This window comes from Microcoleus sp. AT3-A2 (genome assembly GCF_036705685.1).
In the GTDB taxonomy this organism is placed as follows: Bacteria; Cyanobacteriota; Cyanobacteriia; order Cyanobacteriales; family Microcoleaceae; genus Microcoleus.
On sequence record NZ_JAUBVF010000009.1, the window covers coordinates 69583 to 127253 of the forward strand.

46 protein-coding genes, 4 rRNA genes and 1 pseudogene are annotated in these 57671 nt (G+C 44.8%); 25 read left to right on the forward strand and 26 right to left on the reverse strand.

Annotated features, from left to right (window positions below):
• From QUB37_RS08100 to QUB37_RS08115, 4 genes and pseudogenes are all read right to left on the reverse strand, one after another.
• Nucleotides 1-668, reverse strand: a pseudogene (locus tag QUB37_RS08100) (CHAT domain-containing protein); the annotation flags it as partial.
• A 275-nt stretch (nt 669-943) separates the two neighbouring features.
• The gene (locus QUB37_RS08105; protein WP_333160764.1) at nt 944-2215 is read right to left on the reverse strand and encodes an FAD-dependent hydroxylase; all 1272 of its coding nucleotides are present in this window, start codon (nt 2213-2215) and stop codon (nt 944-946) included.
• A gap of 211 nt (nt 2216-2426) precedes the next feature.
• On the reverse strand, nt 2427-5933 hold the full coding sequence (locus QUB37_RS08110) for a PAS domain S-box protein (RefSeq protein WP_333160766.1): 3507 nt from the start codon (nt 5931-5933) through the stop codon (nt 2427-2429).
• A 708-nt stretch (nt 5934-6641) separates the two neighbouring features.
• Nucleotides 6642-7772, reverse strand: coding sequence for a serine/threonine-protein kinase (locus QUB37_RS08115; RefSeq protein ID WP_333160768.1), 1131 nt, complete (start codon nt 7770-7772; stop codon nt 6642-6644).
• Between the two features lie 606 nt (nt 7773-8378).
• On the opposite strand from QUB37_RS08115, the gene QUB37_RS08120 reads away from it, so the two are divergent.
• Entirely contained in the window at nt 8379-10085 is a 1707-nt protein-coding gene (locus QUB37_RS08120) for a S8 family serine peptidase (RefSeq protein ID WP_333160770.1), read from the forward strand.
• Nucleotides 10086-10165: 80 nt separating this feature from the next.
• On the opposite strand, the gene QUB37_RS08125 is transcribed toward QUB37_RS08120, so the two are convergent.
• Nucleotides 10166-10834, reverse strand: coding sequence for a glycosyl hydrolase 108 family protein (locus tag QUB37_RS08125; RefSeq protein ID WP_333160772.1), 669 nt, complete (start codon nt 10832-10834; stop codon nt 10166-10168).
• A 99-nt stretch (nt 10835-10933) separates the two neighbouring features.
• Here QUB37_RS08125 and QUB37_RS08130 point away from each other — a divergent pair, with 99 nt between their 5' ends.
• The 3 genes from QUB37_RS08130 (at nt 10934) to QUB37_RS08140 (ending at nt 14429) form a co-directional block, all read left to right on the forward strand.
• Nucleotides 10934-13114 (forward strand): tetratricopeptide repeat protein, encoded by a 2181-nt coding sequence (locus QUB37_RS08130; RefSeq protein WP_333160774.1) that lies wholly within the window; start codon nt 10934-10936, stop codon nt 13112-13114.
• A gap of 129 nt (nt 13115-13243) precedes the next feature.
• On the forward strand, nt 13244-13840 hold the full coding sequence (locus QUB37_RS08135) for a tRNA isopentenyl-2-thiomethyl-A-37 hydroxylase MiaE (protein ID WP_333160776.1): 597 nt from the start codon (nt 13244-13246) through the stop codon (nt 13838-13840).
• Between the two features lie 94 nt (nt 13841-13934).
• Nucleotides 13935-14429 (forward strand): GNAT family N-acetyltransferase, encoded by a 495-nt coding sequence (locus QUB37_RS08140; RefSeq protein WP_333160778.1) that lies wholly within the window; start codon nt 13935-13937, stop codon nt 14427-14429.
• Between the two features lie 23 nt (nt 14430-14452).
• Here QUB37_RS08140 and QUB37_RS08145 read toward each other — a convergent pair whose 3' ends face one another.
• The 3 genes from QUB37_RS08145 to QUB37_RS08155 all read right to left on the reverse strand — a co-directional run bounded on the left by QUB37_RS08145 (nt 14453) and on the right by QUB37_RS08155 (nt 20918).
• Complete coding sequence (locus QUB37_RS08145) at nt 14453-18295, reverse strand: PAS domain S-box protein (protein ID WP_333160779.1); 3843 nt, start codon at nt 18293-18295, stop codon at nt 14453-14455.
• Between the two features lie 121 nt (nt 18296-18416).
• On the reverse strand, nt 18417-19808 hold the full coding sequence (locus tag QUB37_RS08150) for a malic enzyme-like NAD(P)-binding protein (protein ID WP_333160782.1): 1392 nt from the start codon (nt 19806-19808) through the stop codon (nt 18417-18419).
• 714 nt (nt 19809-20522) lie between these two features.
• A complete protein-coding gene (locus QUB37_RS08155; RefSeq protein WP_333160784.1) occupies nt 20523-20918 on the reverse strand; it encodes a hypothetical protein in 396 nt (131 codons plus the stop codon).
• A 349-nt stretch (nt 20919-21267) separates the two neighbouring features.
• Here QUB37_RS08155 and argS point away from each other — a divergent pair, with 349 nt between their 5' ends.
• Complete coding sequence (argS, locus tag QUB37_RS08160; RefSeq protein WP_333160786.1) at nt 21268-23025, forward strand: arginine--tRNA ligase; 1758 nt, start codon at nt 21268-21270, stop codon at nt 23023-23025.
• A gap of 108 nt (nt 23026-23133) precedes the next feature.
• On the opposite strand, the gene QUB37_RS08165 is transcribed toward argS, so the two are convergent.
• The 4 genes from QUB37_RS08165 to QUB37_RS08180 all read right to left on the reverse strand — a co-directional run bounded on the left by QUB37_RS08165 (nt 23134) and on the right by QUB37_RS08180 (nt 28106).
• Complete coding sequence (locus QUB37_RS08165) at nt 23134-26121, reverse strand: tetratricopeptide repeat protein (RefSeq protein WP_333160788.1); 2988 nt, start codon at nt 26119-26121, stop codon at nt 23134-23136.
• A 28-nt stretch (nt 26122-26149) separates the two neighbouring features.
• Nucleotides 26150-26992: a YheC/YheD family protein gene (locus tag QUB37_RS08170; RefSeq protein WP_333160790.1), complete on the reverse strand. Its 843-nt coding sequence runs from the start codon at nt 26990-26992 to the stop codon at nt 26150-26152.
• Between the two features lie 85 nt (nt 26993-27077).
• Complete coding sequence (locus QUB37_RS08175) at nt 27078-27767, reverse strand: ImmA/IrrE family metallo-endopeptidase (RefSeq protein ID WP_333160792.1); 690 nt, start codon at nt 27765-27767, stop codon at nt 27078-27080.
• Between the two features lie 15 nt (nt 27768-27782).
• Nucleotides 27783-28106, reverse strand: coding sequence for a helix-turn-helix domain-containing protein (locus QUB37_RS08180; RefSeq protein WP_006634885.1), 324 nt, complete (start codon nt 28104-28106; stop codon nt 27783-27785).
• 254 nt (nt 28107-28360) lie between these two features.
• On the opposite strand from QUB37_RS08180, the gene QUB37_RS08185 reads away from it, so the two are divergent.
• From QUB37_RS08185 to QUB37_RS08205, 5 genes are all read left to right on the forward strand, one after another.
• Nucleotides 28361-28627: a hypothetical protein gene (locus QUB37_RS08185; RefSeq protein ID WP_006634886.1), complete on the forward strand. Its 267-nt coding sequence runs from the start codon at nt 28361-28363 to the stop codon at nt 28625-28627.
• Between the two features lie 135 nt (nt 28628-28762).
• Nucleotides 28763-29467, forward strand: a complete 705-nt coding sequence (locus QUB37_RS08190; RefSeq protein WP_333160794.1) for a hypothetical protein — start codon at nt 28763-28765, stop codon at nt 29465-29467.
• 59 nt (nt 29468-29526) lie between these two features.
• Nucleotides 29527-29895: a hypothetical protein gene (locus QUB37_RS08195; protein WP_333160796.1), complete on the forward strand. Its 369-nt coding sequence runs from the start codon at nt 29527-29529 to the stop codon at nt 29893-29895.
• A gap of 56 nt (nt 29896-29951) precedes the next feature.
• Nucleotides 29952-30929, forward strand: a complete 978-nt coding sequence (locus QUB37_RS08200) for a hypothetical protein (protein ID WP_333160798.1) — start codon at nt 29952-29954, stop codon at nt 30927-30929.
• 76 nt (nt 30930-31005) lie between these two features.
• Nucleotides 31006-32085, forward strand: coding sequence for a hypothetical protein (locus QUB37_RS08205; RefSeq protein WP_333160800.1), 1080 nt, complete (start codon nt 31006-31008; stop codon nt 32083-32085).
• 143 nt (nt 32086-32228) lie between these two features.
• Here QUB37_RS08205 and QUB37_RS08210 read toward each other — a convergent pair whose 3' ends face one another.
• Entirely contained in the window at nt 32229-32585 is a 357-nt protein-coding gene (locus tag QUB37_RS08210; protein ID WP_333160802.1) for a CU044_2847 family protein, read from the reverse strand.
• A gap of 150 nt (nt 32586-32735) precedes the next feature.
• On the opposite strand from QUB37_RS08210, the gene QUB37_RS08215 reads away from it, so the two are divergent.
• From QUB37_RS08215 to QUB37_RS08230, 3 genes are all read left to right on the forward strand, one after another.
• Nucleotides 32736-36245, forward strand: a complete 3510-nt coding sequence (locus tag QUB37_RS08215) for an nSTAND1 domain-containing NTPase (RefSeq protein WP_333160805.1) — start codon at nt 32736-32738, stop codon at nt 36243-36245.
• A 76-nt stretch (nt 36246-36321) separates the two neighbouring features.
• Nucleotides 36322-36714, forward strand: coding sequence for a hypothetical protein (locus tag QUB37_RS08220; RefSeq protein ID WP_333160807.1), 393 nt, complete (start codon nt 36322-36324; stop codon nt 36712-36714).
• Nucleotides 36715-37318: 604 nt separating this feature from the next.
• A complete protein-coding gene (locus QUB37_RS08230; RefSeq protein ID WP_172189332.1) occupies nt 37319-37600 on the forward strand; it encodes a YiaA/YiaB family inner membrane protein in 282 nt (93 codons plus the stop codon).
• A gap of 94 nt (nt 37601-37694) precedes the next feature.
• On the opposite strand, the gene QUB37_RS08235 is transcribed toward QUB37_RS08230, so the two are convergent.
• The 4 genes from QUB37_RS08235 to QUB37_RS08250 all read right to left on the reverse strand — a co-directional run bounded on the left by QUB37_RS08235 (nt 37695) and on the right by QUB37_RS08250 (nt 40095).
• Nucleotides 37695-38165 carry a ferredoxin gene (locus tag QUB37_RS08235; RefSeq protein WP_333160811.1) on the reverse strand — a complete coding sequence of 157 codons (471 nt, stop codon included), beginning with the start codon at nt 38163-38165 and terminating at the stop codon, nt 37695-37697.
• 77 nt (nt 38166-38242) lie between these two features.
• Complete coding sequence (locus QUB37_RS08240; RefSeq protein WP_242716193.1) at nt 38243-38629, reverse strand: DUF1257 domain-containing protein; 387 nt, start codon at nt 38627-38629, stop codon at nt 38243-38245.
• 40 nt (nt 38630-38669) lie between these two features.
• Nucleotides 38670-38879: a DUF2997 domain-containing protein gene (locus QUB37_RS08245; protein WP_015176940.1), complete on the reverse strand. Its 210-nt coding sequence runs from the start codon at nt 38877-38879 to the stop codon at nt 38670-38672.
• A 358-nt stretch (nt 38880-39237) separates the two neighbouring features.
• Nucleotides 39238-40095: an ABC transporter permease gene (locus QUB37_RS08250; RefSeq protein ID WP_333160813.1), complete on the reverse strand. Its 858-nt coding sequence runs from the start codon at nt 40093-40095 to the stop codon at nt 39238-39240.
• 241 nt (nt 40096-40336) lie between these two features.
• Between QUB37_RS08250 and QUB37_RS08255 the strand changes: the two genes are divergently transcribed.
• Both QUB37_RS08255 and QUB37_RS08260 read left to right on the forward strand, forming a co-directional pair.
• Nucleotides 40337-41665, forward strand: a complete 1329-nt coding sequence (locus QUB37_RS08255; RefSeq protein ID WP_333160815.1) for a pitrilysin family protein — start codon at nt 40337-40339, stop codon at nt 41663-41665.
• Nucleotides 41666-42140: 475 nt separating this feature from the next.
• Nucleotides 42141-43169: a C39 family peptidase gene (locus QUB37_RS08260; RefSeq protein ID WP_333160817.1), complete on the forward strand. Its 1029-nt coding sequence runs from the start codon at nt 42141-42143 to the stop codon at nt 43167-43169.
• A 208-nt stretch (nt 43170-43377) separates the two neighbouring features.
• Here the strand turns inward: QUB37_RS08260 and nadC are convergent, their stop codons facing one another.
• Nucleotides 43378-44238: a carboxylating nicotinate-nucleotide diphosphorylase gene (gene nadC, locus QUB37_RS08265; protein WP_333160819.1), complete on the reverse strand. Its 861-nt coding sequence runs from the start codon at nt 44236-44238 to the stop codon at nt 43378-43380.
• 108 nt (nt 44239-44346) lie between these two features.
• Between nadC and vapB the strand changes: the two genes are divergently transcribed.
• The 6 genes from vapB (at nt 44347) to QUB37_RS08295 (ending at nt 48801) form a co-directional block, all read left to right on the forward strand.
• Nucleotides 44347-44646 (forward strand): type II toxin-antitoxin system VapB family antitoxin, encoded by a 300-nt coding sequence (vapB, locus tag QUB37_RS08270; RefSeq protein WP_333160821.1) that lies wholly within the window; start codon nt 44347-44349, stop codon nt 44644-44646.
• Nucleotides 44643-45029 carry a type II toxin-antitoxin system VapC family toxin gene (locus QUB37_RS08275; protein ID WP_333160823.1) on the forward strand — a complete coding sequence of 129 codons (387 nt, stop codon included), beginning with the start codon at nt 44643-44645 and terminating at the stop codon, nt 45027-45029. The genes vapB and QUB37_RS08275 overlap by 4 nt, the downstream gene beginning before the upstream one ends.
• 246 nt (nt 45030-45275) lie before the next feature.
• The gene (locus QUB37_RS08280; RefSeq protein ID WP_333160825.1) at nt 45276-47663 is read left to right on the forward strand and encodes a hypothetical protein; all 2388 of its coding nucleotides are present in this window, start codon (nt 45276-45278) and stop codon (nt 47661-47663) included.
• Between the two features lie 132 nt (nt 47664-47795).
• The gene (locus QUB37_RS08285; RefSeq protein WP_333160828.1) at nt 47796-48056 is read left to right on the forward strand and encodes a hypothetical protein; all 261 of its coding nucleotides are present in this window, start codon (nt 47796-47798) and stop codon (nt 48054-48056) included.
• A gap of 73 nt (nt 48057-48129) precedes the next feature.
• Nucleotides 48130-48603, forward strand: a complete 474-nt coding sequence (locus QUB37_RS08290) for a type II toxin-antitoxin system VapC family toxin (RefSeq protein ID WP_333160830.1) — start codon at nt 48130-48132, stop codon at nt 48601-48603.
• Between the two features lie 3 nt (nt 48604-48606).
• A complete protein-coding gene (locus tag QUB37_RS08295; RefSeq protein WP_333160832.1) occupies nt 48607-48801 on the forward strand; it encodes a hypothetical protein in 195 nt (64 codons plus the stop codon).
• A 68-nt stretch (nt 48802-48869) separates the two neighbouring features.
• Here QUB37_RS08295 and rrf (QUB37_RS08300) read toward each other — a convergent pair.
• From rrf (QUB37_RS08300) to sufR, 8 genes are all read right to left on the reverse strand, one after another.
• Nucleotides 48870-48986: ribosomal RNA gene (gene rrf / locus QUB37_RS08300) — 5S ribosomal RNA — on the reverse strand.
• Nucleotides 48987-49183: 197 nt separating this feature from the next.
• Complete coding sequence (locus QUB37_RS08305) at nt 49184-49306, reverse strand: hypothetical protein (RefSeq protein ID WP_333160834.1); 123 nt, start codon at nt 49304-49306, stop codon at nt 49184-49186.
• A 215-nt stretch (nt 49307-49521) separates the two neighbouring features.
• Nucleotides 49522-49638, reverse strand: a 5S ribosomal RNA gene (rrf, locus tag QUB37_RS08310).
• Nucleotides 49639-49683: 45 nt separating this feature from the next.
• Nucleotides 49684-49899: a hypothetical protein gene (locus QUB37_RS08315; RefSeq protein WP_333160836.1), complete on the reverse strand. Its 216-nt coding sequence runs from the start codon at nt 49897-49899 to the stop codon at nt 49684-49686.
• A 134-nt stretch (nt 49900-50033) separates the two neighbouring features.
• Nucleotides 50034-50150: ribosomal RNA gene (rrf, locus tag QUB37_RS08320) — 5S ribosomal RNA — on the reverse strand.
• A gap of 383 nt (nt 50151-50533) precedes the next feature.
• Nucleotides 50534-50650 (reverse strand): 5S ribosomal RNA (rrf, locus tag QUB37_RS08325).
• Nucleotides 50651-50846: 196 nt separating this feature from the next.
• A complete protein-coding gene (locus tag QUB37_RS08330) occupies nt 50847-51254 on the reverse strand; it encodes a hypothetical protein (protein ID WP_333160838.1) in 408 nt (135 codons plus the stop codon).
• An 82-nt stretch (nt 51255-51336) separates the two neighbouring features.
• Complete coding sequence (gene sufR / locus QUB37_RS08335) at nt 51337-52020, reverse strand: iron-sulfur cluster biosynthesis transcriptional regulator SufR (RefSeq protein ID WP_333160840.1); 684 nt, start codon at nt 52018-52020, stop codon at nt 51337-51339.
• A gap of 186 nt (nt 52021-52206) precedes the next feature.
• On the opposite strand from sufR, the gene sufB reads away from it, so the two are divergent.
• The 4 genes from sufB to QUB37_RS08355 all read left to right on the forward strand — a co-directional run bounded on the left by sufB (nt 52207) and on the right by QUB37_RS08355 (nt 57459).
• A complete protein-coding gene (sufB, locus tag QUB37_RS08340; protein ID WP_190739543.1) occupies nt 52207-53646 on the forward strand; it encodes a Fe-S cluster assembly protein SufB in 1440 nt (479 codons plus the stop codon).
• Between the two features lie 232 nt (nt 53647-53878).
• Entirely contained in the window at nt 53879-54670 is a 792-nt protein-coding gene (gene sufC / locus QUB37_RS08345) for a Fe-S cluster assembly ATPase SufC (protein ID WP_333160843.1), read from the forward strand.
• Entirely contained in the window at nt 54667-56031 is a 1365-nt protein-coding gene (gene sufD, locus QUB37_RS08350; RefSeq protein ID WP_333160845.1) for a Fe-S cluster assembly protein SufD, read from the forward strand. The genes sufC and sufD overlap by 4 nt, the downstream gene beginning before the upstream one ends.
• Before the next feature lie 165 nt (nt 56032-56196).
• A complete protein-coding gene (locus QUB37_RS08355) occupies nt 56197-57459 on the forward strand; it encodes a SufS family cysteine desulfurase (RefSeq protein WP_333160847.1) in 1263 nt (420 codons plus the stop codon).
• Nucleotides 57460-57671 lie beyond the last annotated feature (212 nt).

Genomic DNA, 57671 nt, shown 5'->3' on the forward strand with positions numbered 1-57671 from the left:
TCGATCGCCCTTTCGAGATTATCAGCCCGCGAACCGTTGATTCTGTCACTGTACGCATTAGCTAGGTTATTTTGAGTTTGAGCATATTTTTCGCTGCCCGGTTCCCGATTATTTAAAACTATTTGATAACCAGTAATGGCAATTTCAAGATTATTCAATCTACTGCCAAGGGGAAATTGATAAATATGAATACTCAAATTTTCAATGAGGGCGACAATGAACTCAATTGTTTCGGGATTTTCGCCAGCTATTAAATTCTGGGCTCTTTGCTGTAAAGTCTCGGCAAAACGGGCATTGAGGAGATGTTGCCGCTCGGCCAGCATCGGGTAAATTACTTGAATATCGCTGTTTCTATCTTCTTCTGCTTGCAATAATTCTCCGATAAACTTTGCATACTCTTGGGGATTTTCACCTTCAGAGTTATCCCTATCTCCCTCATCATTCATCCCCAAGAATTGCCCTAGCTGACTGGCCAAATTCCGTAAAAAATTAGCGTGATTTTCCTGTCCTTCCTCTGCCAGGTTTTCTGCTACTACCTCGCAAACTTGCAGAAACCCCGAATCTACCAATTCTAAGTTAGCCTGTAAAATCTGCCGTTCCTCACCGTTGGGGCAAGTCAGGAGTGTCTCAATCAATTGCAGATAAGCTTGGGCGCGGGTTTCTTCCATTGTGGGGAGTTGTCAGTAACACGGATGTTTATTTACCATGATTCGTCGATGGGTGGCCAGAAACCGGATTTTTTCGAGAATATTTGATTACAGGCGAAGAGATGGGAAAAAACCCGGTTTCTAAAGATTGTGAACCGCAGATGTCGGCGGATATACGCTGATGGACGCAGATGAATTTAGTCGATAGGGGCGGGTTTATGAGTTTGTTGGTTTTCGGCAATTATTGTGAGTAAAACCCGCCCGTACAGGATAAATGGTAAAAAACCCGGTTTCTTCTAATTTTGCGCTAATTCTGGCGGCCGCCCCATCAAACCAGTCATCAAGCGCAAGGCTAAAAATCTCACTGGGGGAATTGTCCGCAAACACCACAATCCGAAGCGGCGAAATGCTATAATTGGCAGCCAAGTATTGGAAAATAATCTGTCTAGAAAATCTGTAAATCCTAACACGATTAAATTCTCTTTTTTCCGCCAGTTGTGATACCGTTGCAATACTCGCAAATCGCCGATGTCTTCGCCTTTTTGGTGCGCTTGCTGCAAGATTTGGGCGATCGCCCCAGCGTCTCGAATGCCCATATTTAATCCCTGGCCGCCCACGGGATGGCAGCAGTGGGCCGCGTCGCCAATTAGTGCTAATCTGGGCAAAACGTAGCGATCGCTCTGCATTAACTGCACCGGAAACAAAAAGCGATCGCTCTCCAATTCCAAACGCCCCAAAAGCCCGCCCGTGCGCTGTTCCAACAAAGTCAAAAACTCTCTTTCATCCATTTCTTGCAAAGCTTTTGCTTCCGCGTGGGGTGCTGTCCAAACTACTTGACAGCGGTTGCCAGGTAATGGTAAGACTCCCATCGGGCCGCTCGGCCAAAAGCGCTCAAAAGCGATATCATTGTGCGGTTTTTCTGCTTTAATAGTGATAGCAACGCAGGATTGCCAGTATTTCCAGCCGCGAGTGCTGATGTTGGCTTCGGTGCGGATGCGCGATCGCGAACCGTCGGCCGCAATTAATAATTTGGTGCGAATTGTGCGAGTTTCGCCGTTTTGTTTGACTTCTATTTCAGCGCAATGAGTTAAATATTTTACCTCGACTACTTCCGCCGGACAAACCCAACTAAAATTCGGGTTTTTTGCCAAACATTCGTGCAAAGCTGACAGCATGACTCGGTGCTCGCCAACGTAACCTAAAGCTGTTTTTGGTACGGGCAATTTGCCAGTATTTCCTAAATCCGGGCGGTGGAATTCGACGACGCCGGGATAGTCGCCATCGCAGAGGCTAATTTGCTCGAAGGTGGTGATTTGCGGCAAGATTTGCTGCCACACGCCGATACCTTCTAAGATCATTCCTGATAGCAGGGTGATTGCATAGGCTTGTTTTTTGGCTGCTGCGGCGGCGGGGAGTTGGGTTTCAATTATTGCGATTTTTAAGCCGGAATCTTTTAAGGCGCTGGCTAAGGTGGCCCCGACTATGCCCCCTCCGACGATGGCTATGTCAAAGTCGAGTGTCGGTGTTTCCGTGGAGGCTGTGGTTGGAGAAAGTTGGTTTACAGGCATTTTCAAGGGATTTTGTCAAAGTTAATTGGATTGTTACTTTTTTATTGTAAAGAATTATTTCAATTTAGGGCGATCGAGAAGAGGAGACGGGAGATGGGGAGACGGGGAGACGTTGAGAAATTTATGATTAATGACAACCATCAACGATCAACTGCCCACTATTAACTGCCAACTGCCAACAGTCAACAGTCAACAGTCAACAGTCAACAGTCTAATGACTCATGACCATTTCCTTTGTGTTTTCGGTAGCCAGCGCTGATACTTCCTGGCGAATGGGAATCTCGATGACAAACTCTGCACCTTCCCCAGGCGTGGAAATACACTGCAATTTGCCTCGGTGCTTTTCAACTATAATCTGATAGCTGATAGACAGTCCCAAGCCGGTGCCTTTGCCGACGGGTTTAGTAGTAAAAAATGGGTCGAACAACTTGCCAATAAATTCTTGATTGATTCCCATCCCGTTGTCGGCAATCCGAATTGTTACTGTTTCTGAGCTCGCACTGGTGCTAATCCGAATTCTGTTGGGCTGAGAATATATTTCTTTTGAAGAATGAGTGCTGTTGTACTCTTCGAGGGCGTCGATCGCATTTCCTAAAAGATTCATAAATACTTGATTGAGCTGACCTACATAGCACTCGACTTTTGGAAAATTGCCGTATTCTTTGATAATCTCAATAGCAGGACGAAGTACATTAGCTTTGATCCGGTGCTGCAAAATTAGCAAAGTGCTTTCGATTCCTTCGTGAATGTCTACTCGCTTCATCTGCGATTCATCCAGTCTGGAAAAGTTGCGTAAGGATACAACTAAGTCGCGGATGCGATCGGCTCCTACTTTCATTGATTCCAAAATCTTCGTAAAGTCTTCCATTAAGTAATCAACTTCAATATCTTCGGCTGCTTCTAAAATTTCCGGGACGGGATTTGGGTATTTTTCCTGGTAAAGATGGAGCAAACCAAGCAAGTCTGTGGCGTATTCCTTGGCGTGGGTAATGTTGCCGTAGATGAAGTTAATGGGATTGTTAATTTCGTGGGCGACGCCAGCGACTAGCTGCCCGAGAGAAGAGATTTTTTCGGTTTGGATTAGTTGAGTTTGTGCTTGGTGCAACTCGCGGACAGCTTTTTCGAGCTCGGCTGCTTGCGATCGATACTGTCCCTCTGACTGCTTGAGTGCTTCCAAAACTTGTACTCGATCGCTAATATCGGTGTGAGTTCCCACCCATTCGCGAATGCTGCCGTCTGCTGCCAAAACAGGAACTCCGCGCACCCAGAAGTGTCTGTAGCTACCGTCTGCAGCCCGCAAACGGTGCTCGACTTCGTAGAGACTTTTGGCTTCTACTGCCCGCATCCAAGCTTGCGCCGTGATCGGGCGATCGTCTGGGTGAATTGCCGAAACCCAATTATCTGTAGCTTCCTCCAAACTTTGACCTGTATATGCCATCCAGTCGATCGGCGCGATCGGCTTTCCCTGGGCGTCTGTCATCCATACCAGTTGCGCGGTGGCCCTTGCCAGCGATCGGTATCTTTCCTCGCTCACACGCACAAATTCTTCGGCTTGTCGGCTGGCTGTCACGTCGCGCAAAATTGCTGTGAATATGATTTCGCCTGCAACTTCGAGTTTGGAAATAGAAGCTTCGGCGGGAAATTCCGTACCATCTCGGCGGCGGGCGAAAATTTCTTTGCGGTTGCCCATTTTTCGGGCTTGTTTAACGCCGCCCCCGAAATTGCTGACGAGGTGACTGTGAGGGGCGGCAAAAGCTTCGGGCAACAGCAGGCTCAGGGATTCCCCGATCGTCTCAGCAGCCGTCCACCCGAAAATCCGTTCTGCACCTTGGTTGAACAGGATAATTTTTTGGTCAGCATCCACGGAAATAATCGCGTCGTCGGCAATTTCTACAATCCCGGCGAAACGAGCTTGAGACAGTTGCAGCGCCTGTTCAGCTTGTTTGCGATCGCTCATGTCGCGGGCGATCGTCGAAATGTATGTGAGTTTGTCGTCAGGTGCGGAGTGGGAGATGAGGACTTGGCTGACGGGAATTTCGAGTCCCGATCCTGACACGAAGGTTGTTTCTCCACTCCAAAAGCCCTCGGAAACAGCGGTGGCGATCGCTTGATTCAAAGTGCTGCGGGCTGACGCTGGCGTGAATTCTGCAACTTGTCGCTTGGATATATCTTCGTTTTCGTCTATACCCAGCATTTTTCTGCCGGCTTTGTTAATGTAAATGGCGCGTCCTTCGAGGTTGTAAGTACCTACAAAATCGGGGGTGGCTTCCAGAATTGCTGCCAAACTTCTGTTGGCGATTTCGGCTTTTTTGCTTTCAGTAATATCCCGCGCGATGGTAACTATACCGCTAATATTTCCTAGTCCGTCCCGGTAAGCACTTTTTGTAGAAAGAAATGTCCTCAAATTTCCTTTAACTGGCAGGTCTTCTTCGATCGCTTCCGTTGTTCCCGCTGCCATAATTGGGCGATCGGTTTTCCTAATATTGCCCGCAATTTCCGGCGGAAATAACTCGCTGTCATCTCTGCCGATAATGTCGTCTACAGACTTGCCAATTATACTGGCTCCCGCAGCATTTAGCATTAGGTAACTGCCCTGAATATCCTTGACAAATAGGGCTGCAGGCGTACTGTTGATGACTGCCATTAACAGGTTGTAGTTTTTTTGAAGCGCCTGCTTTGTTGTTTGAGAGTCGAAAATTTGCTGTTGCAATTGCTCGTTGGTGATTTGCAGTTGGAGAGTCCGTTTCTCAACTTGAGTTTCTAAGTCTGATTTAGCTTTCCTCAGTGCCAGTTCCGCTCGATAGCGCTTCCGGTCTGCGGTGCAGAGATTTTTTGCATTCTGCCAAATCAGAACTGTAAAAATAATCACGTTCAATACGCTTAACAGCGATATCCCTACCTCCGGCGTGTAGGCTTGTAACCGCTCTCCCAATAGGATGAAATAACCGACTAAAGGCGGGATAATGATTGCCCGTGGCAACAAGCGCCTCGCCATGATGCCGCCCGCGCGATCGCTCGTCATTACTGCGATCAATCCTCGTTCTGGACTGGCAAATAAAATGCCGAAGCTCAGCAACATAAATCCTGCGGAAGTGTGCAATGCCATGCCTGTATTATCGCCAATTCTGTAAAATAAAGCTTTGTCGTAGAAATAGCCTATCAAACCCGTAAATGCAATTAAAAATGCTGAACAGCTTAAGATTTGAATCCGCAGGTATTTAGGCCGACGTTCTGACAGCAGCAGCAGCGCTGTTCCCAGCAATAAAAAAGCGCCCGCAGTATTCGGCGCCATGCGTCCTGGTGTTCCGGTGATTGTCAATGTGTAACTTTCTTTAAATAGCAGTTGGTCGATGCCTAAGTCTAAATTAAAGCTATATTGAACTAGGGTTAATAGGCTAATTAATATAATTAAAAATGAACATCCCCAAATTAAATATTTATGATTTTTTTGATACTTTCTTGCTGTGAATTTGGTGCGCCGGATCTGTTGGATGAATAGAGAAAAGCCGCCCAAAATAAAGCAGACCGCAGTATTGGCTTTCATCGTCACAAGTCCGGGCAGAATGCTTTTTAAGAGTTGCAGATCGAAGATCCAACCCAAAATGACTGTACAGCCGATCGCCATTACTGCAATACTCGCTTTTTTGGAAAAAGACTGGACAGCAGCCATTCGGGTTGAGGGCGTTTGCAGTTGTTGTGCTCGTTCAAAAACTTCCAATTTCTCGATCCCTCTAATTATTTGATTTCTACGTATTTAAGGTAACAATAAACACTCTAGTGATATTGTTGCCCGCTATACAAAGCTGCTTAAAATTTTCTCAAAGCTGCTAATCATAAAATACAAATTATTTTATCTAACTTTAGATAGATAGTCAAATAAACGTTGAATGCTCTTATGTAGAAGGCATTCGGCAGAATTGAATAATTTTTTGTATGTAAATTTAAAAAAGAAATTCCTTGTTCCTTGTTCCTTGTCCCTTGGATCTCGGAAATTGGCGCCCGATTCATCGGCAAGACCGAGTGTTTTTACTCAGTACATCGAGGGATAATGGTAGCGGATGAATCACTCTGCAACAAGATCACTCGCATTGTAAACCGGGTGCTGCGGGTGTGGGAAATGCGATCGGCAAAAAAGTTACGCTAAACAGTTCTTTAAAAGACTTGACAATATACACTAAATTGCTTATTTTTTTACTAAAAAACTATTACTACAATCCTCAATCTTATACCAATTATTAAAAGTAGCAGAACCCGGTAAGGACACGGCATTGCCGTGTCCCTACAGACGGTCGCATACAATCGTGTTCGGTTTTGTTCATCAACTAATGACAACAGTCAACAGTCAACAGTCAACTGACAACAGTCAACAGTCAACTGACAACAGTCAACAGTCAACAGTCAACAGTCAACTGTCAACAGTCAACTGTCAACTAACTCCCAAGTTTTGAAGTGCTTCCAAAGCTTCGGTTGCTGAGGGGTAACGCTGGGGGAAAGCGTACAGCACCATTTGGTCTAAAACGCGAGCCAACTCCGGGGTGACAGTTGCATTTTTCTGCCAGATGAGATTCCCTAAATTATCAACTCTGAGTTGTTTCGGCCGCATCCCTGTCAAGGCTTGAATCCCGATAATCCCGACAGCATAGATGTCGCTGCAAAATTTCGGTGAGCCGATGGCTTGTTCGGGAGGAATATAATCTTGCTGAGTACCGCCGCGCGAGATCGTTTGGCCAGTGCTATTGTGCGAGGTGTTGATTTCTTTAACTGCGCCAAAGTCAATTAATACAATCTTGCCATCTGATGTCCGCCGGATTAAGTTTTGAGGGTGAACGTCGCGGTGAATTACATCTTGTTTGTGAACAAAAACAAGCACTTCCAAGATATCTTTCAACAAAGCGATAACCTGATGTTCTTCCCAGGGTTGACCTTCGATTATTTCTTGATACAGCGGTTGCCCTTCGATGAATTGATAGACTAAATAAAAATATCCATCTTCTTCAAAGCGAGCTAACAATTCTGGTATCCGATCGTGTTGACCCAATCGATATAAAACCCGCGTTTCTCGATCGAATAGGTGGCTGCTTCTCTCAGACTGGCTTTTCAGGCGCTTGACGAGACATAAAGGTCGATCGGGCAAATTTTCATCTTCAGCCAGATAGGTATCGCTGTACTCAGTGCTGACCAAATGTTCTCTGATTCGGTAACGCATCCGCAGCAGCTTTTGCAACATGGGATCGACAGAATTAGCTGGTTGTGCGCCTTTTTGTACAGATCTCATGATGCAGTCCCAAAGATTTGCTCCGACTACTCTTTCTTCTTGTCCAATAATTTCTGCTTGCTTCAGTACCTTGGTGAGGTCTTTCCACAAGTTGTAGCCGACATAGCGCCCCAGGTAGCACACTGTGTACCCGCGGGCGATCGGATCGTTTTGCTGAATTTCTTTGTACGTCAAACCCCCTAAAACGCCTCGAATTATAGACTGTTGCAACCGACTCAGGTGTTCTCCTGTTTGTTGGTATACGAAATTCTCTAAGAAATTAATGGCTTCTTCTAGTGTCATAGCTTCATGTGTTAAGTTACTTGTAGACGCTCTGCACATCTTTTTTGCTAAAATAGCCAATTGCCAGGGATGATGTATAGCTTTCCACTCACCAATTATCCAGTACCCATTGCGTTGCAATCTGGCAACAAAACACCCCTATATTTGTGTTATATATGATTTAACTTAACTTTAATATCTTGTCTCGTTCTCGAAATATATTTTTACAAATATGACTTTTATGACTTTAAGTTATAAATTTTATGAATTGACTTTATAAAAAGTTTGGGTTATTCTGAAAAATCAAAGTTTCAATCAGGGAGTAGATCTATGATGCTTTTAAAAATATAGCATTTATAACCGCCCCGCTTAATTGGGGAAAATACATCTGAAAGCGTTACTTGGTCGATCGCCAATGCAACGCCAGGAATTCCAACACTATCTTAGGGTTTGTGGAATATCTAACGCCGGCTCAATTTCCAAGCCGCAGTATATCCGTTCAGGAATTTTCATCATTTTTCATAGGTGTGTAGTGAGGGCGCAGAGTCTTCTTCAATGGAGATTAAGGACTAAACTCCTTACTACAAACAACGTCACCTTTCTGGAAATTTACAAACTTTTTAACTTATGTCAGGCATCAACACGAATCCTACCAATACCGATCGCCTTTTTTTCAGTCAACAGCCAAATGCTCTCGCCACATCAGCATTTTCAGTTAACAACGACTTGCTCAACGGAGCGATCGCTCCATCCAATGTTTCTAGTTATAGTGCTGAATCTAGCTTGACTAAGCTCACAGCATTCAGCACCGACCCACAGACACAAACTGCGGATTTTATTGGAGCTGATGCCAGGGCTGCCTTCAGTCACTCTGTGAGCGATGCTCAAATCAAACCGCAGTCACAGTCAGCGATCGCAAACATAGAAGATCCGCTAACGGGAACGAGATATTCCTCTCAGTTGAATTTCTCCGATTCAGATAACTCTCTTTTGACAGCTCGTAATGTTGTTGGCATTCAGAACGGTAGCATCAGCTTAACTGAGTTCGTGGGGACAGGCGATCCCGATGATTTCTACCGATTCGATATCAACACTAATAGCAATTTTAGCCTGCGTCTCGACGGTTTGACGGCGGATGCTGACGTAGACCTAATTCAAGATATAAACAGCAACGGTGTAGTGGATGATGGTGAATTAATTGGCTACTCTCAAGAGAGTGGCACCACCCCGGATGTGATTAATTTATCCAATCTGGCTCCAGGGACATACTATGTCCAAGTCTCTAGCTACTCAGGCAACTTTACCAATTACAACCTGACTATTTCTGCAACACCTGTGCCTGTATTGCCTGATATTCCTACACCTAACGGTGCTTTTAATCGCAATTACGGCTACGGTTTAGTGAATGCAAATGCAGCAGTTACCCGCACCCTGAACCGCTCAACTCTCTTCCCTGATGTTCCTAATTTGGGCGAGAATAATTGGGGGCGAGACGCGATAAATGCGCCTGAAGTGTGGGATCAGAACATTACAGGAAATGGGATGGTTGTAGCTGTCATCGATACTGGTGTTGACTACAACCATCCCGACTTGGATAATAATATTTGGCAGAACGCTGATGAAATTGCGGCAAATGGCATCGATGACGATCGCAACGGATTTATTGATGATATTCGGGGTTGGGATTTTCTGTATAACGACAACTACCCAATGGATCTGGATCTCAATGGTCACGGGACTCACATAGCAGGTGCGATCGCGGCGGAACGAAATGATTTTGGTATCACAGGAGTTGCGCCCAATGCTAAGATTATGCCTGTCAGAGTGTTAGACACCTTTGGCTACGCCGAGTGGAGTAATCTTGCTGCTGGAATCCGGTATGCTACTGATAATGGAGCAAATGTAATTAACGTCAGTATTGGAAATGAGTTTTACCCTTCCAACCTGGTGAATGACGCAATTGAGTATGCAAATAACAAAGGCTCTGTTGTGGTGATAGCAGCGGGAAATTCGGGTTTTAGCCAGCCTGATTATCCTGCTCGTAATGCCGATCGCAGGGGAATTGCCGTGGGCAGTATTGATATAAACGGCAGGATGGCTGACACCTCGAACCGTGCGGGTTCCACACCTTTGGAGTACGTAGTTGCTCCTGGAGTAGAAATCTATTCTACAACTCCCTATAGCGCCTATGACACCCTAACTGGCACGTCTTTTGCAACGCCACACGTAGCGGGTGTAGCGGCTTTAGTTTTGAATGCTAATCCGACTTTAACTCCGGCTCAAGTAGAATACATTTTGACGACAACAGCTAATCGGAATGGGGTGACTGTATAGCATCCATCGGGTAAATGAGACAGGGGTTTAAACCCCTGTCGTGGCACTACTACAACTTGGGAAAAATGAATCCGCCCTGCTTAATTCTTAATCTTGCTCACGTACCCCCACAAACTGTAATCGCGACTCAGCCAACCCCGGAAAAAAGCCATCTGAGTCGGATCTTCTTGCACCCGTTTGTAGCGGTAAATAATTCGTTCATTAATCATTTGCAGCGCGGTATTTCTGTTATTTGCTCCTTTTAGCGCTTGCTTGGTGCGGGCATCAAAAACTCCCGTTTGGGGCAATCCTAATGCTTGCTGGAGAAAGGTAATAGAGTTATTAATACCGAAATTAACGGCGGTGTCAAACATGACGATCGCCAAAGCCGGCTGCATCGTGCCCGAGAGGCTCGAATCCCAGTAATATTTATAAATTTCTAGGAGCTCTGCTTCCGACATCTGCGTCACGTCGAGGGGCGGAAGCCCACGACTGTAGCGGTAGGCGTTGTATTCCGTTTGCAAGACGCCCCGATAAGTTCTGCCGCCCTTATCGGCTGGGTGATTGCTGAATCCACCCTCAAAATATAGGGTGAAATAAAGAGCAGTTTGAAATAATTTTTGCGTAAAGCTGGCTGTCTGCTGCTGCTGTGCGAAAGTCTTTTGGGCAAAGGGTAAGGGGATTGCTAAGGTTAACAAGAGTATCCCCAGCAGGAGGTTTGGTTTCCACTTGATGTTATGTTGGCGCTGTGTCGCTTGCTTGTCGCTCATAAATTCTCTGTGACGATCGCCCGTAGTTCCGCTAAAACTGCTACTCTGCAAAATAATATAGATTCAACCTTTAACTTGATAGCACAGATAGGCCGCCAAATGAATTCCGATTTTCGCAACCAATCCGAAACACCCCAATTTGAAGATGCTGCATCGCTGACAGTTGTTGCAGAAACATATTACTCTCAAGGCAATTTAGCAGCAGCCGTCGCTGCTTGTCGCCGAGCTCTGGAATTGCAACCGGATTGGGCGGCGGCTTACGTGACAATGGGCAATGTGCAGCAAGCAAGCGGCCAAATTGAGGAAGCGATGCGGTTTTATTCCGAGGCGATCGCTCTGAATCCCGATTTTGCTGAGGCTTATGCTAATTTGGGCAGTATGCTCTACAAACAAGGGCATTTGGTGGAGGCGGTTGTCAATTACGAAAAGGCGATCGAACTTAAACCGAATTTGGCTGCTGCTTACTGGAATTTGGCAGGGGCACTGAAGCAGCAGGGGCAGCAGGATGCAGCGGTAGCATACGAGCAAAAAGCTCTCGAACTCAATCCCCACCTTGCTCAGGTAGATTTTCACTTAAATTTAGGAGATCAATTAGCGCAGCAAGGGAAGTTAGATGAGGCGGTGGCTGCATGGAAGCAGGCGATCGCATTCAAACCCGATTTAGCCGAAGCATACTGTCAAATTGGCCTAGTTTTGCGCTACCAGGGTCAATTTAAAGACGCAATACCCAACCTTCAAAAAGCCCTAGAAATTAAACCGGATTTTATTTCTGCCCACCAACATTTGTGCGGCATCCTCAGAGATACTAGCGATTTAGCTGCCGCGCGGCAAGCCGTGCACCAATACAGCCAAATGTGTGCCGAAACAGATCCAATTATGACCGCGATTTACTTCATCAGCACCTATCAAGTGTCGGGATTAAATCAAATTGCGATCGATCAATTTTTAGAGCTAGAGTCATACTTGCAGCACAACTTAGAAACCGCTAGCCCGGTGGAAATTAAATCGCTTTATGCAAACTTGTTATTCAGCACACCCTATTTGCGAGATGACTTGGCGGCCAACTCAAAACTTTACAGATTAATTGCCCAAAAGTATATCGACCAATGTATTAAACCTAATTTTTCTCAACCCGCAAATTACAATTTCAAACCAACTGCCCCATCCAGCAAGTTAAAAATCGGCTTTTTGTCCAATCACTTCAGTCGCCATTCTGTAGGTTGGTGCAGCGCTGACATCATTCGCGAATTGTCCGACATCACACCGAATGTGTATTTGTACGCTTCAGAAAGAATTATTCCTGACGATCGCACTCAGCAATTTGAAAGTTTGGGCAAACTGACTTTTCCGACAACCTACCCCAACGGACTTGCCAATTCTGCCGAAATTATAGACCAAATTCAGCAAGATGAATTGGACATTTTAGTTGATTTAGATTCTCTCAGCGTACCCGTTAACGCTGACATTCTCTACCAAAAACCCGCACCAGTTTGTGTTTCTTGGCTCGGATTTGATGCGCCTTACATATCCCCAGAAAATTACTTTCTTACAGACTGGCACTCGCACCCAGCAGACAGGGAAAAATATTATGACGAGCAGCTAATTAGGATGCCGGATTCCTTTGTAGCGGTGTCCGGTTTTCAGAGATATGGAGTCGATCCGGTTGCATTGAGAAGGTCGCATCGGATCGGCTTGGATCAGATTGTTTACCTGTGCGTCGCTCCCGGCAGAAAATTCAATAGCGAGTTGGTAAAAGCACAAATTTCGATTCTCAAACAAGTGCCTAACAGTATTTTGATTCACAAAGCTTTAGGCGATGCTGCAGTGTTTGAGGCTGCATATCACCAAGCTTGCGAAGCTGAGAAAGTGAGCAAGCACCGAATTAAGTTTTTGCCGAGGTTTGCTACTGAGGAAGAACACAGAATTATCTATTTGCTGGCCGATGTGTTGTTAGATTCTTATCCTTACAACGGAGGGACTCACACTTTAGAGGCTTTGTGGTTTAATTTGCCGGTGGTGACTCGCACAGGAGAGCAATTTTTGTCTAGAATGGGTTATTCGTTTTTGCAGACTTTTGGAATTGAAACAGGCGTGGCTTTGTCTTGGTCGGAATATGTGGAAGTGGGTGTAAAATTTGGTAAAGAACGTGAATTGAGAAATGCAATTAAATCACAGTTGGTGAAATCTAAAGATCCAGCCAATTTGTCGCCGCTGTGGAATCCGAAAAAGTTTGCTGGTGATATGTATGCGGTCTTGGAAAAATTATGTAAGATAGGATAAATGCTGGCTAGTGACTGCTGACTAATGACTAATGACTAATGACTAATGACTAATGACTGCTGACTAATGACTAATGACTAATGAGTGCTGACTAATGACTAATGACTACTGACTACTGACTACTGACTAATGACTTCAACACTTCCAACTATTAAGTTTTTAAAACAGCCGACTTCGGAAGCTTGGATAGAACAGGCGATCGCCCATTTGGATACAATCTTATTAGACCATTCTCATTGCGAGCGGAAAGCGGCGGGAGTAGCGTTAAATTTAATGTTTCGCTACCCAGCCCGGGAAAAATTGGTGAGGATGCTAACGGCGATCGCCCGCGAAGAATTAGAGCATTTCGAGCAAGTCAACCAGCGGCTAGAAAAGCGCGGCATTGCTTTAGGCCCTTTGGCTGCACCTCCCTATGGTGCTGGTTTGTCCGCCCAAATTCGCAAGCAGGAACCGGAGAGACTTTTGGATTCTTTGTTGGTTTCTGGTTTGATAGAAGCGCGCAGTCACGAACGGTTGGGGCTGCTGGGCGATCGCTGTCCCGACGCGGAATTAGCTAAGTTTTATCGCAGTTTGATGGCTTCGGAAGCGCGCCATTACGGTGTATATTGGATTTTGGCAACAACTTATTTCGATCGGGATATTGTGATGCAGAGGTTGGAGGAATTATCATTAGTAGAAAGCGAGTTGCTGGCAATTATTCATCCCGAACCGAGAATTCACAGTTAAAATTGAGGTGCATTTAAAGATTATTGTAAAATACAAAAAATAACTCATTTTACAGTTTCTCAAGTCAAAAAATAAATATACGTTGCAATAACCAATGAAAACCAAACATCTGGATTTTTTAATTCGTTCCTGGGAAACCCGCGATCGCGCTGAGGCGTTCTATTTAATTAGGGATGTTTTAGCAGAGTACGGTTTAAAATGCGAACCTCACGGGGCAGATCGAGATGTTTATGATGTAGAACTACATTATCATAATCAAGGTGGCGAATTTTGGGTAGTTGAACGGCAGGATAAAATAGTCGGTACGGCGGCTTACTATCCGATTGAGCGCGGAAATAATGCTGTGGAAATTCGCAAAATGTATATTTTGCCAGCAGCAAGGGGACAAGGTTTGGGGAAATTTTTACTGCAAGAATTGGAAAGTAAAATTATCGCTCGTGGCTTTGAGGAAATCTGGATTGAAACTGCTAGCATTCTCAAAGAAGCTGTAAAAATGTACGAAAATAGCGGATATCTACCGACAACTGGTGTGGAGACGCCAAGGTGCGATCGGGTTTACGTAAAATATATAGATACAAAAAAACTATAATTACTCAAAATTACACGCTAAGTTTAATTTACTTTTTGTCGCAGAGGAATCTCGATCGCAAATTCGGAACCTTCTCCCACTACAGAATTGCAAGAAAGCTTGCCGCCGTGTTTTTCTACTATAATAGAGTGCGAAATCGCCAATCCTAAGCCAGTTCCTTTGCCAATGGGTTTAGTAGTGAAAAACGGGTCAAACAAGCGCCTTTGCACATCTTCGCTCATCCCAGGGCCACTGTCAGCTATCGATATGGCAACGCTGTTATTGTCGGTTACTTGGGTGCGAATCGTAATTGCGAGATTTTTGGCGGTGCGATCGGATTTCTTCATCTCCATTTCCAATGCGTCTAGCGCATTGCTCAATAAATTCATAAATACTTGATTTAACTGACCGGGATAACATTCAACTAAAGGCAAATTACCGTATTCTTTAATCACATTAATTGTCGGGTGATCGGCTTTATGTTTCAGGCGGTTTTGCAAAATCAGCAGTGTGCTTTCAATGCCTTCGTGAATGTCAACTTGTTTCTTTTCGGCTTCGTCAAGTCTTGAAAAAGTTCGCAGGCTCAAAACTATGTCGCGGATGCGATCGGCTCCGACTTTCATAGATGCTAAAATTTTCGGTAAATCTTCAACAAGATAATCAATTTCCAAATCTTCCCTTGCATCTACAATTCTTGCGCTAGGCTGCGGGTATTCTTTCTGGTAAAGTTGCAGCATTTTCAGCAAGTTTTGAGTGTACTCGCTGGTGTAGCTGAGATTGCCATAGATAAAATTAACCGGGTTGTTAATTTCGTGGGCGACACCTGCTACTAACTGGCCCAAACTAGACATTTTTTCACTTTGAATTAATTGAGTTTGGGTGCGTTGGAGTTCGCGCAAAGTTTCTTCTAGCTGTTGAGTTTGAGCTTGAGCTAGTCGGGCCGCTTTGCGGGTTTGGGTGTAAAGTTCGGCGTGGTCGATCGCGATCGCAATTTGAGCGACCACCGCTTGCATCAGTTCGACTTCCGATTCGCTCCAATTTCGCACGGACATAGCCTGATAGCAGGTAATCACCCCCATATCGCCGGAAGCAGTTTGAACTGGCAGCGACAGCACTGAGTTAATTTTTAATGCCTGGAAATTTTCGCGCGCTTCTGCATCTTCACAAGTGCTGACATCATCAATTCGCAGAATTTCTCGCCGCAAAATCTGCCGCCTGGGGACACTACATTGGTCGTCTACAGAATAAGTACCGAGTAAACTCGGCAAATCAGCATTCTTCGCTTCGCAAACTATTTCCCAAACCGGAGGATTGCTGTTGGGGCGATACCAAATGAAGAGGCACCAATCTAGGTGCATCAAATTGCGAATTTCTTGAACTGCGGTTTCTAAAATTGTGTCTAAATCTAAAGAATTGCGGATTTGGTTGGCAATTTGATTTAGCAGTTGTTCTCGCTGAGCTTGCTGCCTGAGCGCTTGTTCCGATCGCACTAAAGATTCTTCTGCAAGTTTGCGATCTGTTAAATCTTGGATCACTGCTTGGATAATTTTTTCATTTCCCACCTCGATGATTGTCAGCACGACTTCTGCAGGAAAATCTGTACCGTCTAAGCGCTGGTGAACCCAACCAAAACGGTGGTTTCCCCGCTCAAAGGCGATGGCTATCATTTCGTTAACCATGCTCAAAGAATCTCTGCCGTTGGGTTGAAAAGGAGGCGAGAGTTTGCCAGGGTTTTGGCCGTACAACTGTGGCGCTGCAGTGCAGCCGAATAGTTTTAGAGTGGCTGTGTTGGCATGGGTGATGGCATTGTCACCTAACATAAAAACAGGCAAACTGGTTAATTCGTAGAGCGATCGAAATTTAGCTTCCGACTGCTGCAAGGCGGCTTCTGTTTTCTTGCGATCGGTAATGTCGGCAACCATTGCCAAAGCGCCCACATAGCCTCCTTCTTTGTCTGCCAAGGAATTAGTAGAAACCATCGCCCACAAGTCGCTGCCGTCTCGGCGACGGAACTTAAAATCGAGCTGTTCGCGAATTCCTTCACGGCGACGTTCGAGGCTGATTTGTGCGATCGCGATACCTTCTGCATCCATGAAAGCAAATAGCGGCTGTCCGATCATTTCCTCTGAAGTGCAGCCGAGCATATTAGCCATTTTTTGGTTGACAAAAGTAGTTTTACCCTCCGTATCTATCATCCAAATTCCTTCATCTGCAGTCTCGACAATGCACCTGTATTTGTCCTCGCTTTCCATTAGCGCTTCTTCTGCTAATTGGCGAGCCGTAATGTTTTGAGTCATTAGCAATCCGCCGATAATTTCTTGCCGTTCGTTTCTGACTGGCAAAGCATAACCGAGGTAAACGCGATCGCTGTAAAAAAATTCTGTAACAACTGTTTTTCCTGCCAGTGCCGCCCGATAAGTTGGCTCGATATCAGCGCAAACATCTGGCTCGAATACTTCCCAGATTGTCTTGCCTTCCATCAACTCTTTGGAAAGCCCGACTGCTGCTAATTCTGTACCTTCTACCAGGGTGTAGCGCATTTCTCGATCGAACAACATCACCGCACCGTTAGGAAAGTTGCTTGCCATAGTGCGGTAAAGCTGTTCGCTTTTTTGCAGCGCAGCTTCTGCTTGTTTGCGATCGCTAATGTCAACTACAACTGCACCGATGCCGATCGCCTCGCCATCTTTGTCTAGCAAGGGAAAATAAGAGCCTGTCAGGTGTCGGACAAACCCAGGCTTTCTGGGATTGTCACCACTCATCTCGATATTAATTAAGGGTTGTTTCGTCCTCAAAATTTGTTCGTACAAAGGCTCTACAATCGGAGCGATATTCGGCAATATTTCCCGTACAGTATTGCCTATGTGTTCTTCAGGACTCAGGCAGTTTATTTCTGCTAGAAATTGATTGATTTGCAGGTAGCGCAATTGCGAGTCCAAAATGCAAAGTCCCGCCGGCGCCTCCTTCAAAAAAGCATCAAATAGTGATTGTCTCTGTACTAATTCTTGTTCTAAAGCTTTGCAAATGCTGAGATCTGTTAAAGAGCCAACCATCCCCACAACTTCTCCCGTTTTGTCTTTCAATAGCGAAAGCATCAGGTGCGAGGAAATTTTTTCTCCAGATTTACTGCTTGTTATAACTTCTATTTCATGCTCGCCTTTTTCTTGTAGCGGCTTGATGACTTGCTCTAACAAAAATTCGTGCTGTTCGGGCGGGTAAATTAGAGAAATGTGCTGTCCGATAGCCTCAGTTTTTTCATAGCCGTATAACTTTTGACAGGCTTGATTCCAAATGGTGATCGAGCCGTCCATATCTGTAGAAATTACCGCCTCGTGCACTTGGTCGATAATTTGACTTTGGAGACGTAATTTTTCTTGAGTTTTTTCCAGTTCGGAGATTTTTTCTTCGAGTAGTTGCTGAGTTTTTTCCAGTTCCTCCGTCTGCTTTGTCAGCAATTTTTCCATATGTGAATTGCCCTGCAAAAGCGCAGATTCCAGGGGAGCGCTATTTTGATCCCGATTATTAAAGATTTCTTCAGCGCTCAGCCAAATCGCGCACTCTCCCCCTGTTTCAATTGCCCGCTCGGAAACTCGCACGGGTACGAGATGGTTATTTTTATGTTTGTATGCTGCTTCGCACAGGTGCGTATGGCTATTTTTTACTTGACATTCTAAATATTTTTCTGGGGGCGCGCACTGCGTTTGCTGAATTTCCCAGTAATTGAGGTGAAGAGTTTCTGCAACTGTGCGGCCGATAATACTTGCAAAAGCTGGATTTACGTCGAGAAAAGTCCCGTCCGTCCGGCACAATGCCAGCCCGATAGGGGACAGTTCTAACAATTGACAACGGGAGCGATCGCGCTTGGCTTTTCCTAACTGGCTTTGCATCTGACCTAGCTGGACTTGGTTTATTTAATTATATCTTTATTATCTTGTTTATTGCTGTGAGTTTTATCCTTGATTAAGGAAGAGAGAAGAAGGAAGAAGGAAGACTTCCTTCTTCCTTCTATTAATCGCGGGCAATACCTTCGGATCGGGCAGCCAACTGCACTGCACCGGCGACTGCAATGGCAACTCTTTCGTCAAAAACAGACGGTATAATGTGTTCTTTGTCAAGCTGAGAAGGACTGACTAAAGAGGCGATCGCATAAGCTGCTTCCAAATACATACTGGGCGTAATCGTGGTTGCTTTGCAGTCCAAAGCGCCTCGAAATATCCCCGGAAATGCCAAAACATTGTTAATTTGATTTGGGTAATCGCTGCGTCCGGTTGCTATGATCGCCGCATCTTCCATAATTAATTCTGGCTGAATTTCAGGAATGGGATTTGCCATTGCAAAAACAATGGGATTTTCGGCCATCGAACGCACCATTGACCGGGTGAGAACGCCGGGGGCGCTGACGCCTAAAAATACATCGGCACCGGCGATCGCATCTTCCAAAGTACCGCTCGAAGGCACAGCAAATTCTAGTTTTTCTGGGTTCATATCCGTGCGGTCTTGGGAGAGAACGCCTTTCGAGTCGCACATGATGATGTTTTCCGCACCTGCTTTACGCAGCAAGCGGGCGATCGCAACTCCGGCCGCACCGGCTCCGTTAATCACGATACACACTTCTGCGATGGTTTTTTTGACGAGTTTCAAGGCATTAATTAATGCTGCCAAACTGACAATCGCAGTGCCGTGCTGGTCGTCGTGAAAAATGGGAATATCTAAGGTTTCCCGCAATCTTGCTTCGATTTCAAAGCAGCGGGGAGAAGAAATATCTTCGAGATTAACGCCGCCAAAAACCGGGGCGATATTCTGCACTGTGCGAATAATTTCCTCGGTATCTTGGGTATTCAAACAGATAGGAAAGGCGTCAATACCTGCAAATTCTTTAAATAGCATGGCTTTGCCTTCCATGACTGGCAGTGCGGCGGCAGGGCCGAGGTTTCCCAGTCCCAAAACTGCGCTACCGTCGGTAACAATGGCAACAGTATTTTGTTTGATTGTGAGGTTATAAACTTGTTGCGGGTCATTGGCGATCGCAGTGCAGATGCGGCCGACTCCGGGAGTGTATGCCATGGCCAAATCTGACTGGCGTTTGAGGGAAATTTTGCTAACTACGCTGATTTTTCCGCCGCGGTGCAAGTTGAAAGTGCGATCGTACACGTCGATCACTCTGATATCTGGCAGTCCTTTCACTGCTTGCACTATTTCTTCATTGTGCTCGATGCTGGAGGCATCGACGTTGATATCGCGAACGGTAGTGGCGCGGGTTTGCTCGATCAAGTCGATTTGGCCGAAGTTGCCACCGACAGATGCGATCGCACTGGTGACTCTTGCCAGCATTCCCGGCTGGTTCGGCAGAGCAACCCGAATTGTTAAACTAAAGCTGGGATTTGGTGTCAGTTTTACCATGATGCCTTGATTTCAGATTTGAGAATTTCAATCTTAGATTTTATCGCCAATGTTAGGCATAAAATTTAATAATTCAAATTTTCAACTGAAATTTTTAACAAATTCTATGAGCTTGTGGTACGATCGCTCTGTACTGCCAGGGGTGGCGCTGGAAAACAGCTCTTTTTTTCAGTAAAGCTTTGCTTTGTTTCTAGGTGGTGACTCTCCTACAAACAGTCTATTTTCTGTCAATTTCCCAGGGAACCGCGAGTATGAAGCGCGGGGGTAGAAACCGGGTTTCTGAGGTAAAGCTGCGGAACTCTTATCTATTTTTGAGAATATTTCTGCTTATTCTGAACATCACCAGATATTTCGCAAAAATCTATTTTCCAGCGATACCGCCGAATTCCTACTGCTGTCTTTTGAAGCTAGACACCCAGGAGAGTTGATGCGGCTTTTTGGTGGCCTTTATTGGGAATGTAAAAAGTAGATGCACGGCTGTTTGAGCCGGCAGGTAAAAATCTGAGCGACTGACAAGCGGGCCTTTGATATATATTTTGTCTGCTTGTTTAACACTTGCCAAGGATTGCGAGTGCAACCTTGCAAACGATCGAATTACCTACACGCTTTGCCCGATAATTCCAGGGACTGTAACTAACAGACAATCTACCCCGCGCCACCACGAGCACAGCTTGGGCCGAACCGTGTTGAGTTGCTGGTTGCTAACTGTCAATTTTACCGATCTGCCGCAGCATCGGCCCATATAATTGTAAAGAATTTGCAAGCCAGACAATCTGGGGGAACTTTTTCTAAGTCTTGCAGATCTACCGGTTGCTCTGCTTCGCTGCCGGGGGGAACTATGCACAGGGCAACTTGTCCGACTCCAGCCATGAGTTCGGCAACTCGCTCCAAAATACTGTCCATTTTTTTCATTAGTTGCTCTGCTGCATCGAGACTCGGCGCGATAATGAAAAAGGTTTTGACTCCATCGGGACAGGGGGCGAAGCCGAGGGTACAGTCTCGTAATAGTGCTTCGGTGGAGAGACTGAAACCGTTGTAGAAGCGATCGATTACTGCTTGATAAAAGGCGATTGTCAGAGAGCGATCGCCAAAAATTGGTTGAGATAACATAACTACTTCCTTTCGTAGGATTTTCGGGTGCATTGAAAAAATTTTAACATACCTTAATGTAAGCGATTTAACTAAATGATCTAGCGATCGAGATCATGGACTTGATGTGACATTTTTTAATTTGTGTAGCGATCGCAACTGTGATAAAATGTACTCTGTGCTATCACGGCTAATGATTTTGATCGCATCCGCAGCTCAAAGCTAAGTACAAAATTTCCTACTAGGTGAGGAGAGGGGGATAGGCCCAGAGGGAGAGAACCAGAGGGAAATTACCTAAGTAGTAAGAGTATTATTGCCACAAAGTGCTTAATCTAGAGTTTAAAATAAACATCCAATCAAAATATTCAAGATGAACTCGATCGTCCAACAGTTAAAAGCAAAATTTGAAAAAGCATTCACCGCTGCATTCGGCGAAAGTTATGCAGGTGCAGATCCGATGCTAGCCGCCGCCAGCAATCCCAACTTTGGGGACTTTCAGTGCAACGCCGCGATGAGTTTGGGGAAAAAGTTAGGAAAGCCGCCACGGGCGATCGCCTCGACAATCATCGAAAACCTAGATATTACCGACATCTGCGAAACCCCAGAAATCGCCGGGCCAGGTTTTATCAATTTGAAGCTGAAACCGGCTTATTTGGAAGCGCAAATTAGTGAGATCGCCGGCGACTCGCGTTTGGGGATTGAACTCGCCAAAACGCCTCAGACAATCGCGATCGACTTTTCGAGTCCGAATATAGCCAAAGAAATGCACGTCGGACATTTGCGATCGACAATCATCGGAGATGCGATCGCCCGCACCCTCGAATTTCAAGGCCACGACGTACTCAGAATCAACCACATCGGCGACTGGGGCACCCAATTCGGTATGCTGATCGCATACTTGCGCGAAGTTCACCCCGAAGCCCTCACAACCGCTGACGCCCTAGACTTAGGAGATTTAGTCGCATTTTACCGCCAAGCAAAACAGCGCTTTGACACAGACGAAACCTTCAAAGAAACCGCCCGCCAAGAAGTAGTAAAACTGCAAGCAGGCGCCGAAGACACCCGCCGCGCTTGGAAATTGCTGTGCGATCAATCGCGCCGTGAATTCCAAGTAATATACGATTTGCTCGATATCAAATTAACCGAACGCGGCGAATCGTTTTACAATCCATTATTGCCCGCCGTAGTGGAAGATTTAACCAATCTAGGTTTGCTAGTAGAAAGTGACGGCGCAAAATGCGTTTTTGTAGATGGTTTCACCAATAAAGAAGGCGAACCGCTGCCGCTAATCGTGCAGAAAACCGACGGCGGCTACAATTACGCCACAACAGATTTAGCAGCAGTGCGCTACCGGATACAAAAAGACAATGCAAAGCGCTTAATTTATGTTACAGATTCGGGACAAGCGAACCATTTTGCCCAAGTATTTGCAGTAGCGAGAAAAGCCGGTTGGATTCCTGATGATGTCGAAATTGTCCACGTCCCCTTCGGTTTGGTATTGGGAGAAGACGGCAAAAGAGCCAAAACTCGTTCTGGGGATACAGTACGATTGCGAGATTTGCTCGATGAAGCGATCGTCCGCGCCACCAAAGATTTGGAAGACAGATTAGTCACAGAAGAAAGACAGGAAACTAAAGAGTTTATAGCTAACGTAGGTCACGTAGTTGGTTTGAGTGCAGTTAAGTATGCAGATTTGAGTCAAAACCGCGCCAGCAACTATGTATTTAGTTACGACAAAATGCTCGCATTGCAGGGAAATACCGCTCCTTATATGCTGTATGCTTACGCGCGCGTGCAGGGAATTCGCCGCAAAGGTGAGATTGATTTCGAGAATTTAGATGCTGGTGCGAAAGTAATCTTGCAGTCTGATGCAGAGTTAGTTTTAGCCAAACATTTATTGCAGTTGAGTGAAGTTGTGAATGCTGTGGGCGGCGATTTGTTGCCGAATCGGATTTGTCAGTATTTGTTTGAATTGAGTCAAAAGTTCAATCAATTTTTTGAGCAATGTCCGGTTTTGAAAGCTGAGGAACCGTTGCGGACATCGCGGTTGATTTTGTGCGATTTGACGGCGAGGACTTTGAAATTGGGTTTGGAGTTGTTGGGGATTAAAGTATTGGAAAGAATGTAGTTTTTTAACCCCTTAAAAGCTTTAGTGTGCGTGAGGCAGTCAATATTTGAATCTCGATGATCAGACTATTGGCACTGACGCACCGCCCCAAACAGTAATTTATAAATTTTACAGTTCCCAGAAATTATTTCGCTTTTTCCGATATTTTCCTTTATGTTTAAAATTTGGCAAGTCTCTCTCTGCATAGTTGAGATTTTGGCGAAGCATTGCAAGGCTTTCCTGACAATAAATAGTTTCAGGATGTTTCGAGCCTAACTTTCGCTGAAGAATTTTAAAAAGTCGTAGCATTAGGGGTTCTGCTTCAGTATAGCGCTCCTGTTTTAAATAAAAAACAACTAGATTATTTAGGCTGTTTTTGACCTGGATATGATCTTTTCCCAAACAGCTTTCTCTGATTTTAAATGCTTTTACAAACAAAGGTTCCGCTTGGCTGTAGTGACCTTGACAGTCATATAAATAGGCTAAATCGTTCAGGCTAGTTGCCACATCAGGATGCTCTTCTCCTAGCCAGCGAATTCTTATTTCTAAAGCTTGTAAATGCAGAGGCTCTGCTTCACTATAGCGACCTTGAATATCATATAAATGTGCTAAATGATGCTGAACCGTTGCCACATCAAGATGTTCTTCTCCACAAAATTTTTTTCTCAGTTCCAAAGCTTTGATAAATAATAATTCTGCTTCATTGGGACGACTTTTGTCCAGGTAGAACAGCGCTAGATTATTCAGGTGTGTTGCTATATCGGGGTGATTTTCTCCCACCAACTGCTTTGTTATTTCCAAGGCTAGCTTATAAAATTTTTCAGCTTCAGCGTCGCGTTGCTGATGCTTGTAAATACGTGCTAGATAGTTCAGTAAATTAGGCAAGTGGTTAACATTGCTAAAATCTTGGCTCTCCTTTATAGCTCGCATTAATACAGATTCAGCTTTGGCGTATTCATATCGTTCAAAATAAAGTGCTACCAGATGGTTCAAGCAGGTTATTAGAAGGGTTTTGTCTTCTTCACGCCAGTATTTGCTTAGCTCTAATGCTTGCAAATACATAGTTTCAGCTTCATCATAACGACCTTGAACGTTGTACAGGCTAGCGAGATTGATTAAACTGATTGATACGCAAACATTTTGTTCTCCGAGTAAGCGTTTGTCTAATTCCAAAGCTTCTACTAATAGGGGTTCAACTTCGCTATAGCGACCTAGAGCTTTGTAGGCGCAAGCCAAATTGCTGAGGCTTGTTGCCACTTGGGAATGCTCTGACCCAAAATGCGATCGAGTTACGGATAGACATTGCTCAAACCAAGGTAATGCTTGAGCATATAATCCTTGACCTTGATAAAATCGACCCAAGCCTACAAAAGGCACTGTTAAATACTTGTCATTCAGTAAATCCCTTAAATCTTTGTCTTTGGCTATCTCTGCCACATGGGGAATAGCAGGGGCAGCTATTTGAATCCGCTGATAGGTGGGTGAGTCAGGGATTTGATCCGCTACTGCCCATGTGGCGTTTACAAATGCTTCTTTAAGTTCATTCACTTCTATTGACTCTTCTCGCTTCCCCCTCAAAAATTCTCGAATTAGGGGATGCAAACGACAGGCTGTATCACTCGTAGACTTTAGCAGATGGCAATTCAATAAATCTGCTCTAGCTTCTTCCAAAAGTTCTAAATCAATTTCCTCATCTTCTGAGGTGAGCAGATAATGGTATGCTCCTTTCACTAGCCACCAAGGAATGTCAGCTAAGGCAAATAAACTCAGCATACAGCCCAATTTTTGGGCGTTTTCATATAATCGCTCCCAACTCAACTCAAAGGCAGCAGCTACACCCAATTGGGCAGTCATTGTCGGGTCAGGTTTTTGGACAGCTATGTGTCTGAGTCGCTTTTCCTCCAGTAAAGACAGCATTGCCTCCAACGACAAATCCCGGCGATTATAAAGATAACACCCCACTAATTCCAACCCCAAGGGCAAATAGCCAAGCCACTCACATATTTGTTCGGCAACATCTAATTCCTGTTGAAAGCGATCGCCATCTTCAATCAGCACTTCCAACAGTCTCAGTGCCACCTCTGCTTTCAGTTCATCCAATCGCAAATACGCCAAACCTCGCCCCAACTGTTCCCGCGATGTAATCAGCACCTTAAACCCAGATGATTTTGGTGGCAGATAAGGCTTTACCTCCTGCTTGTAGTCTGTGACATCATCGAACGCAATCAGCACATCTCCCGATGGCCAATTTTGCCAGCAGTACCTCAACTGATTTGGTAAATCAAAATCCTCTGGCGGCTTCAGGTTTAAGAGACTCCGCGCAAAACTAACAATTTGAAGCCCTACATCTCCATTTCTGACATCAATCCAACAAACACCGCCTGCAGCGTCACCTAACCCCTCTAAATGTCGCTGCCCATAGCGATCGGCAAGTGCCGTTTTGCCAACCCCGCCCATGCCAATAATCGCGACAGCAGGAAGATTCTTCTGTTGCTGGAACAACTCATCCAGCTTTTCAATATCCTGTTCTCGCCCTACAAACTCCACCACACTGCTGCGAGTAAGATTATCGTATTTCTCACGCCTCGGTTTGGCAAAGACTCGCTCCTTGTCCCTCAGAATGACATCGCACTCTTCTGGAGTTGCCGGAAATATTTCCTCATTTCGCCTGATAAAAACAGTGCCAGCAGAATAGGTTTTACTCGGTGTTGTTAAATCTCTGATCGTCCGGTGTAAATGGGGACTCGGCGGGATAGAAACCACGAAAATATTTTTGCCATCTATCTCGACTGTTTCACAGTGAACATCTGGAATAGGAGGCTCACAGGCAGGGTTAACCCTTTGCAGAATTTGTTTGGGGATTAGCGGGGTGCTAACATCAAATAAATCTCTAGTACCATCAGGCCTTAACTCATCCCCAACCCCTATAATTAGATAGCCTTTTTGCTCAGCGGTGTTAACATTGCCATTAGTGAGTGAGAGAATATCTCTGATGAACTCATCACGTTGCTTGGCATAATCTTTATCGGAGTGTTTGAGTTTGTGCAGTTCCCGTTTGAAATCTAATTTCAAACCTTCGGGCTGGCTGATGAGTTGTCTAAGCTGCTGAATGTCCATAGTTTATGTCCTCTTGAAAATCGAGCATTTACGGCTTTTTGTTAACAATTAAGGTATCCAATATGCCTTTAAACATTGTTACGACAATTTGGCGATCGTTATCTCTGACAAAAATATCGTAATTGGGGCTTGAGTTAATTTCAATCAACCAATATGCTCCTTTTGTATCTAGCGCGATGTCAATCCCAGCATAATTAATCGCAATTTCAGCAAAAACAGGTTTAACAAAATCTTCAATCTCAGACATGAGATTGGGATTAATTATATGTTTGGCTTTTGCACCTTCCCAGTGCAGCGGGCTTAAATTGCCCGCAAATTTAGCCTGAGATTTGTCCTTATCGTACAGCAAAACTAGCTTTTCTTTACAGAATACAGCCCGATATTCGTGGGCAATTTCGATATATTCTTGAGCTAGCGCCACATGGTCATAATCTTTGCTGTTGACGTTAAATATAATTTCTAGGGCTTCTTTAATTTGCTCTGTAGTTTTACACAAAAAAACATTGTTGCCACCAGCACCGCGATTTCTTTTGAAAATCACCGGGAAAGCGAATTTTTGGTTTACTTCTAAAACAATTGATTCAATATCTGGGAAACTCAAATACTTTTTATACTTCTCCTCGCAGTGAGGCGAGACAAAACCGAGAGTTCTGGGAGTATTTATTTTGCCGTTTAATAGTTGATAGGTATATTCTTTATCTTTAAAAATCTCTGCTACTGACGCGCTGTTAAATGGCGTCATGTAATTGACAAAATAATATTCTTCGCCGCCCTGTTTGAGTCTAATCAAGTTTTGGGAATGGTGCAGGATTTCGTAAGGGATATTTAATTCCTCACAAGCTGCCAGCAGGATTTCAATATTGGTTAGCATAAAATGTAACTTAATTAGAAATTAAATTTAAAGATTTGAGATTAGAGAATCGCTTCCCAATCTCAAACCTCAAATTATCGCAATTTTATCCGAACAACCGCTGCTGTCCGTTTGCCGCATCTTTCCCGGCATAAATCTCGCGCGTTCCCTTGGGAATGTAAATCCAATCGAATTCTTGCAAGCGGTTTGTCAAATTGGAAATGCTCACTCCCAATTCATCTCTCATTTTGTATAAATGCGACCACTTTGTTAAATCGCGTCCCTGTCTTTTTTCCTCCAAAATACACCGAGGCATCAACAAACAGCTTGCAAAATATTGCGCTTGCCATTCGATCGACAAAACCTTATTATCAGCACTCGCACCCCGACAAACAAACGGTTCCTCGACATCAGACGCCGTTTGTCCTTGATTACCTAAGTTTAATTCCAACTGTTCCACAGTGCCGTCTGCTTCGTCTTGATTGACGTGTAGCACCCAGTGGCCGATTTCGTGGGCGATCGTCGATTCGATGAAACCCGGCGGTTTTTCGAGAATCTGTTCGTTGATTTCGATTAACCGCTGCTGCGGCAAAATCCTCGCCGCGATCGCACCTTCTTCATCCGGCTCAATGCACTCCCAAACTACGCCCAAATCCAGAAAATCAGCAACGGTTGTCGCATCAAAAGGCCATCTCGGAGCAAAATTTTGCGTTTTCTGCATCTGCATCAAGATGTCATTTGCCAAACGCTCGATCGTTTCTTTGGGATAGAAGCAATACGGCTTAAAAATACTCACTATGAGGGGCCTCTCTTACGCTTCAAAAGACTGTTTGAGCCAATCTGGATTTTCTTGCATCCGCCGGAAAAGAGCCTGCATTTCCTTCGGATTCTGCTTCAGTAGCGCTTCGTACTGCTGCGGCAGCCTCCCCGCCAAGAAAATCAATTCCTCTTCGTTTATGTCTAGATTTCGCGCTAATGCTCGGATTACCTCCTCTTTTGGCGCATAATCCGCTCGATCGTTCTCCAACTTCGACAAATAAGTAAAATCCACACTTAGCATAGCTGCTAGCTCACGTTGTGAGTAAGCTTTGTCCTTGCGAGCTTGACGGATCAGTCTTCCAAATGTTTGTTCCACGGTTTTTCGCCTCCTGACAAGCATTCTAGCCTGTTTTGATGAAAAGTTCAACAAAATACTTGACGGGAAAATCAACCCACGCTACCATGAGGTTAGTTGACGGTTTAATCAACCAGTTAACCCTGACTGGTAGGGTCAAGGGTGCAAATTAGCCTAGCTCACACGCTACATATAGCGTCGTCAACTTCAGAGGAGTGAGAAGCGCTGGGCGTCAAAACGCTTGTACGCAGCAAATAAGGAGGAGCAGATCGCAAATGCTGAGAACCTGGACAGACACGCATTACAAGCTCGAAGACGATGACTGGCTATACATCGCCACCCACGAAGAACAAAGCTCAGCCTCACTGGTTTGTCCCGGCTACGCGCGGGATGGCGAAGGCTTCAGCATCCACTTCACCCCAGCGCACTTAGAAACGTTAGAGCATTTGCTCGCCGCGCTGCGGATTATTAAAGCTCAACAAGAGGCGATGCTTGAGTATACCTATCCCGAACCAAAAGCAACAACACATCTGATTAGGTAATGGAAGGAAGAAGGAAGAAGGAAGAAGGAAGAAGGAAGAGGGAAGAAAAATAATTCGATTGTTGTGAGTTCCCAATTCCCAATTACCGATTCCTAATTGTCAGAACATAAATCAATAACTAAGGAAAAACGAACAATGACTACTAAAACACAAGAAAGACCTACATTTTCAGTATTTGGTGCCAAACCGAGCAATGCTTTGCTAGTACCGGAAATCCCGATCGCAGTCCGTAACAATTGCCAAAGTGGCCAATGGGCGATCGGCGATACAGACTACGGTTCCAAGTGTTCCATGACAATCCTCAAATTCTCCAAATTCTTCGGTTCCCTCGGTCAAACTTCGCACACATTGTGGGGTCAACTGTGGTTTGTCGCAGAAAGTGGCGAATTGCCGCAAGGAGTAGTCATGGTGACATACATCAAAAACCGCAGCTTGAACGATTTTAACCGCTTAGTAGCATCAGTTCAATCTCGCGGTGTAGAACCTGCAACCGGAATTTTTGTTCCCGAATTTGTCAAGCATTCCGGCCAGAAACCTGACGAAAGCGGAGTAGTAAAACCGATTAACTACTACAGCTTGAAATGGTCTTGGAACGAGCGGAAAGATTGGGCGGTTATCGACCAAGCCGCAGCAGTTTTGTCAGATTCTAGCAATCAATCGCGGATGATTGACTTAGAAGGAACAAAAGCTATGGTGTGTTTAGATAACCTGCCGGCGCAGCAAGTAGCCTGCTTGATGGCTGCTCACGCTGGCGGTGAAAGCGATGCTATGGCTTTGAATTCCAACGGCAGTATGTCGCTACCGCCAGCCGAAGAGCAATTAACTGCTGACTTGTTCTAATTTTGTTGTAAAGGCGCGATTTAATCGCGCCTTTACCATAACTGTTACAACAAAGTGAAATGAAGAAATTAACTAAGCTGAAAACCAAACCAAACCTGCAAGAAAGTCGTTTGAAAGAGAATCTTGAGCTGCTCGACCAAATTCGGACAAATGCAGTTAACGACATCGAAAGTCTCACAGAAGATTTCCAGCACATGACTTTAGTTGCCGAATCAGTGCAGCGGAATTACCGAGCTTTGTTAGCCGAAAATCAGTTGCTAAAAGGCGCACTTTTGAGTATAATTGATGAGTGCGGCTGCTGGGAAGGAAATCGGTGCGATCGCTGCTGGAAACTTCTCAAAATTCTAGCCAGCGATAATCCCGAAGAAAAACCCGACGCAGCCAGAAAATACCAAGCCATTCTCAGCCAACTCCGCAACTTAGAATAACTGAAAACCTTTCAGTCACAAGTGTCTAAAAATTATAATCAGGAGAAGCAAACATTATGACAATAGCAACTGCCAAGGATAGCAAAGCCAAAATTTTGCAAAACTTTCAGCAGATTTTAGCCGCTCACAACAAGATCGAATCCAAAGTAGAAACAAAAGAACAGTCAGCCGAAAAAGCTAAAAACAAACAAGTCCTCGAACTCGCCTCCACCTACACAATTGACAGCATCGTCAAAGGCTTGGCAGACTTGCAATTAGATTTCGGCAGCATCACCAGCGGACTTTCCGAAAAACTGAAGGCGGAATCTTCAAAATTAGATGAATTAAAACGCGCGATCGAAATTGAAGCCCAACAATTGCAAGAGTTGCAGCAAATCAGAGTTGTAGCAGACGCCCTCCACATTTTAACTCAAGAGCACCGAGAAAAATTGACTCTGCTCGAACAAAACAGCGCCAACCAGCGCGAAATTATCGAAAAAGACACGACCCAAAAACGCAAAGTTTGGGAAAAAGAACAGCAAGCTTTTGACATAGCAATTCAAGAACAGATTGCACTAACAACAAAAGAACGCCAGCGGGAAACAGCAGATTATCACTACGAATTAGAACGCACCCGCAAAGTCGAAACTGACGAATACGAAGAAACAAAACGCAAACTAGAACGGGAATTGCAACAATCTACTCGCGAAAAAGAGAAAAACTGGGTAGAACGCGAACAAGTCCTGAGTGACAATCAAGCGGAGTTTGAAGCAAATCAAAAGAAAGCCGCCGGATTTGAAGAAGAACTCAAACAGACTTATGTCAAAGCCAAAGAAGAAGCAATTCAAGAAGTTTCCCGCGAAGCTAAAGTCAAGGCAGATTTAGTGGATAAAGAATGGGAAGGAAGCAAGCAAGGATATGAATTGAAAACGCAATCTTTGCTGCAGACTATTGAGCGACAAACCGAACAAATTGCCGAAATTTCCGCGCAACTGCAAGCCACGATGAAGCAAGCGCAAGATTTGGCCATGAAAGCTTTTGCCAGCAAAGCTTAAAACCCAGTAAGGTGTGCAATGCCCACCTTACGAAAAAATGACAGAAATTTTTTCAACTATTAAGAAATGAAAAGTCATGAACAAAAAAGTTAGCGACAAAAGCACCAAGGCTGAAATTTTAGAAGCGTACAAGGAAGCAGCGCAAGAAAAAGCGCAGTTGGAATCGCAAATCCAACAGCTAAACGCTTCCCAAAAGCAAACACCAGCCCCAGAAAAACCTATTGTGGATGCACAAAAACCAATGGCTTTAACTCAAAATCCACAAAAAATGCAGTCCACAATTGATAATTTGATTTTGCTGCAATTTAGCTTTGGTGGCGCTGTCAGCGAGTTGTCTGAGAAATTAACTTCAGAAGCTGCTAAAGTCGAAGAATTGCGGCGCACCGTGGGCCAGGAAATTCAACAACTGCAAGATTTGCACAGTTTAGAAGATGTTGCAGAAGATACGCTGGACAATTTAATTCAACAGTACGAAGAAAGCGCGAAAACTTTTGCTGGCGAACTTAGCGAACAGCGCGAAACTGTGGAACAGGAATTGTTGGAACGCCGGCAAGCTTGGGAAAAAGAGCAGGAACTCCAAAAGTTGGCGGTTAAAGAACGCAATGAGAATTACCAAAAAGCTTGCGATCGGGATGAAGAGTTGTATGATTATGATTTGAATCTTCAGCGAAATCTGGACATAGAAGAATACCAACAGCGCCAGAAAAGGCTGTATCAAGAAATCGAAGAGTTTCAGCAAGAACAGGAGAAACAGTGGGCGGAACGCGAAAAATCTATTTCGGAACGGGAAAAACTTTATGCTGAGGTTAAAGCTAAGGTAGAAGCTTTCCCGAAAGAACTGGAAGCTAATATCAAGAACGGAAAAGATAACGGTCGCAATATTGGCAATTATCAAGCTAAAGTTAAGGCTGATTTGTCTGCTAAAGATATCGAAGGGCAAAAGCAAAATTATGAGCTGCAAATTCAAGGGATGTTGCAGACAATTCAAAATCAAGATGCGCGCATTGCTAGCTTGTCGAAACAACTGGATTCTGCTTTGAAACAGGTTCAAGATTTGGCGGTGAAGGCGATTGAGGGCTCGTCGAATTTGAGTTCTTTGCAAGCAGTGAGGGAAATTGCGATCGAACAAGCGAAGACTCAGCAGAAAAATAAGTAATCCGTAGCAGTTTTACGTTTAATTAGGTCAACCTAATTAAACGTAAAACGCGATCGCTGTTAGAGCCGCGACTTCTTTAATAAGTCGCGGCTCTGCGTATTCTGTTTTTTAGGTGGGTTTGCTTAATTAGCTGCGATTAAGGATTAAGACTTTTCGCTTGCAGTAGATTTAGGAAACTTGCACTTTACCTCAACTTCTAAGTTGCTTTCTGCTGAACCTTCAGTAATGTAGGGGATGCCGGCTTTTCCACCCATTTTGATAGCAAATTTAAGTGTTACCTCTTCAACCTCAGCCGCACCGAAATCTTTAAAAGCCGTCACAGCATACATAGCATAATTGCGAATTAGCAGGCGAGCTTGCTGCATCCGATTAAGTGCATCGCTTCGCACGTCTCTCTCCTCATCATAAGGACTATCGTCCTCTGATGTGGCGGCTTCGTCAATTGTGACTTCGTACACTTCACCCTTTTCTTTAAAAGCGAAACGCTGTAATTCTGACATAATGTTACCTTTTGTTAAGTTTATGTAGAGTTTGCTTAAAGATCGAGCTTGCTTCCAGAAAGTTGAGTTATTCTAGCGATAGAATTAAAACAGCAATTCAGGGTGCGTGTCAACTAAGGCAGTATTTGTTTTTAATCCAGGTTGAACTAAATGGCTCGTTACGCCCTTGTTATTGGTATTGCTCAGTATCAAAGCTCCAACCTCAAACCCCTCCCTAAAGCCGCTACTGATGCTGAAGTTGTTGCACGGGTATTAGAGGAATATGGCCAGTATACTGTTACTCGACTGCCGCATCGCTGGAACGCTGAGACCCAACGTTTTGAAGTAGCACAGCAAAAAAGTGTTTCTGCTGATGAGGTATGTGAAGCTCTGCAAAATTTGCTCTTGGAACGAGGTACGAAAAGTGATGTACTGATTTATTTTGCCGGTCATGGTCTGACTTTTTTTGATAACTTGGGGGAGCAAAAAGGAGCATTGGCTACTTCCGACTGTCAGGTGGAAATGGTGGGAAGACAGGTGGTCAATTATAAATACGGGATTGATTTGTCAAGCCTCAATCGGCTAATTAAGAAGTCCGATCTGAGCAGTTTGGTAATGTTGTTGGACTGCTGTCATAGTGGATATTTTCTTGAAAGTCAGCTAGTGCAACAAACTTTAACCGCTTTCAGTACACAAAAGGATTATTATTTAATTACGGCTTGCCGGAGTTTTGAGACGGTAAAAGCTTTGGCTGGGGAAACGCACGCCATTTTTACTGGAGCTTTGCTGAAGGGTTTGGCATCGGAAAATGCTAGTAGAAATGGACAGGTCAGTGGCGATCGCCTATTTGATTATATCAGCAATGAACTTAAGGGCACTCAGTGGGGTCAAGAAGCGATTCGTATGGGCTGGGGCCGCTGCATTACTCTGGTAACGTATCCGCAACTAGAGACTTCGGCTACTGAAATTACTTTCGATCGCAAAAATCCGTATCTGGGACTTTCAGCTTTTGAAGCTGAACAAGAGAAGTATTTTTGTGGGCGGGAGGAAGCAGTTCGGACGCTGATTACTCACCTGACAAATAGCCGTTTTTTATCCGTTATCGGCTACTCTGGTTCTGGCAAATCTTCTTTAATAAAAGCGGGATTGTTGCCACAGTTAAGGCGGGATAGAATTCCTGGTAGCAGTCAGTGGCCGGTTGAATCTTTTACTCCTGGAAAGCACCCCCTCGGAAAACTGGTAAATATTCTAGCTCGACATCAAGAGCAGAATCAGCTTTTTGTAATTTTTATAGATCAGTTTGAGGAGGTATTTACTCTCTGTGAAGATGAAGCCGAGCGACAGAGTTTTATCCGCCTGATCGTAAAGGAGATGAATGATACTGAGCGAAAGAGCCGGATGATTATTGCACTTCGTGGAGATTTTTTAATTCGCTGTGCTAATTATCCAGACGTTTTAAATTTGATCAATCATATTCCGACTACAACTTATATTGTGAAGTCGCTAGGGATTGAAGAGTTGCCAGAGGCGATCGAGAAACCGGCAGAATTGCACGGGGTAAAATTTGAGCGGGGGTTAGTATCCCAAATTGCCCAAGATGTGGCTGGTCAACCGGGAGCATTACCGTTGTTACAATACGCTTTGAAGGAGTTGTGGCGAGTCTGCATAGAAAAACCCGAATCACCAGAGCCGTTACTGACGAAAAAAGGCTATGACGAAATAGGCGGTGTTCAAGGGGCTTTGGAAAATCGAGCTAATGTGATCTACCAAAGTCTTAGTGATGGCGATCGCATTTTTGTACGCAAACTGTTTATGGAATTGGTGCAGTTGGGTGAGGGTACGGAAGTAACGCGCCGCCGGGTTGATTGGGATAGACTGAGGGTAATTGCGGATTCTCCAGAGCAGTTAGAGCGGGTAATTGGGCTTTTGGCTGGAGCGCAGCAGCGTTTAATTATTGTGGATGAAAACACCGTGGAAGTGGCTCACGAAGCTCTGTTGTGTCGGTGGAAATTACTGAGTGATTGGATTGAAGAGGATCTGGAGAATATTCGGATTTCTCGGCGTTTAGAGGTAGCTTGTCGGGAGTGGGAAGAAACTTATGGTAAGTCTGATGATGCGTTGTTGACAGGTGCGCGATTGGCGGAGGTTGAGGAGTGGGAGAAGAGGGTGCAGCCGAATTGGACTGGGGATGAGAGGGAGTTTTTGCGGAAGAGTGTGGGTAGGCGCGATCGGGAGGTGCAAGCTGAATTACAGCAACAGCGGCAATTACGGGAAGCAGCAGAAGCAAAAGCTATGGCGGAATTGGAAAAGTCTATAGAAGCAGAAGCTAGAGCCAAGGCTGAAGTTGAAAAAGCTGAAGAGGCTAGAGCCAGAGCTAAAGCTGAATCGCAAAAAACTAAGCTAGCAGTTAGAGGAGGAGTTTTACTTGCCATGTTAGCAATTTTAACATCGGGATTAGCGGTGTGGGCTAAAGCCGAGAGTAATAGAGCAACAACAAATGAGATTAAGTCACTAACTGAATCAGCCACAACTTTTTTTTCCGTCAATTATCAGCTAGAATCATTAACAGCAAGTGTGAAGGCTTTAAGACTAATTGGGAAGAAACAGGGGAAAGTTCCAACTGCTATTAAAAAAATTATTGAGGAAGTTCGAGAACACAATCGGTTAGACGGACATACCAAGGAAATTAAAGATGTTAGTTTTAGCCCTGATGGTAATATCATTGCTTCGGCTAGTGATGATCAAACTGTGAGGATTTGGGAAAAAGAAGGAAAAGTGTTAGCCGACCTGAAACATACAACTGGTGTGGGAGTGTGGGGTGTTAGCTTCAGCCCCAACAGTCCGAATCTGGCTACTGCTGATACTGATGGTATTGTAAAAGTGTGGGATCTTAAAAAGATTCAGAACAAATCCCATGCCGAAATCCAACTACCAGAACGCGATAAGTTAGATCCTGTAATCCGGCTAAATTTTAGTAGAGATGGTAAATTTATTGCTTCTGCTCATTGGGATAAAACTGTAAGAATTTGGGAGCTTAAAACCAAAAAATTAATAAAAACTATAATAGATAAACAGCATCCATCTGATTCTTTGTGGGTCAGCTTTAGCCCGGATGGTAAAAAGCTTGCTACGGCTAGGAAAGATAAAACTGTAAAAATTTGGTCATTAGATAATAATGCTCCTCCAAAAATTCTTACAGGTCATCGCAAGCTAGTCTATGCTGTCAGTTTTAGTCCCAACGGTGAAATGATTGCTTCTTCTAGTTGGGATAAAAGTATAAAGCTCTGGCAGGTAGACAATGGCAAACTCATCAGGACTTTTGAGGGACTTGATGGACATAGCGATGAGGTTAATGGCATTGCTTTCAGCCACGATGGTAAAATGATTGCTTCTGCTAGTAGAGACCAAACTATAAAGCTTTGGCGAGTAGCCGATGGCAAGTTAATGCAAACTTTTAAAGGACATACTAATACAGTCAATAGTGTAAGTTTCAGCCCAGATGACCAGACTATTGCTTCTGCTAGCGATGATAAGACAGTAAGAATATGGAGCTTAAATAAAATTAGCTTTCCGAATAATGATGTAAATGAAGCCTTGAAAAATAGCTGTAATTGGCTGGAGAATTACTTGATTAATAATCTTAATATTGTCGAGGTTGAGCGACAGATTTGCAACAGATGATTTTTGAGAAATAGGGGTTGACAAAAATCCAAATTACAGATAACATTAATACTTAGTTCAATCAGGTTAGTTAAATATGAAAGAAGTAAAGAAATCCCTCAAAAAGTTAACAAAGCCATCCAATCAGATCAAGTCAGATCCGAAATTGACAAAGATGGTGCAAGATTTTACTTTAGAAATGGAAGAAGGTGTTACAGAGATTTCTCCATCTCAAATAAAAGAAGATGAAGATGGAAAAATTGCATACTTTATAGAAGTTTTTAATGCGGTTTCAAGAAATGATGCTTTTAAGAGTATAATTTCACTTGACCAAATTCGTGCTACTTTAAATGCAGCAATACCCAAGGGGTGTATCTGTAACCCCAACTCCAAAGGGACAATATGCCCCCCCGAAAAAAGCAGTAAAAAATTGGTTGAGTCCTATGTAGAAAGATTGCAAGAGTTGAGAAAATCAGGAAACGAGATTTAAATAATTTAACAGGTTTCTCACTACAGCTAAAAACCGATCGCCCGCTCACCCATCCCACCCTCAAAAACTATACTAAAATCAGCACGCCCAACCATCAAACAGCATGGTACAACAACTCACCCCTGAAACCAAACCAGAAATCATCTACCCCGATCGCGACTGAGCACCAATGGCAGACAAGACCAAAAAATTCCGATGGATTGTCACTATTAAAAACAATCTAGAAATCTTGTTGGCCAGCATCCTACTCAAACTGAACAGGAACGGCAGCGTGCAGAGGAAGCGATCGCCCAACTTGAACAAGAACGACATCGTTATCAAACTTTGCTACAACAAATACAGCAGCAAACCATCGACCCCGACCCTAGTAATTAACAATACGAATCCAACTAAATCAATCTCCTTTAGTCCAGTTTTCAAACTGTCCACTCCCACAAAGTCTTCCTTGAGCCTTAAACCCTATCTACAGCGTTCTAATTTTTAGTAAAAAGCCCGATCGCACTGTTCACTTATCGAAACTGTACCTTCCTCTCCTGACCGCTTCAGTCGCACTCTCTATGCTTTAAGTTAATCAACCAAAAGATATATTTGACTTAGAGGCACTATGCAGAAACAAATCATACGCCAAAAAGATACTAATGCTTGGATACTTCAGTGCTGGGTTTCTTTTATTGTTGCCCTGTCCGCAACTACTGTAGGTATCATTTATTTACAAGTAGACCCCTGGCAAAAAGCTTTTATGGGTATGGGTTTAACTTTTTCTGTTGGCTCGTCTTTTACTTTAGCAAAAACCATTCGCGATAACAACGAGGCAACAACATTAACTGCCAGAATAGACGAAGCTAGAGTTGAGAAAATTCTCGCTGAGCACCATCCTCTCAAATAAATTTGACTATACAATGTATACAAGAAACAGCCCGCGCGGGCTGTTATTGTTGTTTGAGCAACAGGTTTCAAGCTGCGGATGGGAATTGGGGATTTCAATGGCTACCTTTGAACTTACGATCGCCCAACTTATTCTTTTGTCGCTGGCGAATACCGGCCTTAACTGTCGCCATATCCACGGGAAAACCAACGACAGGCATCACCTGATCCTTGCGTTCTTCTTCCAGATTCTTGAGTTCGGTGTAATCAACCCAGTGAATGCAATTCACCGGACAAGTGTCGATCGCCTCAGCAATCAACTCTTCAGAATCCCCGTCTTGTCGAACTACGCGCGATCGACCGTAATCCGGTTCAATATAAAAAGTATTGCGAGCAACATGAGCACAGTGCTTACAGCCAATGCAGGTAATCTCATCAACATAGACACCTTTTTGGCGTAACACGCCGCCCAACTCCGGTTCCAAACCAGAGCGATCGGGCGCATCCCGCAAAAATCCCCCCAACTCCGGCTCTAAACCAGAGCGATCGATTGCTGTATCTATTCCGAGTCCAGAAAGCTCAGACATTTAGACCCCCACAATAGTAAATAAGTCCGCACAGGCGGACTTTGATGAGACAAGATTGCAAAAATCTCGAAAAATTATTAAGCGCACCAGCGTTGCACCACCAAGCGGAGCGAACCGTCTTGATTTTGCTTTTGCTCAGAAATTTGGAAACCCTGCTTAGCGCTTTCATTCACCACAGTATGGTAAGCGTAGCGCTGAGTCACCTTATTCAGAAAACGGTCTACAGACCAAGCTTGCTGCCAAAATTGTAAGTCAGCCACCAATTCATACTCAGTCCCGTTCCAGCTAAAACCTACGTCGTAGCCGTTTTTTTGCTCAATCACGACCTCAGCGGTGCTGGTTAAGCCGCGATAGCCACGCACCTCAGTTGGGCCCGATTTCCAGTCAATACCCAAGTCAGTTAAAGCAGCTTCCAAAGAATTCAAATTGCGGATCTGGGTCTTAATTTGGCTAAAGTGTGACATGGTGATTCCAAAAAAATTTAAGTGAACTCAACAAAAAAAATTACCAATCGCTAAAAGCCACTTGGGCCGTCGCTTCGGCTGACTGATGCAGCGCTTGCGTGAAATATTCAGATGTTGACTCTTGGTGAAGCACCACGCCGAGCTGAGCTTCAATTGCAGCCGTTACCTCAGCACAGGAAGCACCGACAATGCCGGTGACGGTTTCCTGTACGCGGCCATCTGGATAGATCACAAACTCTAGTGTTTCCATAATGCGGGCTGACTGAATAGGAATATTGAGAACAGACACCGACACCAGCAAGCCAGGGACGATGCCTCCTGAAGTTGCTTCTTGAGAGTTGGCTGACTGACAAAGCGCTATATCAATTTTGACTAATTGATAGGTTTTGAGTCACAACTTAACAGAAGTTATTAATAGGTAGAAGCAATACATCAGTTGTATGTAAAGTTTCGCGTAGATCGTGACAGCAGTCAAGTCACTATATATTTAGATTTTAGATTTTAGAGTGAGGAAGAAGGAAGAGGGGATGAACCGCAGAGGGCGCAGAGGGCGCAGAGGGAAGAAAGCAGAAGGTAAAAGGCCAAAGTATAAATTCCCCACTCCCCCTCTAGTTCCCTCTGGGGTCTAAAACGTCTCGCAGGCCATCCCCCAAAAGGTTGAAACCCAGAACAGTCAAGGTAATCAGTAAACCTGGAAACACGATCGTCCAAGGAGAAGAAAGAGCGTATCCGCCCTTAAAAGCATCAGAAAGCATCGTCCCCAACTCAGGAACCGGCGGCTGTGCGCCCAAACCCAAAAAACCCAAACCTGCAGCTTCTAGTGTCGCCGTACCAGTCGAAAGAGTTGCTTGTACAACTAGAGGCGCGAGACTTCCCGGCAAAATGTGGCGAAAAATAATCCGTAAGTCGCTGGCGCCCAAGGCCTTGACAGCCAAAACAAATTCTTGTTCCCGCAGAGACAGCACCATACTGCGAGTTAAGCGGATGTAAATCGGAATTTGCACGAGGCTGACAGCGATAATTACGCTTTGCAGGCTCGGCCCGGTGACGGTAACAACGCCGATCGCCAGTAAAATCGAAGGAAAAGCTAGCAAAATATCCGCCAAAGTGCCGATCGCAATTTCCAGCAACCCCCGAAAATACCCGGCCACCAGCCCCAAAAGCGCTCCCAAAATTAAACCCACACCCACAGAAACCAGGCTGACGAGTAAAGATATTCCCAATCCGTGCCACACCCGCACTAACAAATCTCGCCCCAAACCGTCGGTGCCCAACCAATGCTTAGCGCTAGGAGCCACTAAGCGCGACAAATAATCTCGATCGACCGCCGGATCGTAAGGAGCAAGTACGGGGGCCAACAGTGCCGATATCATCAGCGCTAGAGTCAAAATTAAGCCGATTTTCCCCGAAGTTGATCGCCAAAATCGTTGAAAAGCTGCTTGTGGAAATACTAAGTTGTTATTCAATCTTCGATTTTCCATCGAATGCTGTCACCAAAAAAACTGAGGACTTAGGCAACTATTAGGATAAATTAACGATCGCGCTCGCAGAAATACGTTAACAGGACTTGCTCTAGGGATACGAAAAACTCGGTGCGTGCATTACCCTCCATACCCAAAGTCGCATTTTTTGCCCCAATGCCCAATGCCTGAGCTCTTCCTTAAAGACCCTTTAAGATATAGAGAACAAGATCAATTTAAAAGCCAAATGACATCAACCCTGCTCAAAACCTCAGCCCGATCGCCCCTCAACGCCCCAACAATCCGCCATTTCCCCAACGGCCTCACCGTTATAGCCGAACACTTGCCGGTCGATGCTGTTAACCTCAGCGTGTGGCTCAATTTAGGCTCAGCCGTCGAACCAGACGACATTAACGGCATGGCTCACTTTTTAGAACACATGATTTTTAAGGGAACTCCGAGCATTCCCAGTGGAGAATTTGAGCGCGCGATCGAGCAACGCGGCGCTGTCACCAATGCAGCCACCAGCCAAGATTACACTAACTATTACATCACCACAGCTCCTAAAGATTTTGCCGAACTAGCTCCTCTGCAAGTCGATGTGTTGCTGAATGCGAGCATTCCCGACGACGCCTTCGATCGCGAACGGCTGGTAGTCTTAGAAGAAATTAGACGATCCGAAGACAATCCCCGCCGCCGCACCTATCAGCGATCGATGGAATTAGCATTTGAAGTTTTGCCCTACAAGCGACCGGTACTCGGCCCGACTGCGGTAATCGAACAGTTGACAGCCCAACAAATGCGGGATTTCCACAGCAGCAGATATCACCCAGGGGCCATGACAGCCGTAGCTGTCGGCAATTTGCCAGTCGAGCAACTAATAGAAATTGTCGCAGACAGTTTTGCAGCAAAAAGTACAGCACAAAACAACAAAATAAATGTGCCTGCTGTCGGCAACTTTCATCCAGAGCCCCAAATCCTGAACTACGGCCAAGAATCGCCGTTTACAGAAACAGTCCGTCGCGAATTTGTAGACTCTTCCCTTCAGCAAGCCCGACTGATCGTGATGTGGCGAGTGCCCGGTTTCATGGAAATGTCCGAAACTTATGCCCTGGACGTTTTGGCGACAATTTTGGGACACGGCCGCACAACTCGCTTGGTTCAGGATTTGCGCGAAGAAAAAGGGCTAGTCTCGTCAATTTCGGTCAGCAACATGACTCAGCGACTCGGCGGCGTATTCTCGATTTCTGCTCAACTAGCAACAGAAAACTTGGCAGCAGTGGAATCTGCGATCGTCCAACACATCCGCACTCTCCAAACCGAATTTGTGACAGATGCCGAAATTTCCCGCATTCGCACTCAAGTAACAAATCGGTTTATCTTTGGTAACGAAACTCCGAGCGATCGAGCAAGTTTGTACGGTTACTATCAGTCGATGGTAGGAGATATCGCTCCGGCCCTCAACTATGCCGCCTGCATCCAAGCTCAGACTGCCGAGGATCTCCGAGAAGCCGCTGTCAAATATCTGTCTCCCGACGCAATGGGTGTTGTGGTAATTCGCCCGGACGAAGCATAAATCGGACTTCGCCTCAACAGGGCAATTCTGCTATCCTTCTGCTTTTGAGTCATCCAACAGCATTCGGAATTCGGCAGAAACAATGTCAACGCGCACGAGGGATTTTTAGTCAATAGTGCGTGAAATTCGATCGGCTCTCGCCTTGAAGGTTTTGTATCCAATAATTAGTATGAAGCCTTTAAGGTACGGGCGATCGGCAAAATTACCGTAATTTTATGAGACGATAAACTGGGAATTATTGACGAGCCAGCAATTTAGTCTAGGAAAACCGGGTTTATTGGCGATCGTAATTCTAAAATCTAAAATCTAAAATCTAAAATCGATTGCTCGGCAAAATTACCGTAATTTTATGAGACGATAAACGGGGAATTATTGACGACTCAGCAATGTAGTCTCGGAAAACCGGATTGATCGGCATCGTAATTCTAAAATCTAAAATCTAAAATCTAAAATCGATTGACAGGGGCACGCAAGCATGAAATTACAAAACTTTCTTGACTCAAAAATTAGGTACGATGCCAAAGCAATTGCTGCAGACGACGAACTCAGTGGCCAAATTCAAAGCCGCCTCATTGACCTGGGTTTACTGAAGCCTCCCGTAGACGGAATTTTTGGCCCTCTCTCTACCGCCACCCTCCACCGATTTCAAACTCTGATGAAGTGTGGCGAAGCGGGTTTTTTGGGAGCAGTCACAGCCAAAAAGCTGATTGAAACCAAACCAGAGGAGATTCCCACAAATCCCCTGATCCTGAAAACGCTCAGAGACACCATTTTTAAATCGAAACCGCTGGCGTCTTCTCAACTTCAGGACTCGGAAAAACAAGTAATACCAGCCGGAAAAGAGTTTGAGATTCTGGCTTTTGCTCCGGCTCGCGGTCACATCAGAGTTGCTCTCCGCAACGAGTCTTTCAAAGGTTCAGGAATTTGGTATGTTTTTGGAGCCCACGCTCAAATTACTCAAGAGACCGTTCTGTTTTTTCCCAAACCGAATCCCCCAACTGTCAGGCTCGGCATTCCTTATAAATCGCAACTGGATAACTTGAATAATCCTACAGGTTCTTGCAATGTAACTTCATTAGCGATGTGTATGGACTTTTTGAAGGTGCCACGGCGCAAACAAACCGGGCAATATGAAGACGAACTCTACGAATATGCGATCGCCAAAGGTTACAGTCGCTGGGATCCCTACGATTTAGCAAAGATTGTTAGAGATTACGGCGCTCAAGATTTCTTTACCGAGAATGCAACTATTGATGACGTTCAAGATTGGCTAGCCAGCGGAAATCCCGCTGTCATCCACGGGTACTTCACGTCTTTCGGTCACATTATAGTTGTCGCAGGCTACGACAGCGAGGGATTCTTCGTTCACGATCCCTATGGTGAGTGGTTCCGAAGCGGCTACGATACAAGTGTCAGCGGTGCTTACTTGCACTATACTTACCGCTTAATCCGCAGCCTCTGTATGCCTGACGGGAATTTTTGGGTTCATTTTATCTCTAAGTAATTGGGAATTGGGAATTGGGAATTGGGAATCGGGAATTGGCCTTGTTACTACTGACTAATGATACTAAATCTGGGTTCATTAACTTCTTTGTCACTAAGCGGTTGAAACCGCTACCAACGCGATCGCACCAACGAAGTCCCTCTCTAAGAAACTAAGAGATAAAGAAAGTATTTAACCCGGATTTGATATAACAACAGTCAACAGTCAACTAACTATTAATTTTCATACTCAAATCCAGCCAAGTCGATCGCGTAATCGGAGCACTGGTAGAAATATAGTCAACTCCGGTTTCGGCTACACTTCTAATTGTTTCTAAAGTAACATTACCGGAAGCTTCAATTTTTACTCGATCGCTCTTTTGGCGAATTATTGCCACAGCCTGCCGCATCAAATCCAAGGACATATTATCTAACATGATAATATCGGCTTTGTGCTGCAAAGCTGTCTCTACCTCAGCCAGAGTTTCGGTTTCGACTTCGATTGTCAGCGGATAGGGGATAGAATTGCGAATTAGGGCGATCGCCTCGGCAATTCCCCCAGCCGCGGCAATGTGATTGTCTTTAATCATCACCGCGTCATCTAAGCCCATCCGGTGATTGCAAGCACCGCCGACTTGAGTTGCGTATTTTTCCAACAATCTCAATCCGGGCGTTGTCTTGCGGGTATCCACTAATTGCACGGGCAAATCGGCAATTTTGTCAACATATTTTTGAGTTAAAGTAGCGATGCCGCTCAAACGCATTGCCAAGTTTAATGCTACTCTTTCTCCGGTTAGCAGCGCGTCGAAATTGCCGGAGATTTCGGCAATTACTTCTCCTTTTTCGCACAGTTTCCCTTCCGCTACTTGGGGGATGAAACTGAGGCTGCTGTCTAAAAGTTTAAATGTGCGATGTGCGATCGGCAATCCGGCAATGACTCCAGCTTCTTTGACAATCCATTTAGCCGTACCCTGGATGCTGTTTGCGGGAAATAAGGCCGATGTTGTGCGATCGCCCCTACCGATATCTTCTAGTAGCCAGTTGTGCAATAGGGTGTCTAAAACTATCCAAGGCGGTAATATTGCTGTCATGTTTTCTTTGTGATTCCTGCTACTAGGAACGATAGTCGATCGCGTAATTTTCGGCAAGTTGCAAGATAGTGATGGTGTTGGTGCGATTTTGGGCGATCGCACTACATAATGGGCTATTCTGTGGCTGACATTGGGTTTTGGTGGTTTAATGGAGTAGATGGGCGATCGCGAGCAGAAACCATGATACAGCAAGCCATTTTAGAAAAATTAGCAGAACTCCCTGAGTCTCTTCAGACAGAAGTGCTTCATTATATTGAGTTTTTGATTGAAAAGCAGGCTAAAAACTCAACTCAAGAAAAGCCGACCAAGAAGCGTCGAGTTGCCGGAACAATGAAAGGAATATTTGTTCTACCGCTACCTGATGACTTTGATGAGCCGCTTGAGGATATGAAGGAATACATGGAATGAATAGATTACTATTAGATACTCATGCTTTGATCTGGTTTGTATCCAATGATCCAAATCTGCCATTGTCAACTAGAGACAAGATTGAATCTGCCGACGATGTTTTCTTGAGCATTGCAAGTCTTTGGGAGATGGCAATTAAACTCAATATTGGAAAACTCCCCTTACAGGGTGCTTTTGAAGACATTGAACCTCAACTCATTGCTGCGGGTATAACGATTCTTCCTCTTACATTTGCCGATACTGTTCAATTCCGTTATTTACCCCTGCATCATCGAGATCCTTTCGATCGCATTCTGGTAGTACAGGCGATTAATCATTCCCTTGTTTTGGTTAGTCGCGATGTGGCTTTTGATGCCTATGACCTTCAGCGGTTATGGTCATAGCTGTGGCGGGTATCATGTTGACAAAGTTGGGTGTCGGTGATTTACTAGAAATAGTTTGCTTTGTCGCAAGGAAAATTAGCGCAAAAAAAAGCTCATCTGATTTAGGAGCAAGCAGAGGCTTTGGGGTGGGCCACTAGGGCTAAGGGTAAGTTTGCTAGTAAATTTGGAAGTAACGAACTTGATAAATTAGAGTTCGGATTTGATTATTTCGCCTAAAAACTACATTCAAGCTACAAATACTCAGTTATGACTCACCTAAATAGTTCTCCTCTCAACCGTCGCTCTTTTCTTAGTTATGTTGCTTTAGGTACTTTGGGTTTATTGACAAAAGACTTGCTCGCTCCAGCTAGCGCTATGGCTGATAGCGAGGGATTAGGCAAAAATTTCTCTACCTTGGAGAACTATCATATTTTTGTTCCTTATACAACAGCCCGAGTAGCAGGGAAGCAAACATTTACCTTGCGATCGGGAGAACCTTGTCAGGTAGAAATTCCCTCCAAAACCCAAGATCGCCAAGAGATCACCCTAAAAGGGCGCGGTCAAGACGGTAAAGATATTACTGTAGTTTTGCATACCTTATACGATAGACAACTCGGAATAAAAGAGGAAATTTACCAAGAAATTGACAAAAATACGCAATTTGTCGAACAAGCAAGCAAAGCTAAATGCAAATTTGTTTATGAGCAAGTTGAAGATGGTGAGTACATTGATGATCTGATCGCCTTGGATTTTCTGGATTATGTGATATCGTCCTCAAAGCTAGACAGCAAAATTCAAGAGCGTTACCAGCTCGCCAGTACCAATTCACGCCTGCTAGGAATTTGGCAAGCCATTGAATCGACCTTGGCTCAATCTAAACTGACTGAGGCAGAGAAGAAGCTGATCAGAGGAACTTTTGCATACGTCCGTGCCGGCGAACCAGTTCCTGACTTTAAGGCACTCACAGATATTGACTCAATCGTAGCAAGTTCGGCGCTGCCTTTAGAAATAAAACAGACTTACACTTTATCCAGTGCCAATTCAAGAGGCTTAACAGTTGATTTTATTCTGGTTAAACAGATTAATGAAAGCCAATTGACTCCTGAACAAAAGACAAAATACCAGTCAACTTATCAGCAGGTTCGCGATGGTAAGACAGTAGAAGATACAGCAACTTTGAAGTTGCTAGACTCTTTCATTGACAAAGCCAAAATCCCAGAAAATGCTAAAGCTGTTTACTCAATAGCAAGGAAACAAAATTTAGATAATCAAGTTGCTTCTGGTGCAAAATCCGATGCTTTTCTCCAAACTGCTCAAGCATTCAAAGACCAACTGACGGATTCTAAAGAAAAAGGAGCAGCAATTGTTCCACAAGCTACGAGAGTGTTGAGTACACTTGGAGCAGAAACAGCAACGGGTGTTAGTATTAGCAGTTTGTCTGGGGCGGCTGCAACCAACGCGACTTTAGCTGTTTTAGGTGGTGGTTCTGTCGCGGCTGGTGGTTTAGGAATGCTGGGTGGTTTAGCAGTAGCAACAGGAGGAGCCGCGTTAATTGGAGCCGCAGGAGTCCTGTCTATTGCGTTAGTCTCAGAAATGGACAGGGAAGACCAAAAAAACCTGGGAATTGCAATTGGTACAGGAACAGTCGCCGGTACTGCAACTATTTTAGCTGCTTGGACTGCTGCGAGTGCTTTGGGAGCTGCAGGTACATTGTCCGGTGCTGCTGCTATCACTGCCACTATTTCGACTATTGGTGGACTCAGTGTAATGACTGGCGGCGCTGCTCTTGTTGCATCGGGTACAGCATTTTTAATTTGGTCATTACTCAAAGGTGGAAAGACACGCGATTCATCGGTGCTGCATCAATTAGAAACTCGGACTTACACCTATACTGAAGACATAATTCCCGGTTATTGGGGAGAATTTCTTCAACAGAATATAAGTCCCAAAAATGGTGGCATTGAAGAGGGATTTTCTGCTCCTAATATTCCATTAGATAAACTCTCGAAAGCACTATCTTCGTGGCTGTCTCTTGATTCCGAAGAAAAAGTAATCGCTTTGATAGACTACAGTGTTTTTAATGATGCCAAAGAGGGGGTTGTATTTACAAACGAAAAAATGGCTTGGAAAACATTTCTTTTAGAAGCTGATTCAATTAAGTATGAAAATTTAGCAAAATTTGTCAAGAAGGAAAGCAAATTAACTTCACTGCTATCAGACGCGAAGCAGAAACAGGAGTTGTCTAAGTTGAAAAAGGTAGTAGATATTTTGTCAGACGAGAAATACTCTACCAATTTATCTAAGTTGCAAGAGTTAGTAACTATTGTGGGGAATGACAAAAACTTATCGGAGCTGGTTTCTAATGAGAAGTATAAAAACAAGTTGCCCAAATTGAAAAATGCAGTAGCTATTTTATCCGACGAAAACTACAGTCAGAACTTGTCTAAGTTGAAAGATGTTGTAGATGTCTTATCTAATGAACCTGATTTAGTAAAGTTTTTCTCGTCGCAATTAGTTTCACAGCTATCTGAGAAGAACTATACCAAGGACTTGTCTAGGTTAAAAGAGGTAGTAGATAGGTTTCTAAATGAATCTGACAAGGACAATTTCACTAAATTACTTCGAGAAATTGGTCAAAAATATAGCACTGTTTAGGCAGCAACTTTTGCCCGCGATTCTGGGTATGAGGAAGGCGGGAGGCGATCGCCCACTATTGACTGCTAAAATTAAGGGCGATCGCCTGTGATGATTGTGTTAAAATAAAGACCACTGAAAGAGGCAATTGTTATGACTATTCGTGAGATCGCGATCGCCAAATTGCAGCAACTTCCCGAATCATGTTTGCCAGAAGTCAGCGACTTTATCGACTTTGTGATGCACAAGCACCAAAATAGAATAGCTGAACCCAAACTTCCAGACGATATTGCCAAAGGTTGGGCAAAATGGTTCGAGGAAGTCGATCGCTTGGAAGTAATGACTAATCAGCCGAAGAGCGAATATCAGCAACTCCTACTCAATAAGTATCGGCAACAAGGTTTAGAACTATGATCCTATGCGATGCAGAAGTTTTACAACGAGGAATGGTTGGGTTTAAAATGAAGAGGCTATCAACCTATCCCCTATGAGCGAAACCCTCTACATTGAAACCAGTATCTTAGGCTACCTAACAGCTCGATCGACTAAAAACCTAATCCTGGCAGCCAATATCGAGGTAACAAAAGATTGGTGGGAGTATCGCCGCAGTGCTTTCACAATGTACATCTCACAGGCTGTCCTAAACGAGGTAGCACAAGGAGACGCAGAGATTGCGGTTCAACGTATGGAACTCCTTCGCGGTGTTCCATTGCTAGAATTAAATCAAGCTGTCCGAGACTTAGCCTCGCAATTTCTTACACGCAGCAATCTTCCCCCTAAAGCACATATCGATGCAATTCACATTGCAGCAGCAACCGTTCACGGCTTGGATTACCTGTTAACCTGGAACTGTAAGCATATCGCAAACGCTCAAATCCAGCGGAAACTTGCAGAAATCAGTTTTGATTTCGGATACGAGTTGCCGATTCTTTGTACGCCCTATGAACTACTAGGAAATTAATTTATGTTGCAAGATGAAATCGTAGAAGAAATTCACAAAATTCGTGAAGAGTATGCCAAGTCTTTCAATTATGACTTGGAGGCAATATTTGCAGACTTGCAGAAGAAACAAGCTGAAAGCGGCAGAGAAGTTGTGAAATTGCCACCAAAGCGCGTTCTAACAGGGCGTTGGAGCGGACGGGGCAAAAATATTCAGTGATAAATATTCTGTGACAAAACTAAAGCCCTTTTCCGTTGTTGCGGGAAAAGAGCTTTAATTTATTATTAACCTGGCACTGAGCTATTTTACCGGGCAGTGACCCGCCGAGTATCTTCGCCATAGCAACGTTTAACAACCGAGTTCGGGATGGATCGGAGTGGTTCCATTACATCATAAGCACCAGGAAAGCTTTTAAAACTTTTAATCCTGTGTCTGCATTAAGCTTGATGCGCTGCATCTCTTTCGCTCGACTTAATTACCTTATCAAGTTTTCCTTTGTCTGTCAACCCCTTTGTCAAAACTTTTTTTTCGATCGCCCGAAACCGCCCCCAATAGCCGAGTTTGACGTATTATTTGCCAGATGGGTCGATCGACCTTTAACTCACAAATCCAAAAAAGCCACATCGACACCGTGCTCTGTGGGAATCTTCCCGTCCTTCGCAAACCACGCCACAACCTGCTTAACTGTTAATTGTTTGATCGCCCTTTCGGTTTCTGTCGCCATTTGCCTCTCATGCCGCAAAGAGGCAATTACCAAATTCGTAAAAAAGTTTTCAAAACTCGCATCAAGTTCGATCGACCCAAAATCTGCTCCTGGCCCAGAATATTGAGATTTCTACAAAGGGCGCAAGACTTGCTTTTGTGTAGATGACTAATAACTCCCCAAAAAACTAAAGCCCTTTTCCGTTGTTGCGGGAAAAGAGCTTTAATTTATTATTAACCTGGCACTGAGCTATTTTACCGGGCAGTGACCCGCCGAGTATCTTCGCCATAGCAACGTTTAACAACCGAGTTCGGGATGGATCGGAGTGGTTCCATTACATCATAAGCACCAGGAAAGCTTTGAAAACTTTTAATCCTGTGTCTGCGTTTAGCTTAATTTTAAGCTTGATGCGCTGCATCTCTTTCGCTCGACTTAATTACCTTATCAAGTTTTTCCCTGTCTGTCAACCCCTTCGTCAAAAGTTTTTTTCGATCGCCCGAAACAGCCTCCCATAGCTGAGTTTCTGTGGCAATTTGCCTCTCATGCCGCAAAGACGCCACCACCAAATTCGTCAAAAAGTTTTCAAAACTCGCATCAAGTTCGATCGACCACAAATCTGCTGCTGGCGAAGAATATTGAGATTTCTACAAAGGGCGCAATACTTGGTGTGGTGTAGATGCCTAATAACTCACCAAAAAACTAAAGCCCTTTTCCGTTGTTGCGGGAAAAGAGCTTTAATTTATTATTAACCTGGCACTGAGCTATTTTACCGGGCAGTGACCCGCCGAGTATCTTCGCCATAGCAACGTTTAACAACCGAGTTCGGGATGGATCGGAGTGGTTCCATTACATCATAAGCACCAGGAAAGCTTTGAAAACTTTTAATCCTGTGTCTGCGTTCAGTTTGATGCGCTGCATCTCTTTCGCTCGACTTAATTACCTTATCAAGTTTTCCCCTGTCTGTCAACCCCTTCGTCAAAACTTTTTTTTGATCGCCCGAAACAGCCTCCCATAGCCGAGTTTCTGTGGCAATTTGCCTCTCATGCCGCAAAGACGCCACCACCAAATTCGTCAAAAAGTTTTCAAAACTCGCATCAAGTTCGATCGACCCTAAATCTGCTGCTGGCGAAGAATATTGAGATTTCTACAAAGAGCTCAAGACTTGCTGTTGTGTAGATGCCTAATAACTCCCCAAAAAACTAAAGCCCTTTTCCGTTGTTGCGGGAAAAGAGCTTTAATTTATTATTAACCTGGCACTGAGCTATTTTACCGGGCAGTGACCCGCCGAGTATCTTCGCCATAGCAACGTTTAACAACCGAGTTCGGGATGGATCGGAGTGGTTCCATTACATCATAAGCACCAGGAAAGCTTTGAAAACTTTTAATCCTGTGTCTGCATTAAGATTGATGCGCTGCATCTCTTTTGCTCGACTTAATTACCTTATCAAGTTTTCCCCAGGCTGTCAACCCCTTTGTCAAAAGTTTTTTTTGATCGCCCGAAACCGCTGGAATTATCGGGGTTTGAGGCCGGGTTTGGGGGTGCGATCGATCGACCTTTAACTCACAAATCCAAAAACGCCGCCTCGGTTCCCTGTTCTCTGCGAATCTTCCCGTCCTTCACAAACCACGCCACAACCTGCTTAACTGTTAATTGTTCGATCGGGCTTTCAGATTCTGTCGCAATTTGTCTCAAAGGCCGCAAAGACGCCACCACCAAATTCGTAAAAAAGTTTTCAAAACTAGCATCAAGTTCGATCGACCCTTTAATACTCTCATCATTTTTAATCCAATCCATCACCTGCCCATTAGTCACCTCAGCCACCGGCTTCCCAGTCTCCCCAGCAATTTGCTTGAGCACCCTCAAAGCATAAATTGCCACCCGCGCCGAAAACTTTTCCTTCGACGACAGCAGCGCCATATCAACTTCGGCGCACTCTTCCGGCTTTAAAAAATCTGCTAGCGGTTCCATATATTAAAAATTGGTAATTGGTAATTAGTAATTGGTAATTAGTAATTGGAATTTAGGATTGGTAATTGGGAATTTGAAATTCTCATCCTTCATCCTTCTTCCTTGCTATCAAATAACCGCAGCGGTGTTCCCCATTAATCATCGAGTGAGTCCGCTCCACAATACAATCCGGCAAAACCGCTGCAAACATTTCCAACTCATTGCCACACACACTCGGAAAAGTTTCAGCAACATTAGAAATCGCGCAGTTGTGTTCCATCAACACAAATCGATCGCCCAAACCAGGGCGATCGCACATCCCAACCTCTACAGATTCTACAGGATAACACTCAGCCATATAACCTTCAGCCCTGCGGAGTTCCATTAACTTAGTCACCCTCTCCTGCAGCGAACCCGCACCCATCAGCCGCCGATACTCCGTCGCCTTGCGCTGCCACTGTTTTCGCAAGATAGTAATCACTTGCTCGCGGCCGACGGTTTCCGCCAACGTATCCAGGAAAGACACTGCAAAATCGCGGTAACGATTCGGGAATCGATCGCGCCCCTGACTGGTAAGCTCATAAATGTGCTGCGGCCGCCCCATCCCAGCCTGAACCGACTGATACTGAATCAGCCCCTCCGCTTCCAAATCCTTCAAGTGACGGCGAATCGCCTGCGGACTGATATCCAAAGACTCCGCCAACTCAAGAGCCGTCCCCTGCCCCCCCTTGAGCAAATATTGCAGGATGTCTTGTTTCGTGGAAGTCTGCTGAGTAGTCTCCATCATCTTCACAAAAAATTATTAATTTGACTTTGACAATATCACTGTTGTTAATGTAGCTTAAAATATACTAAAGCAACAAATCTGTTGTTTAACTTCCCAGAGCAGCCCCCAGAACTCGCCGGGCCCCCGACAGTTCTACGTCTGCCATCTTTGAGAGACATATCCAGAACACTCGAAAGCGCAAAATTAATGAGCTCTACAGTCACAACCCTAGTCAACCAGCCCTATAAATACGGTTTCGTCACCGACATCGAGTCAGACACCATCGCCCGCGGCTTAAGCGAAGATGTAGTCCGCCTGATTTCCGCCAAGAAAAACGAACCGGAATTCATGCTGCAATTCCGCCTCAAAGCATACCGGAAGTGGTTGACAATGACCGAGCCCACCTGGCCCCACGTCAACTATCCCGCGATCGACTACCAACAAATTATCTACTATTCCGCGCCCAAACAAAAGCCCAAAAAGCTCAACAGTTTGGACGAAGTAGACCCGACACTGCTCGAAACCTTCGAGAAACTCGGCATTCCCCTATCCGAACAAAAACGGCTCGGAAATGTTGCCGTCGATGCCGTTTTCGACAGCGTTTCAATTGCCACAACATTTAGAGAAAAGTTAGCCAAAGATGGTGTTATTTTCTGTTCCATCTCAGAAGCCGTCAAAGATTATCCCGAATTAATAGAAAAATATCTCGGCAGCGTCGTACCAGTCGGCGATAACTTTTTTGCAGCCCTCAACTCCGCCGTATTCAGCGACGGTTCCTTTGTTTACATCCCCAAAGGCGTCAAATGCCCCATGGAACTGTCAACCTATTTCCGCATCAACAACGGAGATTCCGGCCAGTTCGAGCGCACACTAATTGTGGCCGAAGAAAACAGTTCTGTGTCTTACCTAGAAGGCTGCACCGCGCCGATGTTTGACACCAATCAACTGCACGCTGCAGTTGTGGAATTGGTAACAATGGACAATGCGGATATCAAATACTCCACAGTGCAAAACTGGTACGCTGGCGACGCCAACGGCAAAGGCGGCATTTACAACTTCGTGACCAAACGGGGTTTGTGTCAAGGAGTTAATTCTAAGATTTCTTGGACACAAGTAGAAACCGGTTCCGCGATTACTTGGAAATATCCCAGTTGCGTGTTAGTCGGCGACAACTCGGTAGGCGAATTCTACTCGGTAGCGCTGACAAATAACAAGCAGCAAGCTGACACCGGCACCAAAATGATCCACGTTGGCAAAAACACTCGCAGCACGATTATTTCTAAGGGAATTTCGGCGGGAAATTCATCCAACAGCTATCGCGGCTTGGTGAAAATGGGGCCGAACGCTAAAGGCTCTCGCAATTACTCTCAGTGCGATTCCATGCTGATTGGGGATAACGCTCAAGCGAATACTTTCCCTTATATTCAAGTGCAGAACCATACTGCTAAAGTCGAACACGAAGCTTCTACTTCTAAGATTGGGGAAGAGCAATTGTTCTTCTTCGCACAGCGGGGAATTTCCGCAGAAAATGCTATTTCGATGATGATTAGCGGTTTCTGTAAAGATGTTTTCAATCAGTTACCGATGGAATTTGCGGCGGAAGCTGATAAGCTGTTGAGTCTGAAGCTGGAAGGAAGTGTCGGGTAGAAGGAAGAAGGAAGAAGGAAGAAGGAAGAAGGAAGAAAATATTTTGGCGGGCGAGAAACCCTCGTTACCAGGCTCTGCCTGGTAACGCATATCTAGAGGCTCTGCCTCACATTTCTCTCTCCCGTTTCCAACGAGGCAGAGCCTCGCGACACGCATTCCTAGGCAGAGCCTAGGAACGAGAAGAACGAGAAGAAAAAACTGTAAAGTGCATTGAGGAAAAGGACAAAAATAGATGATTGTAGAAAATAGTCAAGTGGTGCTATCCGTCCGCGATTTAACTGCGAATGTGGAAGATACCCAAATCCTTAAGGGGTTGAATCTGGAAATTAAATCGGGTGAAATTCACGCGATTATGGGCCCGAACGGTTCGGGGAAAAGCACTTTATCCAAGATATTAGCCGGCCATCCTGCTTATACAGTAACGGGCGGAGAAGTTACTTTTCTGGGTCAAAATTTGCTGGAATTAGCGCCGGAAGAACGCTCTTTAGCTGGCGTGTTCTTAGCTTTCCAATATCCTTTAGAAATTCCCGGCGTTAGCAATCTGGATTTCTTGCGCGTGGCTTACAATTCTCACCGCAAACATCGCGGATTGGAAGAATTGGATGCTTTTGATTTCCAAGATTTAATCGAGGACAAGCTGGATATTGTCAAGATGAATGATTCTTTTTTAGGCCGCAGCGTAAATGAGGGTTTTTCCGGTGGCGAGAAAAAGCGGAATGAAATTTTGCAAATGGCGTTGTTGGAACCGAGATTAGCTATTTTGGACGAGACTGATTCGGGTTTGGATATCGATGCTCTCAAGATTGTCGCCGGCGGTGTGAATCAGTTGTCAACTGCAGAAAATTCGATGTTGGTGATTACTCACTATCAGCGGTTGCTGAATTACATTATTCCTGATTTTATTCACGTCATGGAAGCGGGCAGAATTATCTTGACTGGCCCGAAAGAGTTGGCGCTGGAATTGGAAGAGCGCGGTTATGACTGGGTTGTGGAAGAGGAAGCAGCAGGAGTAGGCGCGCGATGATGAATACGCAAGTTGCTAGTAGAGAAATGTTTTTGACTGATTTGGTTAATCAGTGCGGCAAGTTGGGCGCAGCTAATAACGAAAATTCTGCTTACGGGTTGCAGGATTTGCGGAAGACGGCGACTGAATACGTGCTTTCTTCAAGTTTTCCGACGGTGAAGGATGAAGAATGGCGCTTTACTGATTTGTCGTCGGTGTTGCAAATTCCTTTTCATATACCGCAGAGCAATCAGTCAAAAATTAAGCTGGCTGATATCATTATGCCAGTGAAAAATCGGGATGATTTACCATTAAGATTGGTATTTGTCAACGGTTTTTATGCGCCAGATTTGTCAACGGTGGAGTCGTCGGTTTTGCCGAATTTGCCGTTAGCGGAGCCCTCGAAGAGGATCGACTTTTACGCAGGTAATCTATCCAATGTACCCGAAAAATATCAAGGCCGCATCAGCGATGTTTTGAGCAAGCACAGACAGCAAACCGAGGTGTTTACGGCGCTGAATACTGCGGGTTTGGCGGATTCTGCGGTGGTGTTCGTGCCTGCCAATATGTCGATCGACCTTCCGATTCACTTGCTGTTCCTGACAGCGCCCGGTGCATCTCCCACGATGTCCCAGCCGCACTGCTTGGTCATAGCTGAGCCTGGAAGCAATGTGACGCTGGTTGAGGATTACGCAACTATCGGTAATGTACCAGCCTTTACTAATGCTGTAACGGATGTTATTGTCGGCGAAAACGCCACTGTGAATCACGTTCGGCTGCAGCGGGAAGGTGGGGAGGTTGTTCATATCGGCAAAAGTGCGATCGAGCAATCGCGCAACAGCAGCTATACTTGTCATGCTATCAGCTTGGGAGGCAAAATATCGCGCCACAATTTAGAAGTATTTCAGCGCGGCGAAGCCACTGAAACAACTTTAAACGGCTTAAGCGTAGCCTTTGGGGAACAGTTGGCGGACACTCACAGTTTAATCGATTTTAATCACCCTCACGGTACAAGTCGCCAATTGCACAAGTGCATTGTCGGCAACAAAGCTCGCGCTGTATTTAACGGCAAAGTTTTCGTTCGCAAAGCCGCCCAATTGACAGATGCCGGACAATTGAGCCGGAATTTGTTGCTGTCGCCGAGAGCTCGCGTAGATACAAAACCGCAGTTGGAAATTGTGGCGGACAACGTTAAATGTTCCCACGGTGCAACTGTCAGCCAGTTAGAAGATGATGAACTTTTCTACTTGCAAAGTCGCGGTTTGGATTTAGAAAGAAGCCGCTATTTGCTAATCGATGCTTTTGCAGCAGAAATTCTCAATCAGTTGCCAATTATTGGCGTGGCGAAAATGCTTTCTACCTGCGTGGCTATCCAAGGATAACTCATACAGATGAGGATATAGAGGACACAGCATTGCTGTGTCCATACCACATCTAGCACCATTTTAACAGCCTGTAGGGGCGGGTTTCACGAATAATAATTGCCTAAAACCAACAATTTCCTAAACCCGCCCCCACCCAACGACAAATCATTAACTTCAAAAATTATGACACTTATTCAAGAAAAAACCCTCGCATCAAAAGTTCGCGGTGACTTCCCAATTTTGAATGAAAAAGTTAACGGTAAACCGCTAGTTTATTTAGACAATGCAGCTACTTCTCAAAAACCCCTAGCTGTGCTCAACGCTTGGCGTGATTACTACGGACAATACAATGCAAACGTGCACCGAGGCGCTCACACTCTCAGCGCCAAAGCGACTGATGCTTACGAAGGTGCGAGAGACAAAGTTGCTGCGTTTGTAAATGCGGCGTCGCGGCAAGAAATTGTCTATACTCGCAACGCTACCGAAGCGATTAATTTGGTTGCTTATTCTTGGGGTTTGAGCAATCTGCAAGCCGGAGACGAAATTATCCTGTCGGTGATGGAACACCACAGCAATCTCGTTCCCTGGCAAATGATGGCTCAAAGAACCGGTGCGGTGCTGAAGTTTGTCGAGTTAACGGAAACTAACGAGTTTGATTTGGAACAGTTTAAAACCCTGATTTCCCCTAAAACTAAGTTGGTGTCAACCGTTCACGTTTCTAATACTTTGGGCTGCATCAGTCCAGTCAAAGAAATCTGCAAGATTGCCCACAGTTTCGGCGCAAGAGTTTTAATTGATGCTTGCCAAAGCGTGCCGCACATGATAGTAGACGTGCAAGCAATAGATTGCGATTGGCTGGTTGCTTCCGGTCACAAAATGTGCGCTCCGACTGGCATCGGTTTTCTGTACGGTAAACTGGACTTGCTGAGAGAAATGCCTCCGTTTTTCGGCGGCGGCGAGATGATTGCTGACGTGTTTCTCGATTATTCCACCTATGCCGATTTGCCGCACAAATTTGAAGCCGGCACGCCTGCAATCGGAGAGGCGATCGCCCTTGGTGCAGCAATCGATTATCTTAGTAACATTGGCATGGATAAGATTCACGCTTGCGAAGCAGAGTTGACTGCTTATATGTTCCAACAATTGCGGCAAATTCCAGAGATCAAAATTTACGGCCCGCAGCCAGACAGCAACGGCGAAGGTAGGGCAGCTTTGGCGGCATTTACTGCGGGAGAAATTCACCCTCAAGACTTGTCTACCTTGTTAGATCAGGAGGGAGTCGCGATTCGTTCCGGGCATCACTGCACGCAAGCTTTGCACCGCTATTTGAACGTTTCATCTACTGCCAGAGCGAGTTTGTATTTTTACAATACTCGCGAGGAGATTGATGTGTTTGTGAAAGCGTTGAAAGAGACGATCGACTTTTTTGCTGAGATTATGGGATAAGTTAATTAGTGATTGAAATGGCTTTTTTTTGAACCGCAGATGTCGGCAGATGAACACGGATGAACGCAGATGAATAAAAAATCTAAATCTGTCAATATCGCTCTTTCTTCATCCGCGTTCATCAGCGTCTATCCGCCTGCATCTGCGGTTCAAAAAAAGAACCCCATTTTTGATAGTATCTGGGCCTGTGGTAAAATAAAACTAGAGTTTCC

What these genes read in the sequence shown, in the direction of transcription:
- QUB37_RS08120 (WP_333160770.1), top strand. Translation starts at nt 8,379, where the DNA reads ATGTCAGGCATCAACACGAATCCTACCAATACCGATCGCCTTTTTTTC.
- QUB37_RS08145 (WP_333160779.1), bottom strand. Translation starts at nt 18,295, where the DNA reads ATGCAAAGCCAGTTAGGAAAAGCCAAGCGCGATCGCTCCCGTTGTCAA.
- QUB37_RS08115 (WP_333160768.1), bottom strand. Translation starts at nt 7,772, where the DNA reads ATGACACTAGAAGAAGCCATTAATTTCTTAGAGAATTTCGTATACCAA.
- QUB37_RS08295 (WP_333160832.1), top strand. Translation starts at nt 48,607, where the DNA reads ATGTTGCAAGATGAAATCGTAGAAGAAATTCACAAAATTCGTGAAGAG.
- QUB37_RS08130 (WP_333160774.1), top strand. Translation starts at nt 10,934, where the DNA reads ATGAATTCCGATTTTCGCAACCAATCCGAAACACCCCAATTTGAAGAT.
- QUB37_RS08185 (WP_006634886.1), top strand. Translation starts at nt 28,361, where the DNA reads ATGCTGAGAACCTGGACAGACACGCATTACAAGCTCGAAGACGATGAC.
- QUB37_RS08235 (WP_333160811.1), bottom strand. Translation starts at nt 38,165, where the DNA reads ATGTCTGAGCTTTCTGGACTCGGAATAGATACAGCAATCGATCGCTCT.
- sufD (WP_333160845.1), top strand. Translation starts at nt 54,667, where the DNA reads ATGATGAATACGCAAGTTGCTAGTAGAGAAATGTTTTTGACTGATTTG.
- nadC (WP_333160819.1), bottom strand. Translation starts at nt 44,238, where the DNA reads ATGACAGCAATATTACCGCCTTGGATAGTTTTAGACACCCTATTGCAC.
- QUB37_RS08260 (WP_333160817.1), top strand. Translation starts at nt 42,141, where the DNA reads ATGAAATTACAAAACTTTCTTGACTCAAAAATTAGGTACGATGCCAAA.
- QUB37_RS08165 (WP_333160788.1), bottom strand. Translation starts at nt 26,121, where the DNA reads ATGGACATTCAGCAGCTTAGACAACTCATCAGCCAGCCCGAAGGTTTG.
- QUB37_RS08190 (WP_333160794.1), top strand. Translation starts at nt 28,763, where the DNA reads ATGACTACTAAAACACAAGAAAGACCTACATTTTCAGTATTTGGTGCC.
- argS (WP_333160786.1), top strand. Translation starts at nt 21,268, where the DNA reads ATGAACTCGATCGTCCAACAGTTAAAAGCAAAATTTGAAAAAGCATTC.
- QUB37_RS08255 (WP_333160815.1), top strand. Translation starts at nt 40,337, where the DNA reads ATGACATCAACCCTGCTCAAAACCTCAGCCCGATCGCCCCTCAACGCC.
- QUB37_RS08355 (WP_333160847.1), top strand. Translation starts at nt 56,197, where the DNA reads ATGACACTTATTCAAGAAAAAACCCTCGCATCAAAAGTTCGCGGTGAC.
- QUB37_RS08135 (WP_333160776.1), top strand. Translation starts at nt 13,244, where the DNA reads ATGACTTCAACACTTCCAACTATTAAGTTTTTAAAACAGCCGACTTCG.
- QUB37_RS08290 (WP_333160830.1), top strand. Translation starts at nt 48,130, where the DNA reads ATGAGCGAAACCCTCTACATTGAAACCAGTATCTTAGGCTACCTAACA.
- QUB37_RS08150 (WP_333160782.1), bottom strand. Translation starts at nt 19,808, where the DNA reads ATGGTAAAACTGACACCAAATCCCAGCTTTAGTTTAACAATTCGGGTT.
- sufR (WP_333160840.1), bottom strand. Translation starts at nt 52,020, where the DNA reads ATGATGGAGACTACTCAGCAGACTTCCACGAAACAAGACATCCTGCAA.
- QUB37_RS08330 (WP_333160838.1), bottom strand. Translation starts at nt 51,254, where the DNA reads ATGGAACCGCTAGCAGATTTTTTAAAGCCGGAAGAGTGCGCCGAAGTT.
- QUB37_RS08155 (WP_333160784.1), bottom strand. Translation starts at nt 20,918, where the DNA reads ATGTTATCTCAACCAATTTTTGGCGATCGCTCTCTGACAATCGCCTTT.
- QUB37_RS08210 (WP_333160802.1), bottom strand. Translation starts at nt 32,585, where the DNA reads ATGTCAGAATTACAGCGTTTCGCTTTTAAAGAAAAGGGTGAAGTGTAC.
- sufC (WP_333160843.1), top strand. Translation starts at nt 53,879, where the DNA reads ATGATTGTAGAAAATAGTCAAGTGGTGCTATCCGTCCGCGATTTAACT.
- QUB37_RS08240 (WP_242716193.1), bottom strand. Translation starts at nt 38,629, where the DNA reads ATGTCACACTTTAGCCAAATTAAGACCCAGATCCGCAATTTGAATTCT.
- QUB37_RS08170 (WP_333160790.1), bottom strand. Translation starts at nt 26,992, where the DNA reads ATGCTAACCAATATTGAAATCCTGCTGGCAGCTTGTGAGGAATTAAAT.
- vapB (WP_333160821.1), top strand. Translation starts at nt 44,347, where the DNA reads ATGGGCTATTCTGTGGCTGACATTGGGTTTTGGTGGTTTAATGGAGTA.
- QUB37_RS08305 (WP_333160834.1), bottom strand. Translation starts at nt 49,306, where the DNA reads ATGGCGACAGAAACCGAAAGGGCGATCAAACAATTAACAGTTAAGCAG.
- QUB37_RS08200 (WP_333160798.1), top strand. Translation starts at nt 29,952, where the DNA reads ATGACAATAGCAACTGCCAAGGATAGCAAAGCCAAAATTTTGCAAAAC.
- QUB37_RS08275 (WP_333160823.1), top strand. Translation starts at nt 44,643, where the DNA reads ATGAATAGATTACTATTAGATACTCATGCTTTGATCTGGTTTGTATCC.
- QUB37_RS08285 (WP_333160828.1), top strand. Translation starts at nt 47,796, where the DNA reads ATGACTATTCGTGAGATCGCGATCGCCAAATTGCAGCAACTTCCCGAA.
- QUB37_RS08140 (WP_333160778.1), top strand. Translation starts at nt 13,935, where the DNA reads ATGAAAACCAAACATCTGGATTTTTTAATTCGTTCCTGGGAAACCCGC.
- QUB37_RS08220 (WP_333160807.1), top strand. Translation starts at nt 36,322, where the DNA reads ATGAAAGAAGTAAAGAAATCCCTCAAAAAGTTAACAAAGCCATCCAAT.
- sufB (WP_190739543.1), top strand. Translation starts at nt 52,207, where the DNA reads ATGAGCTCTACAGTCACAACCCTAGTCAACCAGCCCTATAAATACGGT.
- QUB37_RS08105 (WP_333160764.1), bottom strand. Translation starts at nt 2,215, where the DNA reads ATGCCTGTAAACCAACTTTCTCCAACCACAGCCTCCACGGAAACACCG.
- QUB37_RS08280 (WP_333160825.1), top strand. Translation starts at nt 45,276, where the DNA reads ATGACTCACCTAAATAGTTCTCCTCTCAACCGTCGCTCTTTTCTTAGT.
- QUB37_RS08205 (WP_333160800.1), top strand. Translation starts at nt 31,006, where the DNA reads ATGAACAAAAAAGTTAGCGACAAAAGCACCAAGGCTGAAATTTTAGAA.
- QUB37_RS08125 (WP_333160772.1), bottom strand. Translation starts at nt 10,834, where the DNA reads ATGAGCGACAAGCAAGCGACACAGCGCCAACATAACATCAAGTGGAAA.
- QUB37_RS08215 (WP_333160805.1), top strand. Translation starts at nt 32,736, where the DNA reads ATGGCTCGTTACGCCCTTGTTATTGGTATTGCTCAGTATCAAAGCTCC.
- QUB37_RS08195 (WP_333160796.1), top strand. Translation starts at nt 29,527, where the DNA reads ATGAAGAAATTAACTAAGCTGAAAACCAAACCAAACCTGCAAGAAAGT.
- QUB37_RS08230 (WP_172189332.1), top strand. Translation starts at nt 37,319, where the DNA reads ATGCAGAAACAAATCATACGCCAAAAAGATACTAATGCTTGGATACTT.
- QUB37_RS08245 (WP_015176940.1), bottom strand. Translation starts at nt 38,879, where the DNA reads ATGGAAACACTAGAGTTTGTGATCTATCCAGATGGCCGCGTACAGGAA.